The sequence below is a fragment of the Pseudomonas sp. HMSC065H01 genome (assembly GCF_001815235.1).
Classification (GTDB): Bacteria; Pseudomonadota; Gammaproteobacteria; order Pseudomonadales; family Pseudomonadaceae; genus Pseudomonas; species Pseudomonas aeruginosa.
This window is the reverse complement of sequence record NZ_KV819855.1, coordinates 54,812-108,368: the sequence shown is the minus strand read 5'-3', so window position 1 is coordinate 108,368 and position 53,557 is coordinate 54,812. Positions and strand designations below refer to the sequence as shown.

The 53,557-nt window shown below is 69.6% G+C and carries 47 protein-coding genes, 1 pseudogene and 1 riboswitch (1 of these 49 only partly in view); of the genes and pseudogenes, 23 read left to right on the top strand and 25 right to left on the bottom strand.

The genetic code is table 11. From position 1 onward, the window contains the following. Window positions 1-477, top strand: a 477-nt coding sequence (locus HMPREF3014_RS06120) for an acyl-CoA dehydrogenase C-terminal domain-containing protein (RefSeq protein ID WP_177344331.1), incomplete at its 5' end; no start/stop codon positions are given. 32 nt (window positions 478-509) lie between these two features. On the opposite strand, the gene HMPREF3014_RS06115 is transcribed toward HMPREF3014_RS06120, so the two are convergent. Next, complete coding sequence (locus tag HMPREF3014_RS06115) at window positions 510-1,070, bottom strand: TetR/AcrR family transcriptional regulator (RefSeq protein ID WP_003124996.1); 561 nt, start codon at window positions 1,068-1,070, stop codon at window positions 510-512. A gap of 118 nt (window positions 1,071-1,188) precedes the next feature. Here HMPREF3014_RS06115 and HMPREF3014_RS06110 point away from each other — a divergent pair, with 118 nt between their 5' ends. Beyond that, on the top strand, window positions 1,189-2,694 hold the full coding sequence (locus HMPREF3014_RS06110; protein ID WP_023087638.1) for an MFS transporter: 1,506 nt from the start codon (window positions 1,189-1,191) through the stop codon (window positions 2,692-2,694). Here the strand turns inward: HMPREF3014_RS06110 and HMPREF3014_RS06105 are convergent. The 12 genes from HMPREF3014_RS06105 to HMPREF3014_RS06050 all read right to left on the bottom strand — a co-directional run bounded on the left by HMPREF3014_RS06105 (window position 2,657) and on the right by HMPREF3014_RS06050 (window position 15,845). Further along, a complete protein-coding gene (locus HMPREF3014_RS06105) occupies window positions 2,657-3,394 on the bottom strand; it encodes an adenosylcobinamide-GDP ribazoletransferase (RefSeq protein WP_023087639.1) in 738 nt (245 codons plus the stop codon). The two genes, HMPREF3014_RS06110 and HMPREF3014_RS06105, sit on opposite strands and share 38 nt — an antisense overlap. 2 nt (window positions 3,395-3,396) lie before the next feature. After that, window positions 3,397-3,981, bottom strand: coding sequence for an alpha-ribazole phosphatase family protein (cobC, locus tag HMPREF3014_RS06100; RefSeq protein WP_003112355.1), 585 nt, complete (start codon window positions 3,979-3,981; stop codon window positions 3,397-3,399). Continuing rightward, entirely contained in the window at window positions 3,978-5,033 is a 1,056-nt protein-coding gene (gene cobT / locus HMPREF3014_RS06095) for a nicotinate-nucleotide--dimethylbenzimidazole phosphoribosyltransferase (RefSeq protein ID WP_023085026.1), read from the bottom strand. The genes cobC and cobT overlap by 4 nt, the downstream gene beginning before the upstream one ends. Next, window positions 5,030-5,551 carry a bifunctional adenosylcobinamide kinase/adenosylcobinamide-phosphate guanylyltransferase gene (cobU, locus tag HMPREF3014_RS06090; protein WP_003082599.1) on the bottom strand — a complete coding sequence of 174 codons (522 nt, stop codon included), beginning with the start codon at window positions 5,549-5,551 and terminating at the stop codon, window positions 5,030-5,032. The genes cobT and cobU overlap by 4 nt, the downstream gene beginning before the upstream one ends. Next, the gene (locus HMPREF3014_RS06085) at window positions 5,544-7,016 is read right to left on the bottom strand and encodes a cobyric acid synthase (protein WP_003123097.1); all 1,473 of its coding nucleotides are present in this window, start codon (window positions 7,014-7,016) and stop codon (window positions 5,544-5,546) included. The genes cobU and HMPREF3014_RS06085 overlap by 8 nt, the downstream gene beginning before the upstream one ends. After that, window positions 7,009-8,004 carry a threonine-phosphate decarboxylase CobD gene (cobD, locus tag HMPREF3014_RS06080; RefSeq protein WP_003112352.1) on the bottom strand — a complete coding sequence of 332 codons (996 nt, stop codon included), beginning with the start codon at window positions 8,002-8,004 and terminating at the stop codon, window positions 7,009-7,011. The genes HMPREF3014_RS06085 and cobD overlap by 8 nt, the downstream gene beginning before the upstream one ends. Then, window positions 7,997-8,935, bottom strand: a complete 939-nt coding sequence (gene cbiB, locus HMPREF3014_RS06075; protein ID WP_003159856.1) for an adenosylcobinamide-phosphate synthase CbiB — start codon at window positions 8,933-8,935, stop codon at window positions 7,997-7,999. The genes cobD and cbiB overlap by 8 nt, the downstream gene beginning before the upstream one ends. Beyond that, window positions 8,932-9,588 (bottom strand): 5,6-dimethylbenzimidazole synthase, encoded by a 657-nt coding sequence (gene bluB, locus HMPREF3014_RS06070; protein WP_003082592.1) that lies wholly within the window; start codon window positions 9,586-9,588, stop codon window positions 8,932-8,934. Before bluB ends, cbiB begins: the two co-directional genes overlap by 4 nt. Before the next feature lies 1 nt (window position 9,589). Then, entirely contained in the window at window positions 9,590-10,897 is a 1,308-nt protein-coding gene (locus tag HMPREF3014_RS06065) for a cobyrinic acid a,c-diamide synthase CobB (protein WP_003082590.1), read from the bottom strand. 31 nt (window positions 10,898-10,928) lie between these two features. Continuing rightward, the gene (cobO, locus tag HMPREF3014_RS06060; protein WP_003086769.1) at window positions 10,929-11,540 is read right to left on the bottom strand and encodes a cob(I)yrinic acid a,c-diamide adenosyltransferase; all 612 of its coding nucleotides are present in this window, start codon (window positions 11,538-11,540) and stop codon (window positions 10,929-10,931) included. 63 nt (window positions 11,541-11,603) lie between these two features. After that, window positions 11,604-13,454 carry a TonB-dependent vitamin B12 receptor gene (btuB, locus tag HMPREF3014_RS06055; RefSeq protein ID WP_004348772.1) on the bottom strand — a complete coding sequence of 617 codons (1,851 nt, stop codon included), beginning with the start codon at window positions 13,452-13,454 and terminating at the stop codon, window positions 11,604-11,606. A gap of 95 nt (window positions 13,455-13,549) precedes the next feature. Next, a riboswitch (cobalamin riboswitch) is annotated at window positions 13,550-13,758 on the bottom strand. Between the two features lie 47 nt (window positions 13,759-13,805). Further along, window positions 13,806-15,845, bottom strand: a complete 2,040-nt coding sequence (locus HMPREF3014_RS06050) for an FUSC family protein (RefSeq protein ID WP_031633400.1) — start codon at window positions 15,843-15,845, stop codon at window positions 13,806-13,808. 244 nt (window positions 15,846-16,089) lie between these two features. Between HMPREF3014_RS06050 and HMPREF3014_RS06045 the strand changes: the two genes are divergently transcribed. From HMPREF3014_RS06045 to HMPREF3014_RS06025, 5 genes are all read left to right on the top strand, one after another. Then, window positions 16,090-16,758: a GntR family transcriptional regulator gene (locus HMPREF3014_RS06045; protein ID WP_003082581.1), complete on the top strand. Its 669-nt coding sequence runs from the start codon at window positions 16,090-16,092 to the stop codon at window positions 16,756-16,758. 116 nt (window positions 16,759-16,874) lie between these two features. Next, window positions 16,875-17,819 carry a 4-hydroxyproline epimerase gene (locus HMPREF3014_RS06040; protein ID WP_003082577.1) on the top strand — a complete coding sequence of 315 codons (945 nt, stop codon included), beginning with the start codon at window positions 16,875-16,877 and terminating at the stop codon, window positions 17,817-17,819. Continuing rightward, on the top strand, window positions 17,816-18,931 hold the full coding sequence (lhpB, locus tag HMPREF3014_RS06035) for a D-hydroxyproline dehydrogenase subunit beta LhpB (protein WP_019371999.1): 1,116 nt from the start codon (window positions 17,816-17,818) through the stop codon (window positions 18,929-18,931). Before HMPREF3014_RS06040 ends, lhpB begins: the two co-directional genes overlap by 4 nt. Beyond that, a complete protein-coding gene (locus tag HMPREF3014_RS06030) occupies window positions 18,928-19,164 on the top strand; it encodes a (2Fe-2S)-binding protein (protein WP_003114956.1) in 237 nt (78 codons plus the stop codon). The genes lhpB and HMPREF3014_RS06030 overlap by 4 nt, the downstream gene beginning before the upstream one ends. Continuing rightward, a complete protein-coding gene (locus HMPREF3014_RS06025; protein WP_023087641.1) occupies window positions 19,161-20,414 on the top strand; it encodes an NAD(P)/FAD-dependent oxidoreductase in 1,254 nt (417 codons plus the stop codon). The genes HMPREF3014_RS06030 and HMPREF3014_RS06025 overlap by 4 nt, the downstream gene beginning before the upstream one ends. Here the strand turns inward: HMPREF3014_RS06025 and HMPREF3014_RS06020 are convergent. Beyond that, entirely contained in the window at window positions 20,411-21,313 is a 903-nt protein-coding gene (locus HMPREF3014_RS06020; protein ID WP_023087642.1) for a DMT family transporter, read from the bottom strand. The two genes, HMPREF3014_RS06025 and HMPREF3014_RS06020, sit on opposite strands and share 4 nt — an antisense overlap. 99 nt (window positions 21,314-21,412) lie before the next feature. Here HMPREF3014_RS06020 and HMPREF3014_RS06015 point away from each other — a divergent pair, with 99 nt between their 5' ends. Beyond that, a complete protein-coding gene (locus tag HMPREF3014_RS06015; protein WP_003082572.1) occupies window positions 21,413-22,279 on the top strand; it encodes a LysR family transcriptional regulator in 867 nt (288 codons plus the stop codon). A 137-nt stretch (window positions 22,280-22,416) separates the two neighbouring features. Here the strand turns inward: HMPREF3014_RS06015 and HMPREF3014_RS33145 are convergent. Together HMPREF3014_RS33145 and HMPREF3014_RS06010 are read right to left on the bottom strand one after the other, a co-directional pair. Further along, window positions 22,417-22,539, bottom strand: a pseudogene (locus HMPREF3014_RS33145) (helix-turn-helix domain-containing protein); the annotation flags it as partial. Between the two features lie 36 nt (window positions 22,540-22,575). After that, a complete protein-coding gene (locus HMPREF3014_RS06010) occupies window positions 22,576-23,520 on the bottom strand; it encodes a helix-turn-helix transcriptional regulator (protein WP_024947052.1) in 945 nt (314 codons plus the stop codon). A 38-nt stretch (window positions 23,521-23,558) separates the two neighbouring features. Between HMPREF3014_RS06010 and HMPREF3014_RS06005 the strand changes: the two genes are divergently transcribed. The 10 genes from HMPREF3014_RS06005 to HMPREF3014_RS05960 all read left to right on the top strand — a co-directional run bounded on the left by HMPREF3014_RS06005 (window position 23,559) and on the right by HMPREF3014_RS05960 (window position 34,560). After that, on the top strand, window positions 23,559-25,001 hold the full coding sequence (locus HMPREF3014_RS06005) for an MFS transporter (RefSeq protein ID WP_023087643.1): 1,443 nt from the start codon (window positions 23,559-23,561) through the stop codon (window positions 24,999-25,001). 41 nt (window positions 25,002-25,042) lie between these two features. Continuing rightward, entirely contained in the window at window positions 25,043-25,840 is a 798-nt protein-coding gene (locus tag HMPREF3014_RS06000; protein WP_016851861.1) for an AraC family transcriptional regulator, read from the top strand. A gap of 257 nt (window positions 25,841-26,097) precedes the next feature. After that, a complete protein-coding gene (locus HMPREF3014_RS05995) occupies window positions 26,098-26,919 on the top strand; it encodes an ABC transporter substrate-binding protein (protein WP_003082561.1) in 822 nt (273 codons plus the stop codon). Window positions 26,920-26,977: 58 nt separating this feature from the next. Further along, on the top strand, window positions 26,978-28,720 hold the full coding sequence (locus HMPREF3014_RS05990; protein WP_023087644.1) for a cis-3-hydroxy-L-proline dehydratase: 1,743 nt from the start codon (window positions 26,978-26,980) through the stop codon (window positions 28,718-28,720). Then, window positions 28,720-29,385, top strand: a complete 666-nt coding sequence (locus HMPREF3014_RS05985; protein WP_003082559.1) for an amino acid ABC transporter permease — start codon at window positions 28,720-28,722, stop codon at window positions 29,383-29,385. The genes HMPREF3014_RS05990 and HMPREF3014_RS05985 overlap by 1 nt, the downstream gene beginning before the upstream one ends. 10 nt (window positions 29,386-29,395) lie before the next feature. Continuing rightward, window positions 29,396-30,040 (top strand): amino acid ABC transporter permease, encoded by a 645-nt coding sequence (locus tag HMPREF3014_RS05980; protein WP_003082557.1) that lies wholly within the window; start codon window positions 29,396-29,398, stop codon window positions 30,038-30,040. Beyond that, window positions 30,037-30,759, top strand: coding sequence for an amino acid ABC transporter ATP-binding protein (locus HMPREF3014_RS05975; RefSeq protein WP_003082555.1), 723 nt, complete (start codon window positions 30,037-30,039; stop codon window positions 30,757-30,759). The genes HMPREF3014_RS05980 and HMPREF3014_RS05975 overlap by 4 nt, the downstream gene beginning before the upstream one ends. Before the next feature lie 25 nt (window positions 30,760-30,784). Continuing rightward, the gene (locus tag HMPREF3014_RS05970; protein ID WP_003082552.1) at window positions 30,785-31,819 is read left to right on the top strand and encodes a trans-3-hydroxy-L-proline dehydratase; all 1,035 of its coding nucleotides are present in this window, start codon (window positions 30,785-30,787) and stop codon (window positions 31,817-31,819) included. Window positions 31,820-31,969: 150 nt separating this feature from the next. Further along, the gene (locus HMPREF3014_RS05965) at window positions 31,970-32,887 is read left to right on the top strand and encodes a dihydrodipicolinate synthase family protein (protein ID WP_003105052.1); all 918 of its coding nucleotides are present in this window, start codon (window positions 31,970-31,972) and stop codon (window positions 32,885-32,887) included. 92 nt (window positions 32,888-32,979) lie between these two features. Further along, a complete protein-coding gene (locus tag HMPREF3014_RS05960) occupies window positions 32,980-34,560 on the top strand; it encodes an aldehyde dehydrogenase (NADP(+)) (protein ID WP_023087645.1) in 1,581 nt (526 codons plus the stop codon). Between the two features lie 103 nt (window positions 34,561-34,663). Here the strand turns inward: HMPREF3014_RS05960 and lhpD are convergent, their stop codons facing one another. Next, on the bottom strand, window positions 34,664-35,668 hold the full coding sequence (gene lhpD / locus HMPREF3014_RS05955) for a bifunctional delta(1)-pyrroline-2-carboxylate/delta(1)-piperideine-2-carboxylate reductase (protein WP_003082545.1): 1,005 nt from the start codon (window positions 35,666-35,668) through the stop codon (window positions 34,664-34,666). Window positions 35,669-35,907: 239 nt separating this feature from the next. Here lhpD and HMPREF3014_RS05950 point away from each other — a divergent pair, with 239 nt between their 5' ends. Then, complete coding sequence (locus tag HMPREF3014_RS05950) at window positions 35,908-37,533, top strand: methyl-accepting chemotaxis protein (RefSeq protein WP_023087646.1); 1,626 nt, start codon at window positions 35,908-35,910, stop codon at window positions 37,531-37,533. Window positions 37,534-37,545: 12 nt separating this feature from the next. On the opposite strand, the gene aprI is transcribed toward HMPREF3014_RS05950, so the two are convergent. The 6 genes from aprI to aprX form a co-directional block, all read right to left on the bottom strand. After that, window positions 37,546-37,941 (bottom strand): alkaline proteinase inhibitor AprI, encoded by a 396-nt coding sequence (gene aprI / locus HMPREF3014_RS05945; protein ID WP_003082543.1) that lies wholly within the window; start codon window positions 37,939-37,941, stop codon window positions 37,546-37,548. Between the two features lie 246 nt (window positions 37,942-38,187). After that, the gene (gene aprA / locus HMPREF3014_RS05940; RefSeq protein ID WP_003159842.1) at window positions 38,188-39,627 is read right to left on the bottom strand and encodes a serralysin family metalloprotease AprA; all 1,440 of its coding nucleotides are present in this window, start codon (window positions 39,625-39,627) and stop codon (window positions 38,188-38,190) included. 358 nt (window positions 39,628-39,985) lie between these two features. Beyond that, complete coding sequence (aprF, locus tag HMPREF3014_RS05935) at window positions 39,986-41,431, bottom strand: alkaline protease secretion protein AprF (protein ID WP_003110827.1); 1,446 nt, start codon at window positions 41,429-41,431, stop codon at window positions 39,986-39,988. A gap of 3 nt (window positions 41,432-41,434) precedes the next feature. Continuing rightward, complete coding sequence (gene aprE / locus HMPREF3014_RS05930; protein WP_003082540.1) at window positions 41,435-42,733, bottom strand: alkaline protease secretion protein AprE; 1,299 nt, start codon at window positions 42,731-42,733, stop codon at window positions 41,435-41,437. After that, entirely contained in the window at window positions 42,730-44,511 is a 1,782-nt protein-coding gene (aprD, locus tag HMPREF3014_RS05925) for an alkaline protease secretion ATP-binding protein AprD (protein WP_003082539.1), read from the bottom strand. Before aprD ends, aprE begins: the two co-directional genes overlap by 4 nt. 86 nt (window positions 44,512-44,597) lie before the next feature. Then, on the bottom strand, window positions 44,598-45,842 hold the full coding sequence (gene aprX / locus HMPREF3014_RS05920) for a type I secretion system-dependent protein AprX (protein WP_003122213.1): 1,245 nt from the start codon (window positions 45,840-45,842) through the stop codon (window positions 44,598-44,600). A 1,041-nt stretch (window positions 45,843-46,883) separates the two neighbouring features. Between aprX and HMPREF3014_RS05915 the strand changes: the two genes are divergently transcribed. Both HMPREF3014_RS05915 and HMPREF3014_RS05910 read left to right on the top strand, forming a co-directional pair. After that, entirely contained in the window at window positions 46,884-47,198 is a 315-nt protein-coding gene (locus tag HMPREF3014_RS05915; RefSeq protein WP_003106944.1) for a LasR-specific antiactivator QslA, read from the top strand. A gap of 228 nt (window positions 47,199-47,426) precedes the next feature. Next, entirely contained in the window at window positions 47,427-50,003 is a 2,577-nt protein-coding gene (locus HMPREF3014_RS05910; RefSeq protein ID WP_023087647.1) for a PAS domain-containing protein, read from the top strand. A gap of 22 nt (window positions 50,004-50,025) precedes the next feature. Here HMPREF3014_RS05910 and HMPREF3014_RS05905 read toward each other — a convergent pair whose 3' ends face one another. Beyond that, window positions 50,026-51,798 (bottom strand): S8/S53 family peptidase, encoded by a 1,773-nt coding sequence (locus HMPREF3014_RS05905; RefSeq protein ID WP_003086721.1) that lies wholly within the window; start codon window positions 51,796-51,798, stop codon window positions 50,026-50,028. Between the two features lie 79 nt (window positions 51,799-51,877). Then, window positions 51,878-52,438, bottom strand: a complete 561-nt coding sequence (locus HMPREF3014_RS05900; protein ID WP_003086720.1) for a TetR/AcrR family transcriptional regulator — start codon at window positions 52,436-52,438, stop codon at window positions 51,878-51,880. Window positions 52,439-52,602: 164 nt separating this feature from the next. Here HMPREF3014_RS05900 and HMPREF3014_RS05895 point away from each other — a divergent pair, with 164 nt between their 5' ends. Continuing rightward, window positions 52,603-53,400, top strand: a complete 798-nt coding sequence (locus HMPREF3014_RS05895; RefSeq protein ID WP_009876100.1) for a crotonase/enoyl-CoA hydratase family protein — start codon at window positions 52,603-52,605, stop codon at window positions 53,398-53,400. A 56-nt stretch (window positions 53,401-53,456) separates the two neighbouring features. Next, window positions 53,457-53,557 carry the 5' portion of an alpha/beta hydrolase family protein gene (locus HMPREF3014_RS05890; protein ID WP_023087648.1) on the top strand. 784 nt of this gene lie beyond the right edge of the window, so 101 of the gene's 885 nt are visible here — the first part of the coding sequence; the start codon lies at window positions 53,457-53,459; the stop codon falls past the right edge of the window.

The window sequence follows — 53,557 nt, the reverse complement described above, 5'->3', positions numbered from 1 at the left end:
ATCCAGGCCCTCGACCTGCTCGGCCGCAAGGTCCTGCTGATGACCCAGGGCAAGGCCGTGCGCGACTTCACTAGGGGCGTGGCCCGGTTCGCCGTCGACCTGCTGAAGAACGAGCCGCGCATGCGCGGCCGCGCCCTGGTGCTGCTCAAGCTCTGCGCCCAATGGAACCTGCTGACCCTGCGCATTGCCCTCACCGCGCGCAAGCAACGCGATCTGGTGAGCACCGCCAGCCACGACTACCTGATGTTCTCCGGCTACGCCACGCTGGCCTATTCCTGGGCCCTCCAGGAAGCCGCTGCGCGCCGGCGACTGCGCCAGGGCGGCAGCGAGTCGGCGGACTTCTACAAGGCCAAGATCGCCACCAGCGAGTTCTACTTCGCCCGCCTGCTTCCGCGCGCCAAGGGCCACGCGGCGGCAATGGCGAAGCCGACGGGTTCGATCATGGACCTGAAGAGCGAGCACTTCGCCTTCGACTGAGGCGACCACCCGCAGCGCGCGCCAGCGGAGCCTCAGTCTCCGCTGGCGCCAGCCGGGGTCAGCAACAACGCACGAACGTCGTCGAGCATCGAGTCCCATTCCTCCTGGCCAATGTCCATCAGGCGGAAGTAGCGCAACATGAAAGCGCCCTCCACCGCCAGGAACGCCAGGCGCGCACGGCGTCCCTCAGGTGCGGACAGGTCCAGGCCTTCCAACCGGCTGCGATACCACTGGTTGCTGCCCTCCAGGTGCTCGGGCGTCTGGATCAGCGCCGCCATCAGCGCCGCCGCCTTGCTGCTGGACAGCTCGTCCGAACGCTGGGTCGCCTCGGCATGTGCGCGAACCCGCGTCAGTGGCGTCGGCTGCTTCCCTGCCACCGCTTCGAACAGGCTGTCGTAGGCCTTGCCCCAGCGCTCGAAGATCGCGTCGATCAGCGCATCCTTGGTACCGAAGCAGTACTGCACGCCGCCCTTGGTAATGCCCATTTCCTTCGCCACCGCATCGATGGTCAGGCCGGCCGCGCCTTCGCGGCCGATCACCGCCTCGGCGGCATCGAGCAACTGGTCACGGTCGATCGTTCGTCGGCGTCCCATGGCTACCTCTTGAGTTTAAATCCATACGTATGTATTTATATTTTCACGCGCCCGCCCGTGGCGCGCAATTCCCGTTATCCACGGCGAGCGATGAACCGTTCGCCACAGAGGTTATCCCATGTTCCGGCAGAACCGCTGGCTGGTCCTGGCCATCGTCTCCAGCGCCCTGTTCCTCATCATCATCGACATGACCGTGCTCTACACGGCCCTGCCGCGCCTGACCCACGACCTCGGCGCGACGGCCGCGGAGAAACTCTGGATCGTCAACGCCTATCCGCTGGTGGTCGCCGGCCTGCTGCCCGGCGCCGGCTTGCTCAGCGACCGCCTTGGCCACAAGCGGCTGTTCCTCGCCGGCCTGCCGCTGTTCGGCCTGGCCTCGCTGTGCGCCGCCTTCGCCCCCAGCGCCGCGGCGCTGATCGCCGCCCGCGCCGGGTTGGCGGTGGGCGCGGCACTGATGATGCCGGCGACCCTGTCGATCGTCCGCCATGTCTTCCAGGACGAACGCGAACGCGCCCTGGCCATCGGCATCTGGGCCTCCGTCGCCTCTGCCGGCGCGGCGCTGGGGCCGGTGGTCGGCGGCGTGCTGCTGGAGTTCTTCTGGTGGGGCTCGGTGTTCCTCATCAACGTCCCGGTGGTGGTCGTCGCTTTGTTGCTGGCGCTGCCGGCCATCCCGGCCTGCGGCGGCCAGTCGCGGCGCCCATGGGACGCCCTCGGCTCGCTGCAGGTGATGTTCGGCCTGGTCGGGGTGGTGTATGCGATCAAGGAACTCAGCACACGCGCCCCGGACTTCGGGCTGGCCGTCCTCGCCGCGCTCGGCGGCATGCTCTGCCTGTACCTGTTCGTCCGCCGCCAGCGCCGCGCCCGCGAACCGATGATCGACTTCGCGCTGTTCCGCAACCGGCGCTTCGCCCGCGGCGTCGCGGTGGCCCTGGTGGCGACCATGGCGCTGGTCGGCATGGAACTGGTGTTCAGCCAGCACCTGCAACTGGTGCAGGGCCTGACGCCGCTGAAGGCCGGCCTGTTCGTCCTGCCGATCCCGCTGGCCTCGCTGGTGGTCGGGCCGCTGGCCGGCTGGCTGGTGCCGCGCTGGGGCGAGAACCGGGTGATGTGCGCCTCCCTGCTGCTCGGCAGCGCCGGATTGCTCGGCCTGGCCCTGTCCTACCAGTCCGCCACCGGAGCGCAACTGGCCAGCCTGGTGCTGCTCGGCGTCGGCTTCGGCGGCGCGATGACCGCCGCCTCCACCGCGGTGATGCTCAACGTGGACGAACAGAGTTCCGGAATGGCGGCCGCCATCGAAGACGTGTCCTACGAACTGGGCGGGGTGATCGGCGTGACCCTGCTCGGCAGCCTGATGAGTTTCGTCTACGGGATGTCGCTGAGGCTGCCCTCGGCCGAGCTGCCGGCGCGGGTCCGCGACAGCCTCGACGACGCCCTGTTGGTCGCCGAGGGCCTGACGCCGGAGGTCGCGTCGCGGCTCGTCGAGCTTGCCCGGCAGGCTTTCGACCAGGCCTTCGTCGCCGTGCTACTGGCCGCCGCCGCGCTGCTCTTCCTCAGCGCCATGGCGGTCCTGCGCCAGCCGCGTCCGGCTACAGAGCCAGCGCCACCAGCACCGCACACTCGGTAAGTTCGACCAGCGCGCCGGCGGTGTCCCCGGTGGCGCCGCCGAGGCGCGCGAGGAAACGGCTGCGCAGCCAGGCGAAGAGCATCAGCGTCACCAGCAACGCCAGCAGGCCGGCCAGGCCGAACGCCAGGGCCAGGCCGAAACTCACCCCCAGCACCCACGGCAGGCTGCGCCCCGGCAGGTGCTCGGCGATGGCCTGGCCGAGGCCGCCGGGGCGCGCGTAGGGCGTGGTCAGGAACAGCAGCGGCAGGCTGCTGCGCGCCAGCCACGGGGCCAGCGGCAACAACCCGGCCTCGCCCTGGCCGAGCAGCGCCGCCAGGGCGGAGAACTTCAACAACAGGACCAGTACCAGGACAACCACCGCCACCGGGCCGCTGCGCGGGTCCTTCATGATCGCCAGGGTCCGCTCGCGGTCGCCCAGCCCGCCGACCCAGGCGTCCGCCATGTCGGCCAGGCCGTCCAGGTGCAGCGCGCCGCTCAGCGCCACCCACAGGCTCAGCAGCAAGGCTGCCTGCAACAGCGGCGGCGTACCGTCGAGCGACCGCGCCGCGGCGTACAGCACGACGCCGATCAGCACCCCGACCAGTGGATAGCAGAGCACCGCGCGGCCGAACTGTTCCGGCGTCGGCATCGCCGACAGGCGCACCGGCAGGCGGGTGAGGAACTGCAAGGCGACCAGCAGTGAGCGCAAGGCTTCGCGCATGACTATTCCCCTTCCCGGCATTCGTGCCAGCGATCATCGCCCTCTCCGGCGCGCAGGCCGAACAGTGCGCCATGACCGACGTCCACCTGCAGCAAGTGCTCGCGCGGCAGGCCACGGGCGCGAGCGAGCAACAGACGGATGACGCCGCCATGGGTAACCAGCAGCACACGACGGCCGGCATGACGCTGGCGCAGGCGTCGCTGGGCGGCCAGCACCCGCGCCTCGAACTCGGACAGCGGCTCGCCGCCCGGCGGGGTAAAGGCGTAGGGATCGGCCCAGAAGCGGCCGAGCGCCTCGCTGTGGCCGTCCATCAGGGCGGCCGCCGAGCGCCCCTCCCAAGCGCCGAAATGCAGTTCGCGCAGATCGTTTTCCAGTTCCAGCTCGATCCCCTGGCGCTGCGCCAGTTCCTCGGCGAAGGCGCGGCAACGTTGCAATGGCGAGCTGACCAGCAGGTCCCAGCGTCCGCCTTCCACCGCCGTGCGCATCTGCGCCCAGCCACGCGCGGTCAAGGCGTCGTCGAGGCTGCCGCGGAAACCGCCGCCGGACTCGGTTTCGCCATGCCGCAGGAGGTCCAGGCGCAGGCTCATGCCGGGCGGTCCGAGACCGCCGCTTCGGCGAAGGTCGCCATCCCCGCGTGCAGCGCGCAGGCCTGGCGCAGCAGCGGCACCGCCAGCGCCGCGCCGCTGCCCTCGCCCAGGCGCAGGCCGAGGTCGAGCAGCGGTTGCGCCGCCAGGGCTTCGAGCACATGGCGATGGCCCGGCTCGGCACCGCTGTGGGCGAACAGCAGCCAGTCGCGGCAGGCCGGGTTCAGGCGCACCGCGCAGAGCGCCGCGACGCTGCAGATGTAGCCGTCGACCAGGGCGACCATGCCTTTCTGCGCGCAGGCCAGGTAGGCGCCGGCCAGCGCGGCGATCTCCAGGCCACCGAGACGGCGGAGGGTTTCGAAGGGGTCGGCGCGATGGGCGCCGTGCAGGGCCAGGGCACGCTCGATCACCGCGGCCTTGTGCGCCACGCCGCTGGCGTCCAGCCCGGTTCCCGGCCCGACCAGCGCGCTCGCCGGCGCATCCAGCAGCGCGCAGGCCATGGCCGCCGCCGCGGTGGTATTGCCGATGCCCATCTCGCCGCCGATGAACAGCTGGCTGCCGGCCTGCTCGGCGCGGCGCACGCTTTCGTGCCCAGCCTCGAGCGCCAGCAGGCACTGTTCGGCGCCCATCGCCGGGGCCTCGACGAAGTTCGCGGTGCCCGCCGCCAGGCGCAGGTGACGCACGCCGGGCAAGGCTTCCAGGGGGAACGCGGTGCCCAGGTCGACCACCTCCAGGCCGGCGCCGAGTTCGCGCGCCAGCACGCTGATCGCCGCGCCGCCGCGGACGAAGTTGCGCAGCATCTCGCCGGTGACCGCCTGCGGATAGGCCGAGATGCCCTCGGCGACTACCCCGTGGTCGCCGGCGAAGACCGTCACCCAGATCCTCTCCAGGCTCGGTCGTTCGCGCCCCTGCAACGCCGCCAGGTCGATCGCCACTTGCTCCAGGCGGCCCAGCGAGCCGCGCGGCTTGGTCAACCGGTCCTGGCGTTCGGCCGCGCGCCGGCGCATCTGCGGGTCCGCCTCGCGGCAGGTGTCGCGCCACCATTGCAGACTCATAGCGGTTCTCCTTTCAACGGCATGGGCAGGCCGGCGACGGTGAAGGTCACCCGTTCGCAGCGTTCGGCGATGGCCTGGTGCAGCCAGCCGGCCTCGTCGACGTAGCGCCGGCTGAGTTCGCCCAGCGGCACCACGCCGAGCCCGGTTTCGTTGCTGACCAGGATGATCCGTCCCGGCAGCTCGCCGAGACATTCCAGCAGCGCCTCGCGCTCGCCGTCGAGACGCTGGGGATCGTCGCAGAGCAGCAGGTTGGTCAGCCACAGGGTCAGGCAGTCGACCAGCAGGCAGCGTCCGGCCTCGGCCTCGCTGCGCAGCGTCGCCGCCAGCGCCAGAGGCTCCTCCAGGGTTCGCCAGTGGGCCGGGCGGCGCGCGCGGTGCTCGGCGATGCGCCGGCCCATTTCGCCGTCGCCGGCCTGGGCGGTGGCGATGTAGCTCACCGCCAGCCCGCTCTCGGCGGCCAGGCGCTCGGCCAGGCGGCTCTTGCCGGAACGGGCGCCGCCAAGGATCAGGTCACGCATGGGGTTCTCCGCAGAGGGCGAGCAATCGCCCGGTATCCAGGTGGCGCTCGACCAGGTCGGCGAGCCGCTCGATGTCGCGTTCGCGCAAGGCCTGGTAGTCCACCGCCTGGACCTCGCGCAGGCCGGCCCAGCGCAGCAGCGCCGAACAGGCCGCGGTGGATTCGAACAGGCCGTGCAGGTAGGTGCCCATGACGTTCCCGTCGACGCTGCGGGCACCATCCGCGCGGCCATCGTCGAGCACCACCGCCGGCCGCGCCAGGGCTTCGCCACGGGTGACTCCGGCATGGATCTCGTAGCCCGACAGCGGCGCATCCTCCAGGCTCAGGCGGCCCTGTACGTTGCGCAATTGCTTGTCCGCCTCCAGGGTCGTTTCCAACGCCAGCAGGCCGAGGCCAGCGCTGCTGCCGGCCGCGCCTTCCAGGCCGAGCGGATCGTGCAGGCGCTCGCCGAGCATCTGCAGGCCGCCGCAGATCCCCAGCAGGCGACCGCCGTAGCGCAGGTGACGGAGGATCGCCTCGTCCCAGCCACGCTCGCGCAGCGCCGCGAGGTCGGCGCGCACGCTCTTCGAGCCGGGCAGGACGATCAGGTCCGCCGACGGCAGCGCCTGGCCGGGGCCGACGAAGCTCAACTCGACCTGGGGGTGCAGGCGCAGCGGATCGAAATCGGTGTGGTTGCTGATCCTCGGCAGCACCGGCACCACCACCTTCAGGCGCGGCCCGACCTTGGCCGCCTGGCGCGTGTCGATGGCGTCCTCCGCCTCCAGGTGCAGGTCGCTGACATAGGGCAGCACGCCGAGCACCGGCTTGCCGGTGCGCGCCTCCAGCCAGTCGAGGCCAGGTTGCAGCAGGGCGATGTCGCCGCGGAAACGATTGATGACGAAGCCCCTGACCCGCTCCCGCTCCGAGTCGGAGAGCAGTTCCAGGGTGCCGACCAGGTGGGCGAAGACCCCGCCGCGGTCGATATCGGCGACCAGGATCACCGGACAGTCCACCGCTTCGGCGAAGCCCATGTTGGCGATGTCGTTGGCGCGCAGGTTGATCTCCGCCGGCGAGCCGGCGCCCTCCACCATCACCACCCGGTAGGCGGCGGCGAGCCGCCCATGGGAAGCCAGCACCGCTTCCATCGCCACGCGCTTGTAGTCGTGGTAGGCGGCGGCGTCCATGCTGGTCACCGCGCGGCCATGGATGATCACCTGGGCGCCGATGTCGGTGTTCGGCTTGAGCAGCACCGGGTTCATGTCGGTGTGCGGCGCCAGCCGACAGGCCTGGGCCTGGACCGCCTGGGCGCGGCCGATCTCGCCGCCGTCGGCGGTGACCGCGCTGTTCAGCGCCATGTTCTGCGGCTTGAACGGCACCACCGCGACGCCGCGCCGGGCCAGCCAGCGGCACAGCGCGGTCACCAGGGTGCTCTTGCCGGCGTCCGAGGTGGTGCCCTGGACCATCAGGGTCCGTCCGCGATCACTCATGAGCAGGCTCCTTGAAGCCGAGCAGCGCGGCATCCAGCCGGGCCCAGGCGGCCTCGTCGGCGGGCAGGCCGAGGCGCAGGCTGGCCGGCTGCTCGAATTGGCGGGTGAGGATGCCGCGCCGCGCCAGGTAGTCGTGCAACGCCGCGCAGCGTGGATCGACCAGGCGCTGGAACAGCGCGCTGCCGCCCGCCGGCGGCCAGCCGTGGCGGCGCAGCAGTTCCTCCAGGCGCTGGCTGGCGGCCAGCAGGCGCTCGCGCTGCTGGCGCTGTTGCTGGCGGTCGCGCAAGGCACTCTGGGCCACATGGCGCACCGGGCCATTGACCGTCCACGGACCGAGCTGCTCGGCCAGCGCCTGCAACAGCGGCCGTTCGCCGAGGGCGAAGCCGAGCCGCGCGCCGGCCAGGCCGAAGAACTTGCCGAACGAGCGCAGCACGATCAATCCGGGCCGGTTGCTGCAGGCCGCCAGGCTCGACTGCGGGGTGCAGTCCATGAACGCCTCGTCGACCAGCAGCCAGCCGCCGCGACGTTGCAGGCGGGCATGCCAGGCCAGTAGCTCGGCGGGCTCGAAGACCCGCCCGGTGGGGTTGTTCGGGTTGACCACCAGCAGCACGTCGAGGCTGTCGAGATAGGGCTCGACCTCGGCCTCGCCGATCTCCCGCACCAGGTGCCCGGCCTGGCGCCAGGCGTGGGCGTGCTCGGCGTAGCACGGCGACAGGACGCCGACCCGCCCGCCCCGCCGCATCCTCGGCAGGGCCTGGATCGCCGCCTGGCTGCCAGCCAGCGGCAATACCCGTTCGGCGCCGTAGTAGAGGCAGGCGGCGGCTTCCAGGCCGTCGTCGCTCTCCGGCAGGCGGGTCCAGGCCTGCTCGGGGATCGCCGGCAGCGAAAACGGCCAGGGCGCGATGCCGGTGGACAGGTCCAGCCAGTCCGCCAGCGGAATGTCGTAACGGCGCGCCGCCTCGCGCAACCGCCCTCCGTGTTCAAGCATGCAGCCACCCCATGGCCCAGAGTCCGGCCAGCACCAGCAGCCAGAGCAGCACGCCCTGGCGCACCAGCGCCAGGGCCCGATAGATGTCGCGGCCCTGCGGCTGCGGGCCGCTGCCGAGGAGCGGTCGCTGGTGCAGCTCGCCGTGGTAGATCGCCGCGCCGCCCAGGGAAACCCCCAGCGCACCGGCGCCGGCGGCCATCACCGGGCCGGCGTTGGGGCTGTCCCATTGCGGCGCCTGCTCGCGCCAGCAGCGCAGGGCCTGGCGGGTGTCGCCGAGCAGCGCGTAGGTCAGCGCCACCAGCCGCGCCGGCAGGTAGTTGAGGATGTCGTCGATCTTCGCCGCGGCCCAGCCGAAGCGCTCGAAGCGCGCGTTGCGGTAGCCCCACATCGCGTCCAGGGTATTGCTCAGGCGATACAGCACCACCCCCGGCGCGCCGGCCACGGCGAACCAGAACAGGGCGGCGTAGACCGCGTCGCTGCCGTTCTCCAGTACCGACTCGGTGGCCGCGCGGGCGACCCCGGCCTGGTCCAGTTCGCGGGTATCGCGGCTGACCAGGTAGCCGACACGTCGCCGCGCCTCGTCCAGGTCGCCGGCGCGCAAGGCCAGCGCCACCGGTTCGGCGTGCTCGCCGAGGCTACGCAGGCCGAGCGCGGCGTACAGCGCCAGGGCCTGGACCAGCCAGCCGAGGTAGGGAAGTTCAGCGAGCGCCCAGGCCAGCAGGGTCAGCGGCAGTACCGCGAGGACCCAGGCGGTCACCCCGTGGCTGCGCCAGCCGACCCCGGGATCGCCCTCGCCGGCCAGGCGCGAGCGGTTGAAACGGCGCTCCAGGCGATCGGCCAGGCGGCCGAAGGCGACCAGCGGGTGCCAGCCCTGCGGCTCGCCGAAGCGCGCATCCAGCGCCACGCCGAGGATACCCAGCAGTGCGCTCATGCTCGCTCGCCCCAACGGTTCTGGTAGACCAGCTCGGCCAGCGGACGCGGTTCGCTCCAACCCTCCAGCGCCAGCATCGGCGCCGGGTAGAACTCCGCCACCGGGCCCAGGCAGAGCACCGCCACCGCCTCGCTGCCGGGCGGCAGGCCGAGCAACTCGCCCAGCGCGGCCGGATCGAACAGCGATACCCAGCCCATCCCCAGGCCCTCGGCGCGACTGGCCAGCCAGAGGTTCTGGATCGCGCAGGCGAGCGACGCCAGGTCCATCTGCGGCAGGGTCCGGCGACCGAACACATGGCGTTCGCGGTCGTCCATCAGGGCGGCGACCAGCAGTTCGGCGCAATCCAGCACGCCCTCGACCTTGAGCCGCATGAACTCGTCGGAGCGCTCGCCGAGGGCTTCGGCGGTGCGTCCGCGTTCCTCCTCGACCAGCCCGTGGATGGCCCGGCGCAACGCCGGCTCGGTGATACGGATGAAGCGCCAGGGTTGCATCAGGCCGACGCTGGGCGCCTGGTGTGCGGCCTCCAGCAGCCGCGCGAGCAGCTCCGGCGCCACGCTGCCACCGCTGAAGTGGCGCATGTCGCGGCGCTCGGCGATGGCCCGGTAGACGGCGGCGCGCTCCGTGGCGCTGAAGGCGTGGGAAGAATCGGACATGTCAGTCGGCGTCTCGCGCGGGCGCCAGCAACGCAGCGGCGGCCTGCGGGTTGGAAGGCAGGTAGAAATGGATATAGGAAGCCGTCAGCCGGCCAAGACGGAACACCGCCTCCGCCGTGTTCCGGCCGTTCGGGCAGACGCCACGGGCCAGAGGCTCGACGGCGCAGTCGAGGGTCGAGTGATGGAAGGTATGCCCGCGCAGCCGCCCTTCCGGCAGCTCGACCTCCTGCAAGGCCAAGGCGGTCAGGCGCTTCTGCAGGCGCGCCCGGCCCGGCAGCAGGCCGAGCAGTTCGCCGCGCTCGCCGTCGGCGTCTTCCAGGCAGTCGAGCAGGTAGAGCATGCCGCCGCACTCGGCCAGCAGCGGCTTGCCGGCGGCATGGTGGGCTCGGATCGCCTCGGCCATGGCGCGATTGCCCTGCAGGCGCCCCAGGTGCAGTTCGGGGTAGCCGCCCGGCAGGTACAGGCTGTCCACGGCGGGCAACGCCTGGTCCTGCAGCGGCGAGAAGAACGCCAGTTCGGCGCCGAGTTCGCGCAGCAGGTCGAGATTGGCCTGGTAGAGGAAGGCGAACGAGGCATCGCGGGCCACGCCGATGCGCACGCCTTCCAGGCTGCGTTGCAGCGGCGCCGGAGCGGGCACCTCGAAGGTCACCGGCTCCGGCAGGTCGGTCTCGGCGCTGGCCCGCAAGGCGTCGGCGGCGGCGTCCAGGCGCGCATCGAGATCGGCCAGTTCCTCGGCCTGGACCAGGCCCAGGTGGCGGCTCGGCAGTTCGAACTCGGCCGAGCGCGGCAGACCGCCGAACCAGCGCATGCCGGGCGGCAGGCAATCGCGCAGGATGTCGCTGTGGCGCTGGCTGCCGACGCGGTTGCCGAGCACTCCGGAAAACGGCAGGTCCGGCTGGAAATGCGCCAGTCCGTAGGCCAGCGCGCCGAAGGTCTGGGCCATCGCCGCGCCGTTGATCACCCCCAGCACCGGCACGCCGAAACGCCGCGCCAGGTCTGCCGCCGAGGGGTTGCCATCGAACAGGCCCATCACCCCTTCGATGAGGATCAGGTCGGCCTCGCCGGCGGCCCGCGCCAGCAGGCGTCGCGCTTCGGCCTCGCCGACCATCCACAGGTCGAGCTGGTAGACCGGCGCGCCGGAGGCGCGAGCGAGAATCATCGGGTCGAGGAAGTCCGGTCCGCACTTGAACACCCGCACCCGTCGCCCCTGGCGCGCATGCAGGCGGGCCAGAGCGGCGGTGACGGTGGTCTTGCCCTGGCCGGAGGCCGGGGCGGCGATCAGCAGGGCCGGACAGCGTGCCTGGGTCATGGGCGAAGCGTCTCCGCGCATGGCGCGGGCATCAGAACTCCACTCCTTTCTGCGCCTTGATCCCGGCCTTGAACGCGTGCTTGACCAGGCTCATCTCGGTCACCGTGTCGGCGGCCTCGATCATCCCCGGCTGCGCGCCGCGACCGGTCACCACCACATGCTGCATGGCCGGGCGCGCCTGGATGTCGGCGAGGACCCTGTCCAGTTCCAGGTAGCCGTGCTTGAGGGCGATGTTCAGTTCGTCCAGCACCACCAGGCCAACGTCCGGGTCGGCCAGCAATTGCGCGGCGACCTTCCAGGCCGCCTCGGCCTTGGCGATGTCGCGCTGGCGGTCCTGGGTCTCCCAGGTGAAGCCCTCGCCCATCACGTGATAGCTGACTTCCTCGGGGAAGCGCCGGAAGAAGGCTTCCTCGCCGGTGCTGGCGGCGCCCTTGATGAACTGCACGACACCGACCTTCATGCCATGGCCCAGGGCCCGCGCGACCATGCCGAAGGCCGAGCTGCTCTTGCCCTTGCCGTTGCCGCTATGCACCAGGAGCACGCCGCGTTCGTCGCGGGCCTGGGCGATCTTCTCGTCGACCACGGCCTTCTTGCGCTCCATCCGCTCGCGGTGGCGCTGGTCCTTCTCGGGGGATTCGTTCATCGTCGATCACTCCTTGCGGCGACGCGGCCGCGCCGTCGCCTCGTTCATTCGAAATACCCGGCCTCACAGAGCCTGGTAGCGCACGCTGAGGTAGACCGCCTGGCCAGGCTGGTTGTAGCCATACGCGGTTTCGTAGTCGGCACCGAACAGGTTGGCGATCCGGCCCTGCAGACGCCATTCGTCGTTCAGCCGGTACTCGCTGCGCAGGTCGAGGGTGGCGTAGCCGCCCAGGCGCACCTTGTTGGCCGGGTCATCATAGCGTCGGCCTTCGGCGTGCACGCTGGCGCCCAGCGAAAGACGCTCGAAGCGCCGGTCCAGTTCCAGGTTGAACATCCGCCGCGCCCGGCGCGGCAGCTCGTTGCCGTCGTTGACGCCGCCGGAACGGTTTTGCGGGTCGAGGAAGGTTGCGTTGGCGTTCCAGTCCCAGCCCAGCCACTGGCTGCCGAGGACCAGTTCGACGCCACGGATGCGCGCTTCGTCGATGTTGTTCGGCTGCCCCCAGGGGCGCCCCGGCGCCGGACGCGGATCGTTGCCGATCAGGTCGTCGACGTTGGTACGGAAGGCATTTACCGCCCAGTGCCCCCAGCCATGCGTACCGCTCAGCCCGACTTCCAGGCTGCGCGAAGTCTCGGCGTCCAGGTCGGGATTGCCGTAGTCGGGGTAGTAGAGTTCGTTGAAGGTCGGCGCCTTGAACGCCGTGCCGTAGCTGACGGTGAAGCGCAGCGCGTCGCTCAGCGCGTAGCCCCAGGCGGCGCTGCCGGTGTCGTGCACGCCGAACTGCTGGTTGTCGTCGCGGCGCAGGCTCAGTTGCCAATCCTGGCGACCGTACTGGCCGAGGTACTGGGCGAACCAGCCTTTGTTCAGCCGCGAGTCGACGCTGAAGGCTTCGCTGCTGCTGATCTCGTCCTTCTGCCAGTCGTAGCCGAGGGTCAGCACATGGCCTTCGGCCAGAGTCAGGTCGTTCTGCCAGGACAGGCTGTCGCGACGGGTATCGAAGCGCGAGTAGAAACGGCCATCCTGATAGGCATCGGCCTTGTCCTCGCTGCGCCCGGCCTGGAGGGTCACCAGCCAGGGATCGAACGGAGTGAAGCGGGCACGGCCGCCGACCAGGTTCTGCTCGCCGTCGGCGTTGGCATTGAAACCGGAGTTGCCGAAGACCTGGTCATAGTCGTTGTGCGACTTGGCCCTCAGCAGGGTACCGTCGAGTTCCAGGCCATTGTCGAAGCGATAGCCGCCGCGCAGGTTGCCGGACAGGTTGCGGTAGCCGTCTCGGTCTGGCTCATAGCCCGCAGTACCGGCGCGCTTGGTGTTGATCCCCGCCGTATCGAAACTGCTCACCCCGAGGCTGTACCAGCCGTTGCCAGCGCCGCCGCTGACCCCGGCGCTGCCCTCCAGGGTCTGATGGGTGCCGTAACCGGCGGAGAAGAACGGCTTGGCGCCCTGGCCGTCGCCGCGCCGGGTGAAGATCTGGATCACCCCGCCGATGGCCTCCGAGCCGTACAGGCTGGAACGCGGCCCGCGGACCACCTCGATGCGCTCGATCAGCTCCACCGGCAAGTCCTGGAACGCGGTGAGGCCAGCGCTGGCCGAGCCGACCTTGATGCCGTCGATCAGCACCAGCACATGGTCGGACTCGGTGCCGCGCAGGAACAGCGTGGTGTTCTTGCCGAAACCGCCGTTGTTCGCCAGCGACACGCCGGGTACCTGGCGCAACAGCTCCGGCACGCTGCGCGCCTGGCTGCGCTCGATATCCTCGCGGTCGATGACGCTCACCGCCGCCAGGCTCTGGGAAGCGGTCTGGGCGGTACGGGTGGCGGTCACCACCTGGTCCGCAAGGCTGACCGGTTCGGCCAGGCTCAGGGAAGACGCGCCGCACAGCGCCACGGCTGCCGGGGTCAGGAAAACTCTGTTCATGCTCTGCGCTGCTCCGTCGCTCTCACCCGCGCGACCTGGGTTGAGGCAGACGGAGGACGAAGCGACGGCAGGAGACGTCCGACAGCGCCCTCCGCGATGCCGTGGGTGCGTCAGGCCGGTCTCCGGGCTCGCGAGCGAAGCGCTGGACGCTTCCAGCCGCGCCTTCCCATGCCGGAGCACAGTGGTCATCGAGCGGCTGTCTGATTCGCCTACCGTTGCGGGGGCAGCGCTGGCCTGGTTCCGACGGAACGCACCAGCTTCCCTGTTTCACCCCTTGCGGGGCACCTGTCGCAAGGCGCGCAGCTTAGTGGTTCGGGGCTTGCGCGGTCAATGTGGCCGGCCACCGCAGAACTAGCGCCCGGCTCCGGGGAGCGGGTCCGCGCGCAGCGCCGTCCCGGCCGGAGCATGGCTGCGGCACCACTGCCGCCAGGTGGCCTGCAACTGCACCAGCGCGGCGCCGGCCAGCTCGCCGCGTTCGCTGCCGGCCAGCGGGCTGGCGGCCAGGGCCTTGAGCAGGCGCGCGGTCGGCGGGTCGAGGGCGTGTTCACGCTCAGCCCGCGGGCCATCGCCCTGCAGCGCCAGGCGCAGGCGCCGCAGGTAGCGGTCGCGGGCCTGCGCCAGGGACGCCGGGACCTCCTCCAGGCACTGCCGCAGGTAGAGCAGCTCGTCGCCGAAGTCGAGTCCCATCAGGCCGTCCGACCAGGGCTGGCGGCGCCCCTCCGGCAAACGGTCGTAGCGCTGCGCCAGGCGGATCAGGCGATCCGCGGTGCGCCCGCCGAACCAGGCCTCGGCCTGCGCCGGCGAGCGCAGGGTGAGCCGCGCCAGGTCGCCGAGGGTGGCCTGCAGCATGCGCCGGTAATGGCGTTCGCCCGGCCGCAGGCTGACCAGGTTGAACACCAGCACGGCGAAGGCCACCCCGAGCACCGTCGACAGGGCGTTGTTGAGGAAGTGCGCGAGGTCGTAGCTCATGCTGTTGCTCGGCGCGACGTTCTTCACGAAGAAGATGCAGAACGGCGAGGCGATCCCGGCCAGGCTCGCCCGGTTCACGCACAGCGCGGCGAAGAACAGCGGTACGCCCAGGCCCAGGCAGAGCAGCGGGAAGCCGTCCACGCCGGGCAGGTAGAACAGTGCGACGAAGCCGGCCAGCGGGATCGACAGGAGGATCCCGCGAAGGAAGTTCAGGCCGGCCTGGGCCGGGTTGTCGCGGCTGGCGAAGAGACTCAGCACCACCCCGGTGATCGACACCGCGCCCAACCCGCTCGGCCAGGCGCTGGCCAGCCAGAACGCGGCCACGCAGAGGAACGCCAGGGCGCTGCGCAGGCCGAACAGCACGCCGCGCTCGATGTCCCGGTGCCAGGCGATGGCGGCCGGCGCCTGGCGGGTGGGCGCGCCATAGACCAGCGCCTCGACGCTGCGCCCGGCCGCCCTCGCCTCGCCGAGCAGGCGTTCGAGGCAGACCAGGCACAGGTGCAACTGTCCATGCGCCGCGTCCAGCGCCAGGCGCAAGCGCTGCCGGCAGGCCTCGAACTCGGCCTGGCGGCCCTCGCGCAACAGTGCCTCGAGTTCTTCCAGCCAGGGCTGCAAGGCGTGCGCGCTGGCCGGATCGAGCAGCCTCCGCTCGCGAGCCACCTTGCGCGCCGCGCGCAGCAGGCCGAGCAGGTCGAGGCCTAGCACGCGCAAGGCCTGGGAACGGGCGCGGCCGAGCGCGCCCTCGAACCAGGCGTGGTCGCGCTGGGCGTCCGCCGCGGCGATCCGCCCCAGCGCCGCGAGCAGCTCGCCGCGTTCGTCGGCGCCGCGCAGCTCCGCCGCGGCCGCCTGCAAGCCGGCCTCCCAGGCCGCCTTGCCCTGGTTCGCCAACTGGCGTTCCAGGCGCCGCGGCCAGAGCAGCACATTCACCAGCGCCGCGCAGAGGATGCCCAGGCCGATCTCCGAGCAGCGGGCCACCGCCTGGTCGAACACCGTCGCCGGATCGGCGCTGGCCGGCAGGGCGACGATGGCCGCGGTGTAGCCGGCCAGGACGAAACCGTAGGACGCATGATTGTGCAGCAGCGACGCGCCGGCGGTGCAGAACGCCAGCCAGAGGGCCATCAGCAGGAGGAAGGGCAGCGATGCCTGGCCATAGAGTGCGACCATGCCGATGGACACCAGCGCACCGGCGCAGGTGCCGATCAGGCGGAACATGCCCTTGGCCAGGACCATGCCGCTATAGGGCTGGCTGACCACGAACACCGTCATCAATGCCCATTGCGGCTGCTCCAGCTCCAGGCCGAAGGCCAGGTACAGGGCCAACCCGCCGGCCAGCAGGGCCTTCACCGCGAACTGCAGTTCGTGCAGACGCGGGCACAGCAACACCTGCACCAGGTCGGAGGAAAAGAAGGAAGGCTTGGCCATCGCGGACGCCCCGAAATACATGAGCGAGCGAATTATTAGCAAGCTAATTTTCTATTGTCCAGCCTCTCCGCGAACTTTCCGGAAGAGCGTTTCGCCCTGCGAAACATGCGCCACGGAGGCCCACTGGAGCCGACCAACACGCCTGCGCAGAAGGCGCCAACTGGCAGCGGCACGCGCCAAGCGTTCGTATACAATATCCCGCACGTTCCCAACGCCATGCAGGTTGTCCCGCTTGCCTCTCTCCATGCTCAACGCCCCTAACCTGGGCATCGCCCCTTCGGCCTCCGAGATCATCGCCAAGCACCTGCGCGAAGCGATCATCGCCGGGCATTTCGCCGAGGACGAACCGATCCGCCAGGACGACATCGCGCAACTCTTCAATGTCAGCAAGATTCCCGTCCGCGAGGCCCTCAAGCGCCTGGAGGCGGAAGGCCTGGTGCTGTTCCAGCGCAACAAGGGCGCGGTGGTGACGCGTATTTCCGAACCGGAACTGGCGCAGATGTTCGAAGTGCGGGTGCTGCTCGAGGCGCAGGCGATCCGCCTGGCGGTGCCGAACATGAACGAGACCACCTTCGCCCGCGCCGAGGCGATCTGCGCCGACTTCGTCGGCGAAGACAACGTCGGCCGCTGGGCCGAACTCAACTGGCAACTGCACGCCTGCCTCTACGAACCGGCGCAGCGGCCGTTCCTGGTCAACCTGATCCGCTCCATCCACGACAAGCTGGAACGCTACCTGCGCATGCAGATGAGCCTGTCCGAAGGCAAGCAGCGCGCCGACCAGGAACACCGCGAGATCGTCGCCGCCTGTCGCGCCGGCGATGCCGAACGGGCCGCGGCACTGATCGAGGCACATATCGTCGGGGTCTGCCGGACCCTCTACGAACACCTGCCGAACCGCCCGGCCAGCACCTGAGCCGGGCCATCCAGGCTATGCCGCTTTCGTCATCCGCCTGAGCGAAAACCCTCAAGCGCCCCGTCCCGCCGAAACGCCACCCTGTGGCGCATACCCCGGCACAGGCGAGGGCCACCATGCAACGCATCCGCATCATCGATTCGCATACCGGCGGCGAGCCCACCCGCCTGGTCATCGGCGGCTTTCCCGATCTCGGCCAGGGCGACATGGCCGAGCGCCGGCGCCTGCTCGGCGAGCGCCACGACGCCTGGCGCGCCGCCTGCATCCTCGAACCGCGCGGCAGCGACGTACTGGTCGGCGCCCTGCTCTGCGCACCGGTCGATCCCGAAGCCTGTGCCGGAGTGATCTTCTTCAACAACAGTGGCTACCTCGGCATGTGCGGCCACGGCACCATCGGCCTGGTCGCCTCGCTGGCACACCTCGGGCGGATCGGTCCCGGCGTGCACCGCATCGAGACGCCGGTCGGCGAGGTCGAGGCGACCCTCCACGAGGACGGTTCGGTCAGCGTGCGCAACGTGCCGGCCTACCGCTACCGTCGCCAGGTCAGCGTCGAAGTGCCCGGCATCGGCCGGGTCAGCGGCGACATCGCCTGGGGCGGCAACTGGTTCTTCCTGGTCGCCGGACACGGCCAGCGCATCGCCGGCGACAACCTCGACGCCCTCACCGCCTACACCGTCGCCGTCCAGCAGGCGCTGGAAGACCAGGGCATCCGCGGCGAGGACGGCGGTGCCATCGATCACATCGAACTGTTCGCCGACGATCCCCACGCCGACAGCCGCAACTTCGTGCTCTGTCCCGGCAAGGCCTACGACCGCTCGCCCTGCGGCACCGGCACCAGCGCCAAGCTGGCCTGCCTGGCCGCCGACGGCAAGCTGCTGCCCGGCCAGCCCTGGCGCCAGGCGAGCGTGATCGGCAGCCAGTTCGAGGGGCGTTACGAATGGCTCGACGGCCAGCCCGGCGGGCGCATCGTGCCGACCATCCGCGGCCGCGCCCACGTCAGCGCGGAAGCCACCCTGCTGCTGGCGGACGACGATCCGTTCGCCTGGGGCATCCGCCGGTGAACGCCGAGGTCATCGTGGTCGGCGCCGGCATCGTCGGCAGCGCCTGCGCCCATGAACTGGCGCGTCGCGGCCTCGACGTACTGGTGCTGGACAGCCGCCGCGGCGGTGCCACCGCGGTGGGCATGGGCCATCTGGTGGCGATGGACGACAACCCGGCCGAACTGGCCCTCAGCGACTACTCGATCCAGGCCTGGCGCGCCTGGGCGGCGGAGTTGCCGGAGGATTGCGCCTATCGCGGCTGTGGCACCCTCTGGCTGGCCGCCGATGCCGCCGAACTCGCCGAAGCCGAGCGCAAGCGCCAGGCCCTGCTGGCCGCCGGCGTCGCCTGCGAGATGCTCGACGCCGCGCGCCTGCGTGACCTGGAACCGGTCTTGCGGCCAGGCCTCGCCGGCGCCCTGAAGGTGCCGGGCGACGGCATCCTCTACGCGCCCAACGCGGCGCGCTGGCTGCTCGAACGAGCCGGCCCGCGCCTGCGTCGATTGCACGCCGAAGTCAGCGAAGTGGACGGCAGCCGCCTGCGCCTGGCCGACGGCCGCTGGCTGAGCGCCGAGGCGCTGGTGCTGGCCAACGGCATCCATGCCGGCGAGCTGTGCGCGGAGCTGCCGATCCGCCCGAAGAAAGGCCACCTGCTGATCACCGACCGCTATCCCGGCACCCTCCGCCATCAACTGGTGGAACTCGGCTATGTCAGCAGCGCCCACGCCAGCAGCGGTACCTCGGTAGCCTTCAACGCCCAGCCGCGCCCCACCGGGCAGGTCTTCCTCGGCTCCTCGCGGCAGTTCGACACGCTCGACCCGCAGGTGGAAGGCCCGGTGCTGGCGCGCATGCTGCGGCGTGCCCTGGACTACCTGCCGGGGCTCGCCGGCCTCAATGCGATCCGTGCCTGGACCGGCTTCCGCGCTGCCACTCCGGACGGCCTGCCGCTGCTTGGCGAGCACCCGGCGCAGCCGGGCCTGTGGCTGGCGGTCGGCCACGAGGGCCTGGGCGTGACCACCGCGCCGGGCAGCGCGCGCCTGCTCGCCGCCCAGTTGTTCGGCGAAACGCCGCCGCTGGATGCCACGCCTTATCTGCCGCAACGCTTCCTCTCCAGCTCCAGGAGTGCCCGTCCATGATCGAACTGTTCATCGACCGGCGTCCGCTGCGGGTCGCCGTCGGTACCAGCGTGGCGGCCGCCCTCGCCCTCGGCGGCGACGGCTGCTCCCGCAGCGCGGTCGGCGGCGGGCGGCGCGCGCCGTTCTGCGGCATGGGCGCGTGCCAGGAATGCCGGGTATTGATCGACGGTCGGCGACGCCTGGCCTGCCAGACCGTCTGCCAATCCGGCATGCGCGTGGAGACCCAGGCATGAGCGCCGACTACGACCTGCTGATCGTCGGTGCCGGCCCCGCCGGCCTGGCCGCAGCGCTGGCCGCCGCGCCGAGCGGCGCGCGCATCGCCCTGGTCGACGACAACCCGGCCGCCGGCGGACAGATCTGGCGCGACGGCCCGCGTGCCAGCCTGCCGCCGCGTGCCCATCAGATGCGCCAACGCCTGGCCGGGCAGGCCAATGTCGAGCACTTCCCGGCGACCCGGGTGGTCGCCTGCGGTCCCGGCAGGCGCCTGTTGCTGGAAGACCCGCAACGTGGCTGGCAGGTCGGCTACCGACGCCTGGTCCTCTGCACCGGCGCCCGCGAACTGCTGCTGCCTTTTCCCGGCTGGACCCTCCCCGGCGTCACCGGCGCCGGCGGCCTGCAGGCGTTGGCCAAGGGCGGCCTGCCACTGGCCGGCCAGCGCCTGGTGGTGGCTGGCTCCGGCCCGCTGCTGCTGGCCAGCGCCGCCAGCGCCAGCCAGTGCGGGGCGCGCCTGCTGCGCGTCGCCGAACAGGCGCCGGCGAGAACCCTGGCCGCCTTCGCCGTACGCCTCCCGCGCTGGCCCGGCAAGCTGTGGCAGGCCGCCGGCCTGTTCGCCCGTAGCTACCGCGCCGACAGCTACGTGCTCGCCGCCCTCGGCGAGGAGCGCCTGGAAGCCGTGCGCCTGCGCGAAGGCGGTCGGGTCCGCGAGATCGCCTGCGAACGCCTGGCCTGCGGCTTCGGCCTGGTGCCCAACGTGCAACTCGGCCAGGCCCTCGGCTATCGCCTCGACGGCCCGGCGCTCGCCGTCGACGAATGGCAGGCCGGCAGCCTGCCCGACCACTACGCCGCCGGCGAATGCACCGGCTTCGGCGGCAGCGAACTGGCCCTGGTGGAAGGCACCATCGCCGGCCATGCCGCCGTCGACGAGCGCGACGCGGCTCGCCGCCTGTGGCCACGACGGCGACGCTGGCAGGGCTTCGCCGACACCCTGGCGCGACACTTCGCCCTGCGTGCCGAACTGCGTGAACTGGCGGAGGCGGATACCCTGGTCTGCCGTTGCGAAGACGTCCCCTTGGCCGCGCTGGCCGGGCATGCCGGCTGGACCGAGGCCAAGCTGCACAGCCGTTGCGGCATGGGCGCCTGCCAGGGGCGGATATGCGGCAGCGCCGCGCAATTCCTGTTCGGCTGGACGCCTCCGGCGCCGCGTCCGCCGTTCAGCCCGGCGCGCCTGGAGACCCTGGCCTGCTGGCAGGGCGACGCCGGCTAGCGACGCTCGGCGCGATACAGCCAGCCGAGGCCGGCCAGCGACAGCAGCAGGCCACCCAGCAGCATGGGTGTCAGCGGCTCGGCGAACATCCAGTGCGCCCATAGCAGGGTCAGCGCCGGGCTCAGGTACAGCGCCGCGCTGCCACCCTGTGCAGAAAGATGGCGCAGGCCCAGCCAGTACAGGCCGTAGCCGCCGAAGGTGGGCAGCAGCACCAGCCAGGCGAGCCCGAACAGGAATCCGCCGGACAGCGGCGGCCGCAGGCTACCCTCCGCCAGCGCCAGGCCGGCGAACGCCGGCAGCGCGGCGCCGATCTGCACGAACAGCACCACGGCCAGCGATCCCGGCGCGTCGTCCCAGCGCTTCTGCAACAGGGTGGCCAGGGCCAGCGCCAGCATGCCCAGCAGCGGCAGGCCGTAGGCCCAGCCCGGCGCCCGCCCCAGCGCCAGCGCCGCATGCCCGGCCCAGAGCACCCCGGCGACGCCCAGGGCGATCCCCGGCCACTGCCCAGGCTGCGTTCGCTGCCCCGGCAGGACCAGCGCCAGCAAGGCCACCAGCAGCGGCAACAGGTCGGCCATCAGCGCCGCCACGCCCGGCGAGACGCCGAGTTCGATGGCCTTGGCGATCGGCGCGATGTAGCCCGCGTAGGCCAACGCCCCGATCAGCGCCTGGCGCCGCCACTGGCGCGCCGACAACCGGCGCAGCCCGGCCCAGGCGAAGGGCAGCAGCAGCGCCAGGCAAACGGCGAAGCGCCAGAAGCTTGTGAGGAACACCGGCGCCTGTTCCATGGCATAGCGGTAGCCGACGAAGCCGGAACTCCAGGCCAGTACCATGCCCAGTTGCACGGCCAGCAGGCGGGTCGCCCCGGGCATCGCTCGCGGGGTGCAGGTGGTCGCGCGCATCGCTCGCCTCCGTCGGTCAGGTTCGAGTCGAGGCTAGGCGGCCTCCGCCGCTACTATCAAACGAAACTATCTGCACCAGTCATGCAGGAAATCGGAACCATGAGCGCCAACCTGGATATCGAGCTGCTGCGTACCTTCCATGCCATCCTGCGCTTCGGCCGCTTTCTCGCCGCGGCCAGCCACCTCAACCGCAGCCCCTCGGCGGTGAGCACCCACGTCCGGCGCCTGGAGGAACTGGCCGGCGGCCGGCTGTTCGAGCGCGACAACCAGTCGGTGCGGCTGACCCCGCTGGGGCAGCGGTTCCAGCGCCAGACCGCCGAGCTGCTGGAGACCCACGACCGCGTGCTCGCCGGGTTGCGCAGACGGGAAGAGCCACTGCGGGTGCGCTTCGGCATTTCCGAGGAATACGCCGGCAAGCTGCTCGGCCGCCTCCTGCCACGCCTCGGCGCGGAACTGCCGGCGCTGGAGCTGGAGGTGCTCACCGACGCCAGCGGCAGGCTGGCCGGACGCCTGCGGCGCGGCCAGCTGGACCTCGCCCTGCTGGTGCAAGCGCAAGACGAAACCCCGTACGACGGGCACTCCCGCGAGATCGGCGGCACCCAGCCGGTGTGGGTCGCCGGCCACGGCCTGCGGATCGATCCGCAACGCCCGCTGCCGCTGGCCCTGCACGGCCAGGGTTGTCCCTATCGGCAGGCGCTGCTGGAAGCCCTCGGCGCGACGGGCCGGCGCTGGCGCACGGTGGTCAGCAGTCCCGGCGCGGCGGCGCTGGAAGCAGCCATCGAAGGCGGCCTGGCGATCGGCGTGATCGACCGTGCGCGGGTCGGCCCGACGATGCGCGTGCTGGGGCCGGCGGAGGGCTTCGCCGAACTGCCCGCCCACCGCATTCGCCTGGCCTTCGCCCCGGGAGAGCGGCCGCCGGCGCTGGAGCGCCTCGGCGAACTGATCGCCGAGGAGTTCCGGCTCTGAGCCGCTACAGCGCCGGGCGCTAGACCCGCAGGCGGTGGCCGTCTGTCAGTCTCCGGCAGCAGTCGCTCACTGCGCGGCGATGCTTTCCCGTTCACGCCACTCGCGCAGCAACGCCTGGCGCCGGCGCCGCCCTCGATGTGCGCGCCCTGCTGTCGCAGGGTGGCGATATCGCGGTAGAGGGTGCGCAGGCTGATCCCCAGTTCGCCGGCGAGCACATGCCCGGCCACCGGGTAACGATGCCGGCGCAAAATCTGCAGCAGGTCGAGCAGGCGCTGGCTACGGGACAGGGCGCCGACTCACAGTTGCTCCAGGCAGTCGCGAGCGTGGTCGTCGAGGGGGACGAAGACCAGCAGGCGATCGCCGTTCTTCGGCGCCGACCACCAGTTGGTCTGCTGCAGTTCGAATTCGCCGCAGCGCGCATGACGGAAGCGCTTGAGCTGGTTTTCGATACCCATCACCTCATTGCGCCGCCAGATCTCGCGGAACTCCGCCGAAACCTCCAGGCAGCGCTGCAACTGCCGCTCCCACAGCGGATCGCCCATGCGCTCGACCATTGCCGCGCGGAAGAAGCCGACCATCCGCGGCAACGCCTCCTCGCGGTTGGCCATGCAGTAGCGCCAGCGCTCGTGGGTCAGCGCCAGGTAGATGCAGTTGCGGTCTTCCTCGGGGATCTCCGCCAGGTCGATGCCCACCAGCCGGCAATAGGCGCGGTTGTAGCCGCGGATGTCGAAACGGGCGTTCTGCACCATGGCCGGCAACGGGTCGAGGGCATCGAGGATGGCCTGGGTGGCGGCCGAGGGCTTCTCGCAGACCGCCCGCCGCGCCGAGGTCGGCGCGGCCAGCCCGGCGAGGTTGAACAGGTGGTGGGTTTCCGTCTCGTTGCACAGCAGGGCCCGGGCGATGGCTCCGATCACCTGCTCCGAGGCGCGTACCGCGCGGCCCTGCTCCAGCCAGGTGTACCAGGTCACGCCGACCCCGGCGAGCTGCGCCACCTCCTCGCGACGCAGGCCCGGCGTGCGTCGGCGGCCGAGGCGGGAAATGCCGACCCGCTGCGGCTCGATGCTTTCCCGCCGGCGGCGCAGGAAGGCCCCCAGCTGTTCGGCGCGGGACGGCTGCGCGGGGCTTTCCGCAGCGTGGCTGGCAGGGGCGTCGAGGGGCATGGCGAAGTCCTCCGGAGGGCAGACGGGTAGCGCCAATACCAGGATAAGCAAGAACTGGTACCGGGTTAGCCAGAAGCGCATGCTGCCAGCCCACTCCCCTCCGCACAAGGACTCCGCCCATGCCCAGCGCCGTCTCGTCGTCGCGGCTCGGCCTCGCCGGGCTCTGCATCCTGCTGGCGGGGCAACTGTTGCCGATGATCGATTTCTCCATCGTCAACGTCGCCCTCGACGCCCTCGCCCATTCCCTCGGCGCCAGCGAAACCGAACTGGAACTGATCGTCGCCGTCTACGGCGTGGCCTTCGCCGTGTGCCTGGCGATGGGCGGCCGGCTTGGCGACAACTACGGCCGTCGCCGCCTGTTCGATCTCGGCGTCGCCCTGTTCGCCGTCGCCTCGTTGCTTTGCGGGCTGGCCGGTTCGGTCTGGCTGCTGCTGGTGGCGCGCGCCCTGCAGGGCGTCGGCGCGGCGCTGATCGTGCCGCAGATCCTCGCCACCCTGCATGTCAGCCTCAGCGGCCACGCGCATTCCCGCGCGCTGGCCGCCTACGGCGCCATCGGCGGCCTGGCCTTCGTCGTCGGCCAGGTGCTCGGCGGCTTCCTGGTCTCCGCCGACATCGGCGGCCTCGGCTGGCGCAGCGTGTTCCTGATCAACCTGCCGATCTGCCTCGGCATTCTCCTTTGCAGCCGCCGCTGGGTACCGGAGACCCGCGCCGAGCATGCCGCCCGCGTCGACGCGCCGGGCACCCTGCTGCTCGCCGCGCTGATCCTCTGCCTGCTGCTGCCGCTGGCTCTCGGCCCATCGCTGCACTGGTCCTGGCCCTGCGCCCTGCTGCTGGCGGCGGCGGTGCCGCTGCTGGCCTGGCTGTGGCGCACCGAGCTGCGCCAGGAACGCCGCCAGGCCTGGCCGTTGCTGCCGCCGTCGCTGCTGCGCCTGCCGAGCATCCGCTTCGGCCTGTTGCTGGCGATCCTGTTCTTCGCCTGCTGGAGCGGCTTCATGTTCGCCCTTGCCCTGGCCCTGCAGGCCGGCGCCGGTCTCTCGCCGGTGCAGGCCGGCAATGCCTTCATCGCCCTCGGCGCTTCCTACTTCGTCTCGGCGCTGCTCACCGCCCGGGTGGCGGCGCGGATCGGCCCGGTACGCCTGCTGCTGCTCGGCTGCGTCATCCAGATGTGCGGCCTGCTCGGCCTGATGCTGACCCTGCAACGGGTCTGGCCGCAGCCGGGCATCCTCAACCTGGCGCCGGCGACCCTGGTGATCGGCTTCGGCCAGGCGTTCATCGTCAGCAGCTTCTTCCGCATCGGCCTCTCGGAGGTGCCGACCGCCCAGGCCGGCGCCGGCAGCGCCATGCTCGCCACCGTCCAGCAGGCCTCCCTCGGCCTCGGCTCGGCGCTGCTCGGCGCGGTGTTCGCGCACAGGCTGGAGCGCCATGGCGACTACCTGGAAGCGACGCAGACGACCCTGGCCGTCGAGTTCGTCCTGATGACGCTGCTGCTCGGCGCCACCTGCCTCTTCTACCTGCGCCGCGTGCGCACGGTGCCATTGCGCTGCGACTCGCCGGGCAACTGAGGCGCGCGGCCGGGCCCTGTTCCCGGCCGCCGGCGCCCCGTATGCTGGCGCGGTCCCCCAGCCAGGCCTTCGCCCCGATGCACGACCTGCTCGCCGCCCCGCCCCCCGCCGACCTCGCCAGCCTGCTGGCCAGCCTGCGCCAGGTCGAGGCGCTGCTCGACGCCATGCCCGGCGTGGTGTTCTTCGTCAAGGACGAGCGTGCCCGCTACGTCCTGATCAACCGCACCCTGGCACGCCGCTGCGGCGTGAAGGACAAGGCCGAACTGCTCGGCCGCAGCGCCGACGAGGTCTTCCCTTCCAGCCTCGGTCCGCTCTATGCCGAGCAGGATCGGCGCGTGCTGCGCGGCGGCGCGACGCTGGAGAACCAGTTGGAGCTGCACCTCTATCCCGGTCGCCAGCCGGGCTGGTGCCTGACCCACAAGCAGGCGCTGCGCGATGCCGACGGGGCGATCATCGGCATGGCCGGCATCTCCCACGACCTGCCGGCGGCGCAGTCGGCGCACCCGGCCTACGGCCGACTGGCGGCGGTGGACGCGCATATCCGCGAGCACTACGACCAGCCGCTCAGCCTCGCCGATCTCACCGCCATCGCCGGGCTCTCGGTGGCGCAACTGGAGCGTCACTGCAAGCGCATCTTCCAGCTCACCCCACGGCAGATGATCCACAAGGCGCGGCTCGGCGCCGCCTCGCAACTGCTCGCCGGCGACGCGCCGATCACCGAGATCGCCCTGCGCTGCGGCTACACCGACCACAGCGCCTTCAGCCGCCAGTTCAAGGCGCTCACCGGACTCTCGCCGAGCCAGTACCGCGAGACCCATCGCCAGCCCCGAAAAGCGTAACGCCTCGCCCCGCCACGGGGCGGCGGTAGCAATCCTGCTCCCTTTTGTAACACCGCCGGCCGCGCCCGAGCGGGGCGCAGTCCGGCGCGGCATGGCACAGCGACGCGCCAGCCAAAGCGGTCGCGCTCCAGCGAAAGGTTTTTTATCGGCGTCGGACGAGGTTCTGGCACAGCCATTGCTCACTTAAAATATCGTATACGAAATCACAAATACGGGATTTGCCGCCCTCCCACTCAACCGCATCGCCAGAGGCCCCCATGAATACCAAGAAGACCCTTGCCCTAGCCCTCACCGCTGCCCTGGGCTGTTCCCTCGCCGGTCTCGCCCAGGCCGACAAGCTCGACGACATCATCGAGTCCGGCAAGCTGCGCTGCGCCGTCACCCTGGACTTTCCGCCGATGGGCTCGCGCGATGCGCAGAACAACCCGGTGGGCTTCGACGTCGATTACTGCAACGACCTGGCGAAGGCCCTGGACGTCAAGGCGGAGATCGTCGAGACGCCCTTTCCCGACCGCATCCCGGCGCTGGTATCGGGTCGCGCCGACGTGATCGTCGCGTCCACCTCGGACACCCTGGAGCGGGCCAAGACCATCGGCATGAGCATCCCCTACTTCGCCTTCGTCAAGGTGGTACTGACCCGCGAGGACACCGGCATCGCCAGCTACGAGGACCTCAAGGGCCGCCCGGTCGGCGGCACCGCCGGCACCTTCGAGGCGCTGGCCCTGGAGAAGGACAGCAAGGCCTGGGGCGACGCCAAGGGCAGCTTCCGCGCCTACCAGTCCGAGGCCGACACCGCCCTGGCGATCAGCCAGGGGCATATCGACGCCACGGTCGTCTCTTCCACCGTCGCCGCCTCGTGGATCAAGTCGGGCAAGTACAAGGGCCTGAAGATCGCCGGCGACGCGCCCTATGACATCGACTACGTGGCCCTCGGCGCCAAGCGCAACGAATACGGCCTGCTCAACTACCTGAACCTGTTCATCAACCAGCAGGTGCGCACCGGCCGCTACGCCGAGCTGGCGCAGAAATGGGTCGGCGGCACGGCGCCGGAGCTGACCACCAGCGCGGTCTATCGCTGAAGCCGAGGGCGCGGTCCGCCGCCGGGCCGCGCCGTTTCCCCCCGTCCTGGATGCGCCGATGAAGCACGCACACCTCATCGTTCCCCGTACCCTGGTCGCCGGCAGCGCGTCCGGCGAACTGCTGTACGCACCGACCGGCCTGAGCTTCTGGGGCGGCGTCGACCCGCGCAGCGCGGAAGTGATCGACCGTCACCACCCGCTCAGCGGCCGCCATCTGCACGGCAGGCTGCTGGCGATTCCCGGTGGGCGCGGCTCCTGCACCGGCAGCAGCGTACTGCTGGAACTGATCCTCGGCGGACGTGCGCCGGCGGCGATCCTCCTGCGCGAACCGGACGAAATCCTCGCCCTCGGCGCGATAGTCGCCGAGGAACTGTTCGGCCGCTCGCTACCCATCGCCTGTCTCGGCGAGCGCTTCGACGAACTCGCCGCCTATCCCTGGGCGCGCCTGGCCGACGGTCGACTGGAACTCCACCGCGATGCCCCGCCGCCGCTGGAGGCCCGGCCCGCCGAAGCGCTGGCGACCGATGCCGGCCCGCGACTGGACGCCTTCGACCAGGCCCTGCTCGCCGGCGAACACGGCGAAGCCGCGCGCCTGGCGATGCGCATCGTCCTGCGCATGGCGGCGTTGCAGGGCGCGCAACGGCTGGTCGAGATCCAGCGCGCGCACATCGACGCTTGCATCTACACCGGCCCGGCCGGCCTGCGCTTCGCCGAGACCCTGCGCGACCTCGGTGCCCGGGTGCGGGTACCGACCACCCTCAACGCCATCTCCGTGGACCAGCGCCGCTGGCGCGAACAGGGCGTACCCGCCACCCTCGGCGAGCCGGCCGCGGCCCTGGCCCAGGCTTATCTCGACATGGGCGCGCAGCCCAGCTTCACCTGCGCGCCCTACCTGCTCGACGACAGCGCGCGGGCCGGCGAACAGATCGTCTGGGCCGAGTCCAACGCGGTGCTCTTCGCCAACAGCGTGCTCGGCGCACGCACCAACAAGTACGCCGACTTCATGGATATCTGCTGCGCCCTCACCGGTCGCGCGCCGCTGGCCGGCTGCCACCTCGACGAGCAGCGCCAGGCGCGGGTACTGATCGAAGTGGAAGACCTCGGCAGCGTCGACGATGCCTTCTACCCGACCCTCGGCTACCTCTGCGGCCTGCTCTGCGACGGACAGATCCCGGCGATCGACGGCCTGCGGCAGCGGCAGCCGGACCACGACGCGCTCAAGGCCTTCGGCGCGGCGCTGGGCACCAGTTCCTCGGTGCCGATGTTCCACGTCATCGGCGTCACCCCGGAAGCCCCTGACCTGGCCAGCGCCTTCGGCGGCCGCGCGCCGCGGCGGACCCTGCGGGTCGGTCGCGAGCGCCTGCGCGACGCCTGGCGCGAGCTGGACAGCGCCGACGAGACGCGGATCGACCTGGTGGCGCTGGGCAACCCGCACTTCTCCGCCAGCGAATTCGCCCAGCTCGCCGCGCTCTGCCACGGCCGCCGCAGACACCCGGAGGTAGCGCTGGTGATCACCAGCAGCCGGCAGGTCGTCGCCCAGGCCGAAGCGGCCGGGCACCTGGCGACGCTGCAGGCGTTCGGCGCGCGGCTGGTCACCGACACCTGCTGGTGCATGCTCGACGAACCGCTGGTGCCGCCGGGCGCGCGCACCCTGATGACCAACTCCGCCAAGTATGCCCACTACGCCCCCGGACTGGTCAGCCGCCAGGTGCGCTTCGCCGGCCTCGCCGGCTGCGTCGAGGCCGCCGTCGGCGGACGGGCCCCCGCCGGGCTGCCCGCCTGGCTGAGCGAGGACTGCTGATGTTCGACTACACCTTCCACTGGCGCTCGGCGTTCAACGCCCTGCCGGAGATGCTCGCCGGCAGCCTGGTGACGCTCCAGGTCACCGCGCTGTCGATGCTCTTCGGCATCCTCATCGCCCTGCTCCTGGCCTTCGCCCGGCTCGGCGGCAACCGCCCGCTGCGCGCCGCCGCCGGAGCCTGGATCTCCATCGCGCGGAATACCCCGGCGCTGTTCCAGATCTACATCCTCTACTTCGGCCTGGGCTCCTTCGGCCTGCACGTCAGTTCCTGGTTCGCCCTGCTCGCCGGGGTCACCTTCAACAACGCCGGCTACCTCGCCGAGACCTTCCGCGGCGGCCTCCAGGCGGTGCCCGAGACCCAGTTGCGGGCGGCCCGCTCGCTGGGCATGAGCGCTCCGCAGGCCTATCGCCTGGTGGTGATCCCGCAGCTGCTGCGTGTGGTGTTCTACCCGCTGACCAACCAGTTGGTCTGGGCCATGCTGATGACCTCCCTCGGCGTGGTGGTGGGCCTGACCGACGACCTCACCGGCGTCACCCAGGCACTCAACGTCAAGACCTTCCGCACCTTCGAATACTTCGCCCTGGCCGCCGTCCTCTACTTCGCCATGGCCAAGCTGCTGGTGCTGGCCGCCCGCCTGCTGGGCTGGCGCCTGTTCCGTTACTGAGGGGAATGCCGTGTTCACCACCAGCCTCACCGCCAACGACCTGCTGTTCCTCCTGCAAGGCGCCTGGACCACCCTCGCCATCACCGCCATGGCGATGCTGATCGGCACCCTGCTGGGTGTCGTCTTCGGCCTGCTCCGCGCCCTGCTGCCACGCGCCAGCCTGCCGCTGGCGGCGCTGCTCGACGTATTCCGCAGCGTGCCGCTGCTGATCCAGTTCGTCCTGCTCAATTCCTTCAAGAGCATCCTCGGCCTCGACTGGAGCGCCTTCGCCGTGGCCTGCCTGGTGCTCGGCGTGTACGCCGCCGCCTACTGCACCGAGGTGGTCCGCGGCGGCGTCCTCTCGGTACCGCCGAGCGTGCGCCGGGCGGCGCGTTCGCTGGGCCTGAGCTATCGCCAGGACCTGTTCCACATCGTCCTGCCGATGGCCGCCCGGGTGGCCTTCCCCGGTTGGGTCAACCTGACCCTGTCGGTGATGAAGGACACCTCGCTGGTGCTCTGGATCGGCATCGTCGAACTGCTGCGCGCCTCGCAGACCATCGTCACGCGCATCCAGGAACCGCTCTTCGTGCTCTGCATCGCGGGGCTCGTCTATTACCTCATGAGCTGGGTGGTCGCGCGACTCGGCGCCCGGCTGGAACGGAGATGGCAGCAATGATCGAGATCAGCGACGTGCACAAGGCCTACGGCCAGTTCGAGGTGGTCAAGGGTGTCGACCTGAGGGTGGACAAGGGCGAGGTGCTGTCGATCATCGGCGGCTCCGGTTCCGGCAAGTCGACCCTGCTGATGTGCATCAACGGCCTGGAGCCGATCCAGCGCGGCAGCATCCGCGTCGACGGCATCGACGTGCATGCCCGCGGTACCGACCTCAACCGCCTGCGGCGGAAGATCGGCATCGTCTTCCAGCAGTGGAACGCCTTCCCCCACCTGACCGTGCTGGAAAACGTCATGCTCGCGCCGCGCAAGGTGCTCGGCAAGAGCCGCGCCGAAGCCGAGGCGATGGCGCTGAAGCAACTCACCCACGTCGGTCTCGGCGACAAGCTCAAGGTCTTCCCCCAGCGCCTTTCCGGCGGCCAGCAACAGCGCATGGCGATCGCCCGGGCGCTGGCGATGTCGCCGGACTACATGCTGTTCGACGAAGCCACCTCGGCGCTCGACCCGCAGTTGGTCGGCGAGGTGCTGGACACCATGCGCCTGCTCGCCGAGGAAGGCATGACCATGGTCCTGGTCACCCACGAGATCCGCTTCGCCCGCGACGTGTCCGACCGGGTGGCGTTCTTCCGCAATGGCCTGGTCCACGAGATCGGCACCCCCGACCAGGTGATCGGCAACCCGCAGCGGCCGGAGACGGTGGAATTCCTCCGCTCGGTGCTCTGAGCCCGCCCCCGCACAGGAGATAGCCATGCGTTCGCAGCGGATCGTCCACATCGTCAGTTGCCATGCCGAAGGCGAGGTCGGCGACGTGATCGTCGGCGGCGTCGCCGCGCCGCCCGGCGCCACCCTCTGGGAACAGTCGCGCTGGATCGCCAGAGACCAGGACCTGCGCAACTTCGTCCTCAACGAACCGCGCGGCGGAGTGTTCCGCCACGCCAATCTGCTGGTGCCGGCCAAGGACCCGCGCGCGCAGATGGGCTGGATCATAATGGAGCCGGCCGACACCCCGCCGATGTCCGGTTCCAATTCGCTGTGCGTGGCCACCGTACTGCTCGACAGCGGCATCCTGCCGATGCGCGAACCGCTGACCCGGCTGCTGCTGGAAGCGCCGGGCGGGCTGATCGAGGCCCGCGCGGAATGCCGCGACGGCAAGGCCGAGCGGGTGGAAATCCGCAACGTGCCGTCGTTCGCCGACCGCCTCGACGCCTGGATCGAAGTCGAGGGCCTCGGCTCGCTACAGGTCGACACCGCCTACGGCGGCGACAGCTTCGTCATCGCCGACGCCCGGCGCCTGGGCTTCGCCCTGCGCGCCGACGAGGCCGCCGAGCTGGTCGCCACCGGCTTGAAGATCACCCACGCGGCCAACGAACAACTGGGCTTCCGCCACCCGACCAACCCGGACTGGGACCATCTGTCCTTCTGCCAGCTGGCCGCGCCGCCGGAGCGCCGCGACGGTGTCCTCGGCGCGAGCAACGCGGTGGTCATCCGCCCCGGCAAGATCGACCGCTCGCCCTGCGGCACCGGCTGCTCGGCGCGGATGGCGGTGCTCCAGGCGAAAGGCCAGCTGCGGGTCGGCGAACGCTTCGTCGGGCGCTCCATCATCGGTTCGGAATTCCACTGCCACATCGAGTCGCTGACCGAACTCGGCGGCCGTCCGGCGATCCTCCCGTGCCTGTCCGGGCGGGCCTGGATCACCGGCATCCACCAGTACCTGCTCGACCCGGACGATCCCTGGCCGCAAGGCTATCGGCTGTCCGACACCTGGCCCGGCGGCCACTGCTGACCACCCCGCCCGACCGCAGGCAGCGGCCGGGCGGAAACCGATCCGGCGCGTACCGGATCGCCCACGACGGCGAACGCTGCCGTCGCCCTGTGACTCGGACCGCAGCGGTCCGATTGAATTCGTATACGAAATACGAAAAAAGGAGAAACCATGAGCAAGCACGTCAACTGGAGCGGCGTATTCCCCGCGGTCACCACCCAATTCAACGCCGATTTCTCGGTGAACCTGGAGGAAACCCACACGGTCATCTCCAACCTGGTACGCGACGGCGTGTCCGGGCTGGTGGTATGCGGCAGCGTCGGCGAGAACACCTCGCTGACCATCGAGGAGAAGATGGCCGTCACCGAGGTCGCCAAGGATGCCTCCGGCGGCCGCGTGCCGGTGATCTGCGGGATCGCCGAGTTCACCAGCGCCGGCGCGGCGAAGGTGGCCAAGGCGGTGGAGCGGGTCGGCGTCGACGGCATCATGGTGATGCCGGCGCTGGTCTATTCCTCCAAGCCGCACGAAACCGCCGAGCATTTCCGCAGCGTGGCCAGCGGCACCGACCTGCCGGTGATGGTCTACAACAACCCGCCGATCTACCGGAACGACGTCACCCCGGACATCCTGGTTTCCCTGGCCGACTGCGAGAACATCGTCTGCTTCAAGGACAGCTCCGGCGACACCCGCCGCTTCATCGACGTACGCAACCAGGTGGGCGAGCGCTTCATCCTCTTCGCCGGCCTCGACGACGTGGTCCTGGAAAGCGTGGCGGTGGGTGCCCAGGGCTGGATCTCGGGAATGTCCAACGTGTTCCCGAAGGAAGGCGAGACCATCTTCCGCCTGGCCAGGGCCGGGCGCTTCGCCGAGGCGATGCCGATCTACGAGTGGCTGATGCCGATCCTCCATCTCGACGCCCGTCCCGACCTGGTGCAGTGCATCAAGCTCTGCGAGCAACTCGCCGGTCGCGGCAGCGCCCTCACCCGTCCACCGCGCCTGGCCCTGCGCGGCGCCGATCGCGAGCACGTCGAGCGGATCATGGCCAAGGCCCTGGCCAGCCGGCCGGCGCTGCCGGACGTCGGCTTGTAGCCGACGCCCCGCCCTCGCCGCCTCGCTCCCCGGGGAGCGGCCGGCGAGGGCCAGCGGCAGAGCATTCCGTCCACCGTCCCCAGGGAGGCCCCATGCCCAGCATCCTCGGTCACAACTACGTCGGCGGCGCTCGCAGCGCCGCCGGCAACCTCATCCTGCGCAGCCTCGACGCCGACAGCGGCGAAGCGCTGCCCTACGCCTTCGTCCAGGCCACCGAGGCGGAGGTCGACGCCGCCGCCCGCGCCGCCGAACGCGCCTATCCACACTACCGGCAACTGTCCGCCACGCGCCGCGCCGGATTCCTCGAGGCGATCGCCTCGCGCCTCGACGCCCTGGGCGACGACTTCGTCGCCCTGGTCCGTCGCGAGACCGCGCTGCCCGCCGCACGCATCCAGGGCGAACGAACACGTACCGCCAACCAGTTGCGGCTGTTCGCCGAAGTCCTGCGGCGTGGCGACTTCCACGGCGCGCGCATCGACCGTGGACAACCCGGGCGTACCCCGCCGCGCCCCGACCTGCGCCAGTGGCGAATCGGTCTCGGCCCGGTGGCGGTGTTCGGTGCCAGCAACTTCCCGCTGGCCTTTTCCACCGCCGGCGGCGACAGCGCCGCCGCCCTGGCCGCCGGCTGCCCGGTGGTGGTCAAGGCCCACGGCGGACACATGGCCACAGCCGAATGCGTGGCCGACGCGATCCTCCAGGCGGCGGCCGACAGCGGCATGCCGGCCGGGGTATTCAACATGGTCTACGGCAGCGGCGTCGGCGAGGCGCTGGTGCGCCATCCGGCCATCCGCGCGGTCGGCTTCACCGGTTCGCTCAAGGGCGGGCGCGCACTGTGCGACCTGGCAGCGGCGCGGCCGCAGCCGATCCCGGTGTTCGCCGAGATGAGCAGCATCAATCCGCTGGTGGTGCTCCCCGAAGCCCTGCGCCGGCGCGGCCGGCAGGTGGCAGAGGAGCTGGCCGCCTCGGTGACGCTCGGCTGCGGCCAGTTCTGCACCAAGCCGGGCCTGGTGCTTGGCCTGCGCTCCCCCGGCTTCGACGCCTTCGTCGCGGCCCTGGGCGAGGCACTGGCCGCCAGGCCGGCACAGAGCATGCTCAACGCCGGCACCTTGCGCAGCTATGTCGAAGGACTGCAACGCCTGGAGCGCCACTCCGGCATCCGGCGCCTGGCCGGCGCGCCACAGGAAGGGCGGCAGGCCCATCCGCAGTTGTTCAAGGCCGACGTGGGCCTGTTGCTGGAAGGCGACGAACTGCTCCAGGAAGAGGTGTTCGGCCCGGCCACCGTGGTCGTCGAGGCGGCCGACGAGGAACAGCTTGCCCGCGCGCTGGACAACCTGCACGGCCAGTTGTCGGCGACCCTGATCGGCGAAGCGGACGACCTCGCGGCGTTCGCCGGGCTGGTCCCGCTGCTCGAACGCAAGGCCGGGCGCCTGCTATTCAACGGCTATCCGACCGGCGTCGAGGTGTGCGACGCCATGGTCCACGGCGGCCCCTACCCGGCCACCTCCGACGCTCGCGGCACCTCGGTGGGAACCCTGGCCATCGAACGCTTCCTGCGCCCGCTGTGCTACCAGGACTACCCCGACAGCCTGCTCCCGGACGCCCTGAAGAACGCCAACCCGCTGGGCCTGCTGCGCCTGGTCGATGGCCGGAGCACGCGCGAGGCCCTGGATTGAGCACGCCTGGAAGCCTGGATGGCGGATAGCGCCGTTGGCGCTATCCGCCCTACGCAGTCGTCCTCGTTGCGCCACGCTGTCCGGTCGGCCCCTCGCCTTGCGCTCACTCCAGCAACGCCAGCAGCTCCCGGTGCAACGCCTCGGGAATCGTCACGCCGTCCCTGGCGCTGCGTTCGCGCGCTTCGAAGCGTCGCTGCGAGGGCAAGCGCGCGCCCTGTTCGACGATGCCTTCGAACAGCGTCTCGGCGCGCGCCAGGTGCTCCTCCGCCGAGGCGCCGAGCATGCGCCGCGGATCGATGGCGATCAGCAGTTCGCCACCGTAGGGAGAAGAACGGCTGCCCTCGTCGTAGGCCAGCGACTCGGCACTGGTCAGGTCGCCGATCAGCGGACCGGCGAGCAGTTCGACCATCGCCGCCAGGGCCGAGCCCTTGTGCCCGCCGAAAGTGAGCATGGCGCCTCGCAACGCGGCGCTGGCATCGGTGGTCGGCTCGCCCTGCTCGTCCACCCCCCAGCCCAGCGGGATCGGCTTGCCGGCGCGTTCGTGCAACTGGATCTCGCCACGCGCCACGGCGCTGGTGGCGAAGTCGAAGACGAACGGCGGGCCGTCCGGACGCGGCCAGCCAAAGGCGATCGGGTTGGTGCCGAAGATCGGCTTGCGTCCGCCCGCCGGCGCCACCCAGGCATGACTCGGCGTGGTCGCCAGGGCCACCAGGCCCGCCTCGGTGAGTGCCTCGACCTCAACCCATAGCGCGGAGAAATGCACACAGCGGTTCACCGCCATCGCCGCGATACCCTGGCTGCGGGCCTTCTCCAGCAGATGCGGCAGCCCCAGCCGGAATGCGCACTGGGAGAACCCGCCATGGGCGTCGACCCGCAGCAGGCCGGGAGCGATGTCGTGCAGTTCCGGCTCGGCGTCGGCGGATACCTTGCCAGCCTTCAGGGTGGCGATGCAGCCGAGCAACCGCCAGATACCGTGGGACGCGCATTCGTCACGCTCCCCCGCCACCAGGGTATCGGCCACCGCCTGTACATGGGCTTCGCTGAAAGCGTGCCGGCGCAGGATGCGCACGGCCAGCTCGCGGACCTCGTCCAGCGTCATTCGGATCACGGGCTTCTCCTTGTTCGACCAATCCCTAGGGTGGCCTGCCGCGACAGCCTTCTCTTGACCTCAATCGACCCGGAGCATGCCGAAAACGGCACAACCGGCTCGAGCACATCGAAAACTTACAGAAAATTCCTAGCAATCATGTAAGGCAATTCCAAATAGCCCCGCAGCCCCTCAAGAAACCCTTCCGCGCCCCGCTACAGGACCAAGCACCTTCCCACAGCCCGGTCGGAGACCACCCCATGCTTCTTCGTCGTATCGCCATCACCCCACGCGCCGTCATCGGCTTCGCCATCCTCGCCTCGCTGCTGGTGGCGCTCGGCCTCTTCGCGCACAACCGCATGGGTTCGCTGAACCGCGCCGCCAAGGATATCGGCGAGGTCTGGCTGCCCAGCGTCGAAGCCTCGGCCCAGCTCAGCGGCCTGATGAGCGAACTGCGCCTCGGCGAGATGAACCACGTGCTGCTGCACGACGCCACGCGCATGCGCCAGCAGGAACAACGGATGGACGAGGTCATCGCTACCCTCGCCAGGGTGGAAAGGGAATACCGCCCCTTGCTGGTCCTGGACGAGGAGCGCGCGTTGCTCGACCAGTTCGTCCAGCACCAGCAGGAGTACCTCGAAGGACACGCCGCCCTGCTCGCGCTGTCCCGTGACAACCGTACCGACGAAGCCAGCGTGCTGATGGGCGGGGCCCAGTTGCAGCGCTACGAGCAGGTGCAGCGGACCCTGAAGCAACTCATCGCCCTCGACCGCGAGGCCGCCCGCGCCTCCACCGCCGAAGCCGCCGATGTCTACTCCCGGGCCTCCACCGCGATCCTCGCGGTGCTGCTGGTGGCCCTGGCGGCCAGCGTGACGATCGCCTGGCTGCTGACCCGCAGCATCGTCGTGCCGATCCGCCAGGCGGTGTCCTGCGCCGACCGCATCGCGGCCCGCGACCTGACCGGCGAGATCGCCAGCGACGGCGACGACGAGCCGGCGCAACTGATGAAGGCCATGCGCAGCATGCAGGCCAGCCTGCACGACACCATCGAGCAGATCGGCGATTCCGCCGCGCTGCTGGCCGCCGCTGCCGAGCAACTGAACGCGGTGACCGAGGAAGGCAACCGGTCGCTGGCCCGGCAGAACGATGAGATCGAGATGGCCGCCACCGCGGTCAACGAAATGAGCGCGGCGGTCGAGGAGGTCGCGCGCAACGCCAGCTCCACCGCCGAGGCCTCCAGTCTCTCGGAACGGGCCGCCGGCAACGGCCGCGCACGGGTCGAACAGACCGTCCGCTCGATCCGCCAGATGAACACCGAGATCGGCCAGACCGCGCGCCTGGTGGAAGGCCTGGCCAGCCAGGCGCAGGATATCGGCAAGGTGCTCGACGTGATCCGCGCCATCGCCGAGCAGACCAACCTCCTCGCCCTCAATGCCGCCATCGAGGCCGCCCGCGCCGGCGAGCAGGGCCGCGGATTCGCGGTGGTCGCCGACGAAGTGCGCGCCCTCGCCCACCGCACCCAGCAATCGACCCATGAGATCGAAGGCATGATCGCCAGCGTCCGCGAGGGCACCGACACCGCGGTGTCCGCGATGCGCGAGAACGACCAGCGCGCCCGGCAGATGCTCGACGAGGCCGAGGCCGCCGACCACGCCCTGGGCGAGATCGCCGAGCACGCCACGCGGATCAACGAGCGCACCCTGGTGATCGCCAGCGCTGCGGAGGAGCAGGCCCACGTCGCCCGCGAGGTCGATCGCAACCTGGTGAACATCCGCGACGTTGCCGTGCAGACCACCCAGGGCGCCGAGCAGACCCGCGGCGCCAGCCACGAGCTGTCGCGCCTGGCCAACGACCTCAAGGGCATGATCGGTCGCTTCGTGGTCTGACCCGCAGGCGAGCTAGGGCGTCGCGCGGCGCAGCACCAACTGCCCGCCGTCGCCCTTCTGCACCCGGTAGTCGCCCTCGCCCTGGCGACCGAGGAGCATCAGGGTCAGGCCGCCGCGTTCGAGCAGCGCGATCCCGGCCGGGGTAGGCCTCCAGGCGCGCGGCTCGCTGGGCAGCCAGCGCGTGAGGCAGGCGGTATCGCCGCCCAGGTCGTAGCCACTGGCTTCCGCCACTTCGCTGTCGCGCAGCTCCAGGTGGCAGATCGCGGGCGCCTCGTCCTGCTGCAGGGTCCATTGCCCGGCGAGATCGGAAGCGCTGAGAAGAATCAGACTGCTGGCCATACTGATACCTGTGCTGAAAAAACCGCAGAGCAAGCAAACCATCCTGGAGAGCTTCGCGCTTGCCGACATCGAGAGATCTCCTTCAAGCCTGGAACATCGGATAACACGGCGAACGCCGCCCGCCATCCTCGCTTCGAACGCCAGCGCGCGCCAGGCGCCGCGGGCCTCCGTTCGTCCGCCAGGCCGCCGGCCCACGGGCGCGCCACAGTTCACAACTTCGCTCCTGTGGAAGACACCTATCAATTCGAACAGTGCCCGGCCGGCCGAAGGGCCGCGGTTCGTACCGCCGCACCGAACCGCGCCCGCTTCAGCGCGTCAGACGACGATGTCGGCCTGGGTCGCCTGGCCGATCAGATTGATCGCGAAATCGGCATGGGCGTCCCCGCTGAAGTCGATCGCCAGGCTGCCGGCCTTGCTCGCCGCGTCGTAGGACAGGATCGCCTGGCCGGCCTTGCCGGCGAAGGCGTCGACGTATTGCAGCACCAGCCCGCCGTTGACGAAGGCATCCAGCCCGGACAGGTCGATCTTGTCCTGGCCGCTGACGAAGTCGCGCAGGGTATCCGGCGCCGCCGCGGAGGACTCGGCGATATCGCCGTAGACGAAGGTGTCGGCCCCCGCGCCGCCCCACAACTGGTCCGCGCCGAGGCCGCCGTAGAGGATGTCGTTGCCAGCGCCGCCCTTGAGCACGTTGGCCACGTCGTTGCCGATCAACAGGTCGCTACCCGAGCCGCCGATGGCGTTTTCCACGGTGACCCCGGCAGCGATCGACACATTGCCCTTCAACCCGCCGACATCGGACAGCGCCTTCTCGTTGAGGTTGATCTTCTGGTTCTGGCTGAAGCCGGAGAAGTCCAGGGTGTCGTTGCCGCCGGCGTCCCACACCGAGAACACCAGCTTGGAACTGGACGAGGTGGCGCTGTAGAAGTCGCGCTCGGTGTTGGAGTTGAAGCCGTACACCGTGTCGCCGGTGCGGGTGGTCAGGTTGGCCCCGTAGAGCTTCTGGATCGCCGCGATGTCGTCCAGCAGCGGTGCCGAGGAATAGGCGCCCTTGAAGTCCTGGCCGGTGTTCTGCTCTTCCCAGTAGCTCATCACCGAATAGGCGCGGGTGTCCTCGGCGTAGGTAGCGTCGGCGTAGGTGGGATCGCCCTCGCCGGCGTTGTAGTCGCCGGGGTGGCTCAGGCCCAGGGTATGGCCGATCTCGTGGGTCAGGGTCTGGCGTCCGTAGTTGCCGTTGGCCGGATTGACGTTGGCGCTGTAGCTGCTGTTGATCAGGTACCAGGATTGCCCCTTGAGCGCATCCGGTACATCCGGCAGGAAGGCGAACGCCGCACCGCCGACACTACTGCTGAAGTTGCCGAAGGTCAGGTCGCCCTGATCGCCCTGGCCGGCGTCGACGAAGTGGATATTGGTGACGTCCGCCCAGGATTGCAGCGACAACTTGGCCTGGGCCTGCTGCTGCGCGGAAAAGGCGCTGAACTTGCCCAGCGAGTAGATATCGCTGACATACTTCCACGGCGTATTGAAGAAGTCGTTCGGTTTGGTCAGGAACGAATAGGACAGGGTCAGCACCGAGTCGCCCGGCGCTTTCTGCCAAGACGCCTGTTCGCGGAGGATCTGCTCCGCCGCCTGGTCGACGGTATAGGACGGATGGCCATTGACCAATTCGTCCCCGCCCCGCGCATAGGCATGCAGGAAGTTGTCTACCTGGGTATACGCATCGCTACGACCTTTCAATGCAAGAGAATTGCTGGACATTGTCATATCCCTTTAAGTTGTAAAGGAAATAACTCGGATACAATTATCGGATGGATAATTGCAGTTATCGGCCAGATCAGGCCGAAGTCCAAACTGACACAGCTCATTTTCCAATGTCCACAGGTTTCATGAAAAAAATTAAGCTGCACTTAAAGCATATGCACGAACGAATTCCGCATATATGAAATCATGCAGGAAAGATAAACTACCGAAGACACTGGAATATTATAAAAACCGTTTCATATAAATAGCGCCTTATTGAAAAAACAATTCCATGCGTATTGTTCGACCTCTGTCGACCCGCCCGGGACATCGACTTCACGCCAGGCGAACAATTGCCTGCACGTCCTTCGCGGTCTCAATTGAGCGCGCTCCGGTTTTCCTCCGTATCGGTCTTCGACAGGGTGTGCAGCGGCGCCGGGCAATCCGTCGTCGCGCAGTCGCGGCGGCGCGCCGGCGTCTCGCCGGAAACGAAGTTCGCCGCCACCAGTTCCAGGTCGGCTTCGTCCAGCACCCCGGCGTAGAAACGCAGGCGTGCCCAGGCCGTGAGGTAGTCGTACTTGGCCTTGGACAGCTCGTTCATCGCGCTGTACAGCGCCTGCTCGGCGTTCAGCAGGTCGAGGTTGACCCGCACCCCGGCGGCGATGCTCTTGCGCGTGGCCATCACCAGCGTCCGCGCCGAATCCACGGTCATCTCGTAGGCGCGGATCTTCGCCGCGCTGCTGCTGCTCTGGTTGTACATCTTGCGCACCTGGTTGAGGGTCTCGCGGACCTTGTCGTCCAGGTCGTAATGGCTCTTCTCCATGCGATGCGTGGCCTGGCGCGTCGCCGCCAGGGTCTCGCCGCCGGAGAACAGCGGAACGCTCAACTGGATGCCGACGCTGTCGGTCTCGTAGCGCTGGTTGTAGGTGTTCTCCGAACCGGACTTGGACTTGCCGGTGCTGGCGTACAGGCCCAGGCGCGGCAGGAAGTCGGCGCGGTTCTGCTCGACCTCGTAGCGGGCCACGTCCACCGCGTGGCGCAGCGAGGCCAGCTCGGGATTCTCGGCCAGCGCCAGGTCGCGCCAGGCGGTGTAGCTGGCGGGGCTCAGCGGGCGCACCTGGAAGCGTTCGCCGAGCGGCGCCAGGTCGGCGATCTCCAGCGGCGCCCCGACCAGCCGCTCCAGCTCGCGCAGGGCGGCATCCTGGCTGTCCCGCGCCTCGATTTCCTGGGCCTGGGCCAGGTTGAAGCGGGCCTGGGTCTCCAGGGTGTCGGTGCGGGTGCCGTTGCCGCGCTCGAACTGGCGCTGGTTGAGCTGGAACTGCTCGCGGTAGGAGCGTTTCTGCGCCCGCGCCAGTTCGATCTGGTCCTGGGCCAGCAGCGCGCCGGTATAGGCTTCCAGGACCCGGACCAGCAGTTCCTGGCTCTGGCTGCGGAAGCGCTCGTCGGACAGCAGCGCCTGGGCCACGCCCTTGCGGTAGCGGCTGAAGGCCTCGTAGTCGAACAACGGCTGTTGCAGGCTGAGGGTGGAGACGTAGCTGTCGTAGTCGCGGTCTTCCTTGAAATCGCCGCGGGTGGTGGTCTGGGTCACATCGGACCAGCTGCGCCCACGGTTGTAGCTGTACACCAGGCGCGGCAGCAGCGCCGCGCGGCCGAGCGCACGGTATTGCCTGCCGGCCTCGTGCTCCTGGATCGCGGCCTGGAACTGCGGGTCGTTCTCCAGGGCCAGGTGATAGCCGTCCAGCAGGCCGAGGGCGAAGGCGTCCTCGCGCAGCAGCAACAGGAAGGCGCCGAACAGCCAGGTCATCAGGCGGCGCATGGTCATCGGTCAGTTCTCCGCCAGCGCCACGTGGGCGCGGTCGAACAGGGGCTTGAACAGGTAATTGAGCAGCGAGCGCTCGCCGGTGCGGACGAACACCTGCACCGCCATCCCCGGGCGGATCTGCAGGCCCTTCAGCTTGCCCATCGCGGCCGCGTCGACCTGGGCGCGCAGCGCGTAGTAGGGCTGCTTGTTCTGCTCGTCGAGCAGGCGGTCGGCGCTGACCATGGTCACCTCGCCGGTGACCCGCGGGGTCTTGCTCTGGTTGAAGGCGGTGAACAGCATCTCCACCGGCAGCCCGCTGTGGATCCGGTCGACCAGGTTCACCGCGAGCTGGCCCTCCACTTCCAGGCTGTCGCTGTTGGGCACGATGTACATCAGCAATTCGCCGGGGCCGATCACCCCGCCATCGGTGAACACCTTCAAGCCGGCCACGTAGCCGCTGACCGGCGCGCGGATCTCGGCGTGGCGCAGTTCGTAGCGCGCCGAGGACAGCTCCTCCCAGAGCGTCCGCGCATTGACCTGGGTTTCCGCCAGTTGCCCGTTGACTTCCTTGCGGTACTCCTCCTCGCGTTGGGCGATGCGCATCTGCGCCTCGGCGATGCTCTGGCGGATCTGCCCGAAGCGACCGCTGCTCTCCGATAGCCGGGCGTTCACCTCGGCCAGTTGGCGCTCCTGTTCGAGCAACTGGTTGCGCGGCATGTAGCCTTCCTCGGCGAGGTCGCGCGCACCGCTCAACTGGCTGTTCAACAGGCGTTGTTGCAGGCGCTGGTTGCCCTCGGTCTGGCGCAACCCTTCGAGCTGGGCGCGCAGCCCCTCGATGTTCGCCCGCAATGCGGAGAGTTCGTTGGCCAGCGCGGTCTGGCGGCTGTGCAGCAACTGCCGCTGCAACTCCAGGCGCTCGCCGAGGGTCGGCAGCGGGGCCTGCTCGGCCAGCCCCGCGGGCATCTCCAGGGTCCGCCGGCCGTCGTATTCGGCCTGCAGGCGCGCCTGGTTGAGCCGCGCGTTGGCGTACCGGTTGAGCAGCGAATCGACGTTGGCCCGGGCCTGGGTCGGTTCCATGCGGATCAGCGGCTCGCCCGCCTCCACATGCTGGCCGTCGCGCACTAGGATGTGCTTGACCACCCCGCCCAGCGGATGCTGCACCGACTTGCGCTGGCCGGAGATGATCACCGTGGCCGGCACCGCCACGCCCTGGTCGAGCGGCGCGAAGGCGGCCCAGAGCAGCGCGCCGCCGAAGCCGAACAGGACCAGCAGCCAGCCCAGTCGCGCATAGGCGTTCTCGTCGCGTTTCACCGTGCGGGTCATTCCACACCTCCCTGGCGCGGCGCGGCCACCACCTGCGGCGCGCCGTAGCCGGCCACCCGGTAGTCCGCGCGCTGCTGCGACGCCGACGCGGCGCGCTGGTTGTTCAAGGCGGCGAGCACCTGGTCGCGCTCGCCGTACAGGTGCAACTGGCCGGCGTTCAGCGCCAGCAGGCGGTCGGCGCAACCCAGCACGCCGGCCCGGTGGGTGATCAGCAGCACCGTGCAGCCACGCGCCTTGAGCGCCTGGATCGCCGCCAGCAGCGCCTGCTCGCCGCTGTCGTCGAGGTTCGAGTTGGGTTCGTCGAGCACCACCAGGGTCGGCGCGCCGTACAGCGCCCGGGCCAGGGCGATGCGCTGGCGCTGGCCGCCGGAAAGCCCGGCGCCGCCGACGCCGAGCACGGTGTCGTAGCCCTGCGGCAGGCGCAGGACCAGTTCATGGACCCCGGCCAGGCGCGCCGCCTCCACCACCTTGTCGGCCTGCACCTCGCCGAAGCGGGCGATGTTTTCCGCCACCGTGCCGGCGAACAGTTCGATGTCCTGCGGCAGGTAGCCGATGCGCGGGCCGAGGGTCTCGCGCTCGTACTGGCGGATCTCGGCGCCGTCCAGGCGCACGCTGCCGTGCAGGGTCGGCCAGATGCCCAGCACTACCCGCGCCAGGCTCGACTTGCCGGAGCCGGACGGACCGATCACGCCGACCACCGAGCCGGCCGGGATCGCCAGGGTCAGGCCACGCAGGGTGCGCGCCTCGCTGCCGGGCGGCGCCGCGTCCAGCGATTCCAGCAGCAGGTGGCCACGCGGCTCGGGCAATTCCATGCGCCGCTCGCGGGCGGGGAATTCGTCGAGCAGGCCGCTCAGCCGGCGATAGGCATCGCGCGCCGCGCCCCACTGCTTCCACACGCCGATCAGTTGGTCGATAGGCCCCAGCGCACGTCCCATCAGGATCGAGCCGGCGATCATCATCCCCGGGGTGATGCGTCCCTCCACCGCCAGCCAGGCGCCGAGGCCGAGCACCAGGGATTGCAGGGCGATGCGCAGGTATTTGCTCAGCGCGTTGATCCGCGCCGCGCGCTCGCTGGCCAGGCTCTGCTGGTCGAGGAACGCCTGGTGCAGCCGTTCCCAGCGCCCGCGCATGCTGCCGAGCATGCCCATCGCCTCGATCACCTCGGCGTTGCGCAGGTTGTTGCTGGCCAGTTGGCCGGACTTGATCGACAACTCGCCGGCCTTGGCCAGCGGCGCACGGGTGGCGCGTTCGTTGAACCAGGCGAGGGCCATCAGGGCCAGCGCGCCGACCAGCGAGAGCAGGCCGAGCCAGGGGTCGAAGAGGAAGATCACCAGCAGGTAGACCGGGAACCAGGGTGCGTCGAAGAAGGCGAACAGCGCCTGGCCGGTGATGAACTGGCGCAGGGTGGTCAGGTCGTGCAGCGCCTGGCTGGCCTCCTGGCCGCCGGCGCGCAGGTTGCGTTCGAAGGCGGCGGCGTAGATCCGCCCGTGCAACTGGCCGTCGAAGCGTTCGCTGACCCGCACCAGGACGAAGCTGCGCAGCGCCTCCAGCGCGCCCATGAAGACGAACACGCCAAGCGCCATCAGGGTCAGCATCAACAGGGTGACTTCGTTGGCCGAGGACAGCACGCGGTCGTACACCTGCAGCATGTACAGCGAGGGCACCAGCATCAGCAGGTTGATCACCCCGGAGAACGCCGCCACGCTGCGCAATGCGCCGCGGCTGGCCGCCAGGGCCTGTTTGATTTCGTTGGTAACGCTGGAACCGAGCCTTGCCATCGAGCGCGCTCACTTCTGCCACGACTGCCGCTGGAATCCCGAATGAGCCCGGATGGCACCTCCCTGTGCCGGGCGTTCCCTCGCCGTCAGGCGGCCAGGGCCTGATGCTCCGGCGCCGGGTCGGCGCCGATCAGCTGGATTGTCGGCGGCGCCGCTTCGCCGCCGTGGCCGAGCAGCGCCGCGAGCACCTTGCCGGCCCCGTCCAGTGCGCTGTGCGCGGTATCCCCGGCGATACCGGCGACGATCGACAGGTCATTGTCGAGGTCATGCACCAGCTCGATCTGGCCCTTCGGCCCGACCCCGGCGACATCGACACCGGCAATCGTTTGCGCATACAGCTTGCTGTCGAAGTGCAGGTCCAGCGTCGGCAGCGAGACACCGATGTCCTTGACCACCGGCACGTAGCCGAGGATGCCGCCGACGATGGGCAGGTCCTTGAGGGTCACCTCGTTCCAGCTCAGCAGCTTGACCTCGTTGTAGCTACCCAGCTCCAGGGTGCCGCCGAGATTGGCCACGCCGAGGTTGTAGCTGGGTCCGGCGATACCGTAGAACTTGGCGCTGAAGCCTTCCTTGTCGACCGAGCCGACCACTCCCAGGCCGCCGAGGTTGAGCGGCGCCAGCACCGGCACCAGCGGCGCGGTGATCGGATTCAGCGCCAGGGCTGCGGTGACCAGCGGAGTCAGCGGCGTCTCGCCGCCGAAGGTCAGGCCTTGCTCGGTGAGGGAGACGTTGATCGGCAGCGGGCCGAGGATGCCGCGGCTATCGGGAATCACGCCCTGGTCGTGATTGCCGCCGAGCAGCGAGCCGATCACATTGACCCCGAGCAGGCCGTCGCTATTGCCGAGGCTTAGCGAGCCACCCTGGTAGGCGGCGTGGTAGAGATCGTTGGCGGCCTTCAGGCTGTCGCTGCCGAATTCCCAGGCATGGCCGACGGTGGCACCGACGCCCTGCCCCAGGTCACCGACCAGCTTCAGGTAATCCTCCGGCTCGACGCGCCCGTGCAACAAGTCGTCGGCGATCGCCAGCGAGTTGCCGGCCAGCCCGCCCAGCGTGCCGACCGCGGAGCCTACGGTGTCGAGGGCGTCGCCGGCGATCTCGCCGAGCGTGCCGGCCACCGCGCCGACCGTACCCTCCAGCGCCTGCTCCACGCTGGCAACGGCGTCATGCACCGATGTAAGCGCTTCGTGCACCTGCTGCTCCACGGCGTCGACGGTGGAGCCCACCAATGTCCTGGCCACGTCCGCCACCGCCGTGACGGCGGTGGCGGCCACCTGCGTCGCACGCTCGTAGACCTGGCCGAACAGGTTCGCGGCTGCATTGAATAATCCCATCTTCTGTTCCTCGATTGAGTTGTCTCGGTTATCGCGTTTCCGGCGCAGGTCGCTGTTTACCGACCGAACCGGTCACGCGGTTAAGCGCAGTCAGTGAGTTCCGCGAGAAAACGGAACGCGGGTACCTGAAAGTTCATCAGGCCTGGCGACAACTTGTTTTTATTGGAAGACAGGAGCCCCCCGAGGGCGAAACCCATTTAATCCCGAGCAGCCCGCAACAGAGCGCTCTCCACCGCTTCGCCTGTTAAGTAGGACTAACATGGGAAAGGCAAATTTGTACCACCACTTAAATCAGTTCAATACTTTGGTTGGGCATACCGACCTGTCAGTTCTGCCAGGTGGATTTCCAAGCCCCTGATTCCTAAACGGATTATTGACGCTTTTAATTAATATCGAATGACGGACGGTCGCCCCGGTACGAACTCTGACGAAAATCAGAAATGAAGAAAGGGTTATATCCTTATGCACCAAAGTGCCGAGCCGCCCTCGCGGCGTGCCCAACTAGCGTGCAACTTCGGCAGCGCCCTCTTCGAAGAAGCGAATGACACTTTTGCGTGGCTCATAAGGAATACTCTTATTACGTGAAGCGCATCACAAAATATTGAATCGAACAGTCCAGGCGGATTGTTTTCTCCTGGTAAACGATGATTAACGGCGCGCTCCAAGGCCGGGTTATTTCAATGAATCGCTTCAGCCAACGCCTTGCCTGCCGATAGCCTCTGCCGTCACCCGTTCCCGCCCTTGCTCCCCGCCTTGCCTGCCCCTATCCTGCGCCCGTCACGGCCAAATCCGTGACCGGGTTTGACAGCCCGAAGAGACGGCGCGATGCGCCGAGCGGTGCATGCGAAAGCAGCGAATGCTTTTGCAGGCATCGGCTCGACCGCAGTTTTCCAACTGCGGGCCTTCATGGCGGATCGCGTGGGGAGACCCTCGTGGTCTGCCGGTTCCGTTTCCCGGTCTGTCAACCCTGCGCGATCCTGCCTCCATCGATTGACAGCGAAGGCGGCAGGTCATGTGACTCTCAGAAACGGAGTACCCAGCATGACGAAGGATGAAAAGGAAAAGACCCACGTCGACGCAATCATCGAACGCTACAAGGACCTGATGGTCGAGATTCCCCCCGCCGACCGGCAACCCGGTCTCTCCCTGCTCTGGCCGGTTCCCGCCCAGCCCGCCATCGACAAGGGCGTCCGCCAGGCCGAGAACTGGCTTGCCGACCAGATCGAAGGCCAGCTCTGGACCGCCTTCGCCTTCGGCCGCGACAGCCTGCCCACACCGATGCAGAAGACCGCCTTCGAAGTGGCCTTCCTGACGCGCCTGCAGCAGCGCCTGGTAGCCGATCGACGTTCCGGTTGACCCGACCATGGCGAATGACGCCGGTGGCGTCGTTCGCCCCGACGTCAGGTCTCCATCGCGGTCTCGGGCACCGCGTACGAAATCGTCGCCAGGCTCCGCCTCGCGGTAACGGTCGAGCGCCCCCGTGCGCCATCCCGCCCAGCCGGATTGAACGCAAGCGCACCCACCGCCCTCCTATGTTCCATACGACCCACCACCTCAACCGGAACCGAGCAAGACTCCGCAGACATGGCACAGCCTTTCACCATCGAACCGGACCCGAACACCCTCGACCATCCACCGGCCTTCCTGGCCAACGGAGGAGCGGTCGGGAAACTGTTGCTCAGCCTCGACGCGGCCGGTTCGCCCCTCGGCCCGCCGGACGCCTGGTCGGCGAGCCTGAAGACGACGATGGCCACGCTGCTGCCGGCCAAGGCGCAGATCGTGCTGTTCTGGGGCGCGAAATTCGTCGCCCTGTACAACGATGCCTACGCGCCGAGCATCGGCGACAAGCATCCGCGCGCCCTCGGTCGGCCGGCGATAGAGAACTGGCGGGAGCTGTGGGATGACCTCGAACCGCTGCTGCGCGGGGTGTACGAGACCGGTGAAACCTTCGCGGCAAAGGATCGGCCCTTCTACATCGAACGCCATGGACGCGGCGAGACGGTCTATTTCGACGTGTCCTATTCGGCGGTGCGGGAAACCGACGGTTCCGTCGGCGGCGTGCTGTGCATCGTCACCGAGACCACCGAGCGGGTGCGTTTCGAACGCCGCCAGGCGTTCCTCCTGGAACTGGGCCAGACCCTGCCGTCCCTGGCCGATCCCCTGGAGATCGAAGCCACCGCCCTGCGCCGGCTCGGCGAGGAGCTGGGCGCGTCGCGGATATTCTTCGGCGAGGACAACGGCGACGGCATGACCTTCCAGGTCCATCGCGACTATCTCCACGACGGCCGCTCGGCGGTCGGTCGGCATCGCTACCTGGCGTTCGGCGCCACCCTGTCCGGCGAACTGCATGCCGGACGCAGCGTGGCGCGGGAAGACCTCGCCGGGGAGCGCGGCATGAGTCTCGACGAGGCGGCGAGCCGCGCGCGCCTGGGGCTGGGCGCCACGCTGCACGTCCCGGTGCTGCGCCACGGCCGGCTGGAGGCGCTGCTGGCGATCCACTTCGCCCATCCGCAGGCGCTCGGCGAAGATCCGCGCCGCCTGGCGGAGGAAGCCGCCAAGCTGGCCTGGACCTCGCTCACCCATGCCCGCGCGGAGCTGGCGCTGCGCACCAGTTCCGCGCAACTGGCGGCGATGTTCGACCAGGCCAGCGCGGGCATCGCGGTATGCGACCGGAACTGGCGCTTCACCCGGGTCAACGATCGCTACTGCGAGATCGCCGGCCGTTCGCGCGAGACCCTGCTCGGCCTGCGCATGCAGGACATCCTCGACCCCGCCGACTTCGCCCTCCCCGCGGCGCCAGGCGGAGCGACCGGCGCGGCGTTCGAGATGAGCGGCCGCTACGTTCGCCCCGACGGCGATACGGTGTGGGTGCAGAACCAGGTCACGCCGCTGGTGGACGAGCAGCATGCCGCCAGCGGCCTGCTCTGCGTGTGCATGGACATCAGCGCGCGGGTACGCGCCGAGAACGAGCTGCGCGAACTCAACGAAAGCCTGGAAGAACGTGTCGCGACCATGCTCGCCCAGCGCGAAAGCGCCCTGGCGCAGCTTCACGAGGCACGCAAGATGGAGATGGTCGGCCAGTTGACCGGCGGCATCGCCCATGACTTCAACAACCTGCTGACGCCGATCATGGCCTCGCTGGAACTGATCCGCCGGCGGCTCGACGACGCCCGCTCCACCGACCTCATCGACGGCGCGCTACAGTCCGCCGAACGGGCGCGGAACCTCGTCGGTCGCCTGCTCACCTTCGCCCGCCGGCAAACCCTCAAGCCGCAGGCGGTGGCCCTGCGCGAGCTGGTCGAAGGCATGCACGACCTGATCGAGCGCTCGCTCGGCCCGACCATCGAGGTCCGCATCGAGATCCCGGAACGCCTGCCTGCGGTGGTGGTGGATCCGCACCAGTTCGAACTGGCCATCCTCAACCTCGCGGTGAACGCCCGCGACGCCATGGGCGAAGGCGGCCGCCTGGAAATAGGCGCGCGGACCGACCTGGTGATCGACGGCGCGGTGGACGGTCTCGGCGCCGGCCGCTACGTGTGCCTGGAAGTCGCCGACAACGGCGGAGGCATGCCCGCCGAGGTGCTGGCCCGCTGCATGGAGCCGTTCTTTTCCACCAAGGGCGTGGGCAAGGGCACCGGCCTCGGCCTGTCGATGGTCCAGGGCCTGGTCGCCCAGTCCGGCGGCGGCCTGGGCATCCACTCAGAGATCGGCAAGGGGACCCGGGTGAGCATCTGGCTGCCGATCACCGCGGAGCAGACGCAATCCACCGCAGAAAGCTGCCCGGACGCACCGGAGGCGTCGCGGCCGACCCACGTGCTGCTGGTCGACGACGACAGGATGGTGCGCTACACCACCGCGCTGCTGCTCGGCGATCTCGGCTACCAGGTCAGCGAGGCGGCGTCGGCGGAGGAAGCCCTGGGCGAGGTCGAGCGCGGCCTGGCGCCCGACCTGCTGGTCACCGACCATCTCATGGCCGACAAGACCGGCGTGCAGCTTGCCGAGGAACTGCGCCAGCGCTTCCCGCAATTGCCGGTGCTGGTCATCACCGGCTACGCCAACCTCAGGCCCGAGCAACTCAACGGCTTCGAGGTGTTGACCAAGCCGTTCCGCCACAACGAACTCGCCGAACGCCTCGCCCGGCTGCTGGAAGCCTCGCCGTGAGGCCCCGGGACGGCGGAACGCCTCAGCGCACGCGCTCGCGGCTCTTCACCGCCAGGTCCAGGGCTTTCTGCATGTCCAGCCGCGCCGAGCGGCCGACGTCGCGGTGGTCCAGGCGGTAGCCGCGCTCCGAGGGCAGGATCGGTGCGGTGAGGTCCTCGGCATCGGCCGGCTCGAAATCGTAGTCGCCGCCGATGGTCATGGCGCTGCGCCGGAGCAGCATGCGGATCTCCTCGGGTCGCAGCCGCGGGTTGAGGGAAAGCATGGCGGCGACCGTGCCGGCGACCATCGGCGTGGCATAGGAGGTGCCGCAGTGCACCTCGCCCCGCGCGTCCCGCTCCAGGGTCGAGGCATGGGTACAGGCGGCGGCGGTGACATCCACCCGCATGTCGACGTTCGAGGTGCTGCGCTTGACCGCGTAGGCCGGGTCGTCCACCGCCAGGCCTTGGCGCTCGCTGCGCTGGTGGCCGCCCACCACCAGCAACTGCTCGGTAACGAAGGAGGACGGCAGGCGGTATTCGTCGGTACCGGAGTAGGACGAGCCGTTGCCGGCGGAGTTGACCACCAGCACGTCCGGATGCTCCTTGCGCAGCCAGAGGAAGAACTCCTCGAGCAACTCCTCGTAGCCGCTCATGGCGATCCCCGAGCGCACCAGCGAATCCACCTCGTCGCCATCGACGTCGCGAGCGCCGACGCGGTGGATGCCCCAGCTCCAGTTGAGCACCCGCACGCCATCCTCCACCAGGTTCACCGAGGCGGCGACGTTGGCCGTGATGCCAGCATCCGAATTGCGCTCGACGATCACTTCGAAACCCTGGCTGGCGCGGTCCAACCCACGCAGGAAACCACTGTTGCCGCCCTGGTCCCAGCGCGCGGCGAGGATGCCGGCGACCGTCGAACCGTGGTTGTCGGGACGTTCGGCATCGCGCGCGTAGAGGCAGGTACGCGGTGCGGGCGCCTTGCAGGGGCCGAGGTAGTCGGCGAAGTCGGGAGCGTCGAAGTCGACGTCGCGCTCGATCACCCCGATGCGCACCGGGCGGGTCTCCAGCGGCGCCTGGCGGGCGCGGACCCGACGCTGGTAATAGTTCACCGCGTCCATGAAACGATTGGCCGCCCACTCGTCGGAGTCGCTGTCCGGCTTGTCCACGGGCCGGCGCGCCGCCTCGGTTTCCTCGCCCTTCTCCGGCGCGGACTCCTCCACCACCACGGCGTCCACGCTGGTCTCGCTGCCGATGCGGAGGACCAGCGCGTCGCGCTGGACGAGGTCGCGCGCCGGCAGGCGCAACTGGTAGAGGTTCAACGGCGGTATCGCGCCGACCACCCGCGCGCCATATTTATCGGCCAGGCGTTCGGCCTCCCGGCGACCGTCGTGGTTCTCCTCGATCAACAGGCTGACCAGGTCGACGTAGGTGGTCAGGCCATCCATGTTCTTCGCCACCTCGTCGGGACCGGCGGCGAGCACATGACTGCCGTTCAGGGTCAGCCATACCGGATTGCTGCTGCGCCCGCCCTGCTCCAGCCAAAGCGGACCGCTGGCGTGGCCACGGCGGTCCAGGCGGAGCCGCAGGCCGTCGCCCTCGCGCCGCAGGGCGGTGGCCGGCAGTTCACGGCCGTCCAGCAACAGGCGCGGCAGGCCGGCGCCCAGGCCGCGCACGCGCAGGCACCACTCCTGCCGCTCGCTGGCCAGGAGATCGCCGCAGCGCTCCAGGCGCTCCAGGCGCAGGGGTGTTTCGGCGGCGACCAAAGGACTGCCCAGGGACGCGAAAAGGATGGCGAAAACGGCACGGCGCAGCGGCATGGACTCGGCTTCCGGAACGGGGACCTATTGTTCCGACCGCCTGGCGAAACGCTTCGTTCAGGTTGAAGGCGGGCGCAGGCTAGCCCGCCAGTTGCTCCAGCGCTCGCCGGGTGACGCCATCGATATAGCCCGGCTCGCCATAGATGCGCGCCAGCAGGATGGCGCCTTCGAAATCGGCCACCAGTTGCCGGCCGCGCTCCAGCGCCTGCGCCTCGTCGAAGGCCGGGCGGTAGAGCTGGGCGAAGGCTTGCGCCCAGTCGTCGAGGAAACTGCGGATCGGCGCCATCAGCTCGCTGCGACCATAGCTGGCGTCGACCGCGACCACGCCCATCAGGCAGCCGATGCTGTCGTCCTGGAACAACCGGGCGGCCTTGCGGCCGAGTTTTTCCAGGCGCTCGCGGGGCGTCAGCAGCGGGTCGTAGGCGATGCTGAAGAGCGTCTCGGCGAGCCGCTGGTGGGTCCATTCGAGAACGTCGCGGAGCAAGGCTTCCTTGTTCGGGTAGTGGTGGTAGAACGAGGCCTTGGTCAAGCCGCAGGCGCTGGACAGCATTTCCATGGTGGTGCCGTGGTAGCCGTAGCGACGGAAGGTGCCGGCGCAGCGCTGGAGAAGCTCGTCGCGGGAGATTTTCAACGGACGCACGGAAGGTTCCTGCTCTCGATCAAAGACGTTGATTCTATGCCATAAGCCTTGGCGCCTCAATTTGACGGTTACCGAATGTTTGTTTAGTTTTTACAAACCGAATGTTCGGTAGGTAACTAGAAGAAGTTTCCGCTCCACCAACCCAAGCACAGGAGAGAGGCATCATGAGCGAAGCCAACAGCGGCCCGGGCCGCGTCACCCGAGAGCAGCGCGGTCATCTGTTTCTCATCGGCCTGGACCGCGCGGGCAAGCGCAACGCCTTCGACAGCGCAATGCTGGCGGACCTGGCGCTGGCCATGGGTGAATACGAGCGCAGCGAGGAATCCCGCTGTGCCGTGCTCTTCGCCCATGGCGAGCACTTCACCGCCGGGCTCGACCTGATGGAACTGGCACCGAAGCTCGCCGCCAGCGGTTTCCGCTATCCGGACGGCGGCGTCGATCCCTGGGGCGTGGTCCAGCCGCGTCGGAGCAAGCCGCTGGTGGTCGCGGTGCAAGGCACCTGCTGGACCGCCGGGATAGAGCTAATGCTCAATGCCGACATCACGGTGGCCGCGCGCGGCACGCGCTTCGCCCATCTGGAGGTGCTACGCGGCATCCCGCCGCTGGGCGGATCCACCGTGCGCTTCCCGCGCGCGGCGGGCTGGACCGACGCCATGCGCTACATCCTCACCGGCGATGAGTTCGATGCCGACGAAGCCCTGCGCATGCGCCTGCTCACCGAGGTGGTGGAACCCGGCGAGGAACTGGCACGGGCCCTCGAATACGCCGAGCGGATCGCCCGGGCCGCGCCGCTGGCGGTGCGCGCCGCGCTGCAATCGGCGTTCCAGGGGCGCGACGAGGGGGACGATGCGGCGCTGTCGCGGGTCAACGAGTCGCTGGCCGCGTTGATCGGCAGCGAGGACGTCCGCGAGGGCGTGCTGGCGATGGTGCAAAAGCGCGCGCCGGCGTTCAAAGGCCGCTAGCTCCCCTGCGGGTCGACCCCCGGTCGCTCCGCTCCATCTCTCCTGCGGAAACCGACATGACTTCGTTGACTCAACATTCCGCAGCGCCGGTGCGGATGGAACGCCTGGCCCTGCCCGCGACCGACGGCTATCCGCTGTCCGCCTACCGCTACCACGC

What these genes read in the sequence shown, in the direction of transcription:
- HMPREF3014_RS06115 (WP_003124996.1), bottom strand. Translation starts at nt 1,070, where the DNA reads ATGGGACGCCGACGAACGATCGACCGTGACCAGTTGCTCGATGCCGCC.
- HMPREF3014_RS06110 (WP_023087638.1), top strand. Translation starts at nt 1,189, where the DNA reads ATGTTCCGGCAGAACCGCTGGCTGGTCCTGGCCATCGTCTCCAGCGCC.
- HMPREF3014_RS06105 (WP_023087639.1), bottom strand. Translation starts at nt 3,394, where the DNA reads ATGCGCGAAGCCTTGCGCTCACTGCTGGTCGCCTTGCAGTTCCTCACC.
- cobC (WP_003112355.1), bottom strand. Translation starts at nt 3,981, where the DNA reads ATGAGCCTGCGCCTGGACCTCCTGCGGCATGGCGAAACCGAGTCCGGC.
- cobT (WP_023085026.1), bottom strand. Translation starts at nt 5,033, where the DNA reads ATGAGTCTGCAATGGTGGCGCGACACCTGCCGCGAGGCGGACCCGCAG.
- cobU (WP_003082599.1), bottom strand. Translation starts at nt 5,551, where the DNA reads ATGCGTGACCTGATCCTTGGCGGCGCCCGTTCCGGCAAGAGCCGCCTG.
- HMPREF3014_RS06085 (WP_003123097.1), bottom strand. Translation starts at nt 7,016, where the DNA reads ATGAGTGATCGCGGACGGACCCTGATGGTCCAGGGCACCACCTCGGAC.
- cobD (WP_003112352.1), bottom strand. Translation starts at nt 8,004, where the DNA reads ATGCTTGAACACGGAGGGCGGTTGCGCGAGGCGGCGCGCCGTTACGAC.
- cbiB (WP_003159856.1), bottom strand. Translation starts at nt 8,935, where the DNA reads ATGAGCGCACTGCTGGGTATCCTCGGCGTGGCGCTGGATGCGCGCTTC.
- bluB (WP_003082592.1), bottom strand. Translation starts at nt 9,588, where the DNA reads ATGTCCGATTCTTCCCACGCCTTCAGCGCCACGGAGCGCGCCGCCGTC.
- HMPREF3014_RS06065 (WP_003082590.1), bottom strand. Translation starts at nt 10,897, where the DNA reads ATGACCCAGGCACGCTGTCCGGCCCTGCTGATCGCCGCCCCGGCCTCC.
- cobO (WP_003086769.1), bottom strand. Translation starts at nt 11,540, where the DNA reads ATGAACGAATCCCCCGAGAAGGACCAGCGCCACCGCGAGCGGATGGAG.
- btuB (WP_004348772.1), bottom strand. Translation starts at nt 13,454, where the DNA reads ATGAACAGAGTTTTCCTGACCCCGGCAGCCGTGGCGCTGTGCGGCGCG.
- HMPREF3014_RS06050 (WP_031633400.1), bottom strand. Translation starts at nt 15,845, where the DNA reads ATGGCCAAGCCTTCCTTCTTTTCCTCCGACCTGGTGCAGGTGTTGCTG.
- HMPREF3014_RS06045 (WP_003082581.1), top strand. Translation starts at nt 16,090, where the DNA reads ATGCTCAACGCCCCTAACCTGGGCATCGCCCCTTCGGCCTCCGAGATC.
- HMPREF3014_RS06040 (WP_003082577.1), top strand. Translation starts at nt 16,875, where the DNA reads ATGCAACGCATCCGCATCATCGATTCGCATACCGGCGGCGAGCCCACC.
- HMPREF3014_RS06030 (WP_003114956.1), top strand. Translation starts at nt 18,928, where the DNA reads ATGATCGAACTGTTCATCGACCGGCGTCCGCTGCGGGTCGCCGTCGGT.
- HMPREF3014_RS06025 (WP_023087641.1), top strand. Translation starts at nt 19,161, where the DNA reads ATGAGCGCCGACTACGACCTGCTGATCGTCGGTGCCGGCCCCGCCGGC.
- HMPREF3014_RS06020 (WP_023087642.1), bottom strand. Translation starts at nt 21,313, where the DNA reads ATGCGCGCGACCACCTGCACCCCGCGAGCGATGCCCGGGGCGACCCGC.
- HMPREF3014_RS06015 (WP_003082572.1), top strand. Translation starts at nt 21,413, where the DNA reads ATGAGCGCCAACCTGGATATCGAGCTGCTGCGTACCTTCCATGCCATC.
- HMPREF3014_RS06010 (WP_024947052.1), bottom strand. Translation starts at nt 23,520, where the DNA reads ATGCGCTTCTGGCTAACCCGGTACCAGTTCTTGCTTATCCTGGTATTG.
- HMPREF3014_RS06005 (WP_023087643.1), top strand. Translation starts at nt 23,559, where the DNA reads ATGCCCAGCGCCGTCTCGTCGTCGCGGCTCGGCCTCGCCGGGCTCTGC.
- HMPREF3014_RS06000 (WP_016851861.1), top strand. Translation starts at nt 25,043, where the DNA reads ATGCTGGCGCGGTCCCCCAGCCAGGCCTTCGCCCCGATGCACGACCTG.
- HMPREF3014_RS05995 (WP_003082561.1), top strand. Translation starts at nt 26,098, where the DNA reads ATGAATACCAAGAAGACCCTTGCCCTAGCCCTCACCGCTGCCCTGGGC.
- HMPREF3014_RS05990 (WP_023087644.1), top strand. Translation starts at nt 26,978, where the DNA reads ATGAAGCACGCACACCTCATCGTTCCCCGTACCCTGGTCGCCGGCAGC.
- HMPREF3014_RS05985 (WP_003082559.1), top strand. Translation starts at nt 28,720, where the DNA reads ATGTTCGACTACACCTTCCACTGGCGCTCGGCGTTCAACGCCCTGCCG.
- HMPREF3014_RS05975 (WP_003082555.1), top strand. Translation starts at nt 30,037, where the DNA reads ATGATCGAGATCAGCGACGTGCACAAGGCCTACGGCCAGTTCGAGGTG.
- HMPREF3014_RS05970 (WP_003082552.1), top strand. Translation starts at nt 30,785, where the DNA reads ATGCGTTCGCAGCGGATCGTCCACATCGTCAGTTGCCATGCCGAAGGC.
- HMPREF3014_RS05965 (WP_003105052.1), top strand. Translation starts at nt 31,970, where the DNA reads ATGAGCAAGCACGTCAACTGGAGCGGCGTATTCCCCGCGGTCACCACC.
- HMPREF3014_RS05960 (WP_023087645.1), top strand. Translation starts at nt 32,980, where the DNA reads ATGCCCAGCATCCTCGGTCACAACTACGTCGGCGGCGCTCGCAGCGCC.
- HMPREF3014_RS05950 (WP_023087646.1), top strand. Translation starts at nt 35,908, where the DNA reads ATGCTTCTTCGTCGTATCGCCATCACCCCACGCGCCGTCATCGGCTTC.
- aprI (WP_003082543.1), bottom strand. Translation starts at nt 37,941, where the DNA reads ATGTCGGCAAGCGCGAAGCTCTCCAGGATGGTTTGCTTGCTCTGCGGT.
- aprA (WP_003159842.1), bottom strand. Translation starts at nt 39,627, where the DNA reads ATGTCCAGCAATTCTCTTGCATTGAAAGGTCGTAGCGATGCGTATACC.
- aprF (WP_003110827.1), bottom strand. Translation starts at nt 41,431, where the DNA reads ATGACCATGCGCCGCCTGATGACCTGGCTGTTCGGCGCCTTCCTGTTG.
- aprE (WP_003082540.1), bottom strand. Translation starts at nt 42,733, where the DNA reads ATGACCCGCACGGTGAAACGCGACGAGAACGCCTATGCGCGACTGGGC.
- aprD (WP_003082539.1), bottom strand. Translation starts at nt 44,511, where the DNA reads ATGGCAAGGCTCGGTTCCAGCGTTACCAACGAAATCAAACAGGCCCTG.
- aprX (WP_003122213.1), bottom strand. Translation starts at nt 45,842, where the DNA reads ATGGGATTATTCAATGCAGCCGCGAACCTGTTCGGCCAGGTCTACGAG.
- HMPREF3014_RS05915 (WP_003106944.1), top strand. Translation starts at nt 46,884, where the DNA reads ATGACGAAGGATGAAAAGGAAAAGACCCACGTCGACGCAATCATCGAA.
- HMPREF3014_RS05910 (WP_023087647.1), top strand. Translation starts at nt 47,427, where the DNA reads ATGGCACAGCCTTTCACCATCGAACCGGACCCGAACACCCTCGACCAT.
- HMPREF3014_RS05905 (WP_003086721.1), bottom strand. Translation starts at nt 51,798, where the DNA reads ATGCCGCTGCGCCGTGCCGTTTTCGCCATCCTTTTCGCGTCCCTGGGC.
- HMPREF3014_RS05895 (WP_009876100.1), top strand. Translation starts at nt 52,603, where the DNA reads ATGAGCGAAGCCAACAGCGGCCCGGGCCGCGTCACCCGAGAGCAGCGC.